The organism is Aliiglaciecola sp. CAU 1673, from assembly GCF_029223185.1.
In the GTDB taxonomy this organism is placed as follows: Bacteria; Pseudomonadota; Gammaproteobacteria; order Enterobacterales; family Alteromonadaceae; genus Bowmanella.
In genome coordinates, this window is record NZ_JARHUG010000010.1 from 115344 (window position 1) to 173014 (window position 57671).

Here is a 57671-nt window from a genome sequence, read left to right on the forward strand (position 1 = left end):
TTTTTGCTGTCGTGCCAACCAACTCGACAGTAAAAAAAGAAAAAGCCCCGCACAAGGCGGGGCAAAAGCTCAATGGTTGCCGGGAAACCCGGCTGGTTTTTGATTTTTATTATTTTTATTCGGCTTACTTAACCTGTTTGCGACGGGCAACTGTTAGTCCGGCCAGGGCCAGTAACATTAGCGCCCAAGCAGCAGGTTCTGGTACGGCATTTGCGTTAGCACGAACACTGACCGATTGTGCCAAATCAACAGCAACATCTTCAAACGAGGAGTTAGAGAAGAGTGCATTGGCTAAACCAAAGTCAAAACTACCGGCCGCCAGTGCAGTAAATTTAATGCTGGCCACCAGAACATCTCCGGTAAGCGGCATGAAATCCACAAAGCCAAAGCCCAGGCCAGTACCGTTATCGAAAGCGCCAAAAGACAGTGCGCCAAACAGATCTGAACTGTCCAAAAACGCATTTCCCATACCGTCATTGGCATAGCTGAACATGCTAGCGTCGAACAGCAAATCAAATTGGAAAGATGCTATATCCACCAAACCAGTGGCTTCGATAGTCAATGTCACTTCATCACCAACATTCACATCGATGTTATCCAGTGACAGATTGATCAAGGCCGCATTTGCATTGAAGCCCAGTACCAGTGCGCAAAGTGCAATAAATTTTTTCATTGTTAGTACTCCAGATTAAAGAACGCGGCAGCCATTCAGGTTGCAAAGGCTCATCATCACCTGAGCATCCTTCACGTTTACAATACCGTCTTCATTCAGGTCAAAGGCCATATCAATTTGCTCTTTCTTAGCAATTGCGCGGATAAGGCCGTTTACGTCATTGCGATCCACATCATAGTCGCCGTCCCAGTCACCACGCACAGGTTCACGGTTGAGTTGCAGGCTGATGATCACCGGATCATGGTCAGACACACGGTAAGCATCCGGGGCATAGAAGTCATTTACCTGAGTGGCAGACTTAAACTCAGTGTTGTAATCAAGAATACGCGGCTCGTCGGCGTTAATATGCCATTCGGTCACATCCAGCACCTGAGCAAGCAGGTTGCTTGACGCCAGGGCATGGTCCAGATAACCGGCCTGGCCGCCAAACACATAGGAATATCCCGTGGCACCGACAAATTCACTGATCAGGTTGGTAAAACCTGCGCTGCCAAGGGCCATGATTGGATCTTCTTTGGCATAGGCGTTGAGGTCACCGATGATCAGTTGATCTTTGTCCTTGCTCAGGCTTGGCTCTGATTGCAACCAGGCAGTCAATGTTTGCGCTTGCGCTACACGTGAGGCGTTGTAACAACCCTGGCCATCGTTCTGGTCCTGGTCGGCACCACTTGCACCACCACAGCCCTTAGACTTGAAGTGGTTTACAGCAACAGTCAGCTCACCCAGGCTGTCTTTACCGAGGAAACGCTGTGCCAATGGCGGACGGCTGAATACCGCATCGGTGTTAATCAGCGCATTGCCCACCAACTCCACAGATGTGGTGTCGTACAGCATACCCACGGCAATAGCGTCAGTACCGATAGGGCCACCGGCGTTAACAAAGGCGTAGCGGGCTTCACCCAAACGGGCATTAACCGCAGCCACCAACTGGGCAATAGCACTGTTCCCGCCGTAGCCATCGTTTTCGATTTCCATCAAACCGATTATGTCAGCATCCATGGCCACCAGGGCAGATACCAGTTTATCCAACTGACGAGTGTACTCTTGTGCAGTATCAGCACCGCGAGCAGTCGGGAAACCACCGCCTTGACCATCACCGTTAAAGAAGTTCAGCACGTTAAGGCTGGCAATTTTCAGGTTGCCTTGTGCTAACTCAGGTGCGGCTGTGCGGGCATTGGCCTGTACAAAAGTAGGTGCCTGGGTGGGAACCACACGGTACTCGTTGAAGTTATAGTCCACCACACCGGTCAGGCTGGTCACCATATCGCCGGTGCGCAGGGTATTGCTGGCAGACAAACCACCAGTGGGGTAAATCACATTGACAGGGTTTTGACCGCTTACGCCATCGTCCAGCAGGATGCGATTCAAGGTATTTTGTGCAGCCAATGCTTGCGCTTCGGCTGAACCTGGCAAATGCAAATTAGTAGGAATATAAACACGACCATTGGACAACGTCACTTCACCGTAACGGCCCAGGTTGTAGTTATCGGTCACAGTCAGGTTTTGCTCAAAGGTCACCAACATGCCTTCCAGTGCTTCAGCGCTGCTGGCATTAGCAAATGGCAGACTAACCACAGCAGGCGATACCGCAGCAGCTCCGCAATCCAGGGCGGCTTCCGATTGGGCCAGCTGAGTCTTGTTATAGAATTCAGCCACATTACCCATTACCCGCACTAAGGTGCCTTCAACTGGCAGGCCAGTGCTGCTGTTGGTGTATACAAACAAGCCTTCAGAGGTGTTGCCATTGGCATCCTGATCGGCGGCTTCTTCCTGAACGAAGTATCCTCTGAGGTTAGGGAAAGAAGCAGTAACCACGGCTTCAACAATCGCAGACTGGTTCAGCAACGGAGAGGCGTCACCTTCACCTTGAATAGCGCTAATCAATGTGGCGCTATCGCCGCACTGCCCTAGGCCGGATACGGGTGGCTCACCACTGTCATCGCCATGGTGACGACCCAAGTCAGAAAATACGTTGGTGCCAAGATTAGTCCATTCATCACTGTAGCTGAAGGCATTGCTGGAATCGGTGTCACCAGTGATGATGCCTTGGTTTCTGACCAAAGACACGTCTTTGGCAAAATCAGCACCATTACCCACCTGACCAAAGCTGTCTACCAGCTCACCGTCTTTGCGCAGTTCCAGAACGTCATTACCGTTAAAATTGGTCACGCCAGAAGTAATATTGGCCTTGTCCAGTATCTCCTGAATGGAACCCGAGTTGGCAATAACGTAAGTCTGACCAGCCTCCAACGAACCGCTTAGGCTCAAGGTGGTACCGGCAGTAGTAGAACCATTGATATACAACAGCACTTGATAGCTGCTCAAATCGATAGCTGAAGTACCGGCGTTGTAAAGTTCGATGGCTTTGTTGTTACCGCCAGCGCCTTCAACGTACTCGGAAAAGATCAAGCGCTCAACCACAGGCTCTGGATCAACGGTACCGATCGTGAATGTCTTGGATGGAAAGGGTATAACGGCACTGGCATTATCAGTTTGGCCATCCAGAGCGTCTTTGCCGCTGAATTCCCAGTTTGAAGGGACAAACTCACTACCGTCAGCGCCCGTGTCGCTAACACGATAGACCCAACCGTCGGTATGAGCCCAGGATGGGCTGCTCGCCCAACTGATTTCACCAAAAGTATCAACTACAGCACCATCGCAAAACAGCTCAATGGCGTCATCACCGTTAACGTTTACTGCACTTACATTGGCAAAATCAGGCGCGAAACCGAAAAAGTTAGTGAATCCAGTACTCTCAGATGCAACATATAAGAAGGTGCCTGCACTAACGGCTACCGCGGGAAAAGTATACTCTTGACCGTCAGTTCCGCCGCCATTATTGGCAGAACCCACGCCACAACGGCTGAGGTCAGCAATATCTTGAGGCACGAAAATTTCAATCGCTTTAGGTACACCGCCGGTCAATGGTCCGTCGATGACCCCCGTTAAGATGAGGTTGTTTGCAGCTACTGGCAATGAGTGCATGGACGCCAAAATGGCAGCCGACAGCACTGTGAGTTTGGTTTTCATAGGGGTTCCTTTGCTCTTTCTAATACGGATTCTTATGCACCAAGGCGTTGCAGCTTCAAGCACCGGCGCGGCGACAAAACGTATTAAATTGTGAACATTGGTATTAAAACAGGAAGACTTCGATAGAATTCATAACTTCTTGTACATATAACTTATTAATCAATTAGTTATGAGTTAAAAGTAAACTTACTCAAATCGATAAGTAAGCTTATTAGGGGATCGATGCTGGTTTTGCCTTATACAAATTGTACAAAAAGACGGCCAAGCCCTTGCCTTACAAAAATATGACAAGGATTGGCCGCAAAAGGTCACCACGCCATGTAGCGCGGGGAACAGGAAAGGTTTGAAGACTTTTGTGCTAAACCTCAGGAGAAATGTGCCTATTTGCTTGGAAAATCAGCTAAATGTCCCTCTTTTAAGCAGTCCTCCCTGACTCATCAGTAATTGTCCTTTAGCCAGCACACTGTGAATTTGCAAAGAATCGTCCACCAGTAATAAATCCGCGTCAGCGCCGACCTCAATTCGGCCCTTACTGGATAGCTTTAGCAAATCCGCCACGGATAAGGTGACGCTTGCCAACGCACTCTCCAATGGAACTTGATATTGTTGCACCGCTTCTCGCACCGCCTCCCACAAACTGGATACCCTGCCGACTTCCAAGCCGGTTAATCGTCCTTGCTTATCAAATACCGGCAAGCTGGCATTACCATCAGAGCTCATGGTCAATTGACTGACATCAATGCCTTGTTGCAATGCAAAAGCCAGAGCCTGTGCGGCTGGGATCTCCCCCTCTGCCACAAACTGAGCATTGGTGCTGCTGGTAAAATCAATAACACCACCGCGCCGACACCACTGAACGCCAGCCTCAAGTAGCGATTGATTGCGGTTAATATGGGTTGGATAAAACTGTCTGGGAGGTAGCTCAGATTGCTCCACAGCTTGATGCAACAGCGCCAAATACCGGTCTCCCTCGCCTACATGCACACTGACAATACCCGCCTTGCCGGATAGCATACCGCCAACCCTTGCATCGCTGGCCAGGCGCAGCAGCTCTTGCAATGTAGGCTGCGAAGAGCGGTGATCGGATATGGCCACTTCCCCCACTCCGATAAACTTATCGATAAGTACAATATCATCCATGACGGAGTTCGTGAGTGTGCGCACCGGCACCTGATAAGAGCCGGTATAGCAATAGGTGCTTAGTCCTTCTGATTCCAGTGCCCTGGCCTTTGCCAACATATCAGGCAAGGTGCGGGTAACCGCATCTGTGCCAAGAGCCGCCACCAGAGTTGTGACGCCGCCAATAATGGCATCTTCCAGATTCATTTGCGGCGTGCGCGTATGAAAGCCGCCTTCCCCACCGCCGCCGCTGATATGCACCAGACTGTCTACTAAACCAGGTAATAGTTTCAGGCCATGACCATCGATTATCTGACAATGGACAGACGGCATCTGGCTCTCCTGTTCCATGGCGGCCACTTTGCCATCACACAAAAGCACATCCAATCTGCCCATCGGCGTCGGCGAAAATATCTCTGCGCCCTTTATTAGTTTTATAAAACTCATTGCAAATCCAATCCTACCGCCAGCAACATGGCCGTGGCGGCCATACACATCAAACAAACCACCGGTCGCCAGGCAAATCTTGCCCACACCGACCAATCAATACGGGCCACGCCCAAGCAGCCAATCAAGGAAGCCGAAGTGGGGATAATCGTGTTGGTCAGCCCATCACCCAGTTGAAAGGCCAGAACTGCGGTCTGCCGCGACACACCGACTAAATCGGACAGGGGCGCCATCAAGGGCATGGTCAGCGCAGCCTGCCCTGAGCCAGAGGCGATAAAGAAATTAAACACCGACTGAAACACAAACATAAATAAGGCGGCTGCCCACTCAGATACGCCTGCCACTGCTTCGCCCGCATAGTAAAGAAGGGTATTCAGAACCGAGTATTGGCTGGCGTCATCTCCGCCCAAAATCAGCACCACCCCTTTGGCCATTCCCACAATCAGAGCAGCAGGCAGCAAATCTTTGGCGCCCTGCACAAAGGCCTCGGAGGCACCGTTTGCACTCATACGTCTGCCGATGATGGCGGTCAGGGCAATCAAGATACCAATGGCAAAAAACTGACTGGCAATCTGCGGAATATAGTATTGTCTGGCGGTCACTCCCCAAATCACCCAAATCACGCCTATCAATAACTCAACAAGGATCAGGCTATCCAAAGCGCCGAAGCGAGCCTCATTTGTTACCCCGCCTTTGTCATGTAAGGCACGAAAATAGGCGTCCGAGTGATAAGTAAGGCTGCTTTTGGGATTGGCTTTGACCTTATTGCTGTAATGCAAGGTGAAGAGCATACCTGCCAGGGTAAAGACGGCCCACATGGCCATTCTAAAACCACTGCCAGAGAGCAGCGGCACGCCTGCAATCCCCTGCGCAATGGCCACACTGAAAGGGTTCATCCAGGAGGTGGCAAAGCCGATTTGCGTAGCAATATAGGTGATAAGCACCGCCGTGATGCCATCGTACCCCAGGGCAATAATCAGTGGCGTAAGCAGTATACAAAAGGCAATGGCCTCTTCACCCATACCAAAAATAGCACCGCCCAAAGAGAACAATAGAAACAGTAGCGGCAACATCAGTTGCTGTAATTTTTGGCTTTTGGCAATAAGGGCGCGAACGCCATTATTGACTGCACCGGTTGCCATAATGATGCCAAAAGCACCACCCACCACCAGCACAAAGGCCACCACGCCAATGGCAGAGCCCCATTTGCTGCCGGATACCATGCCCTCAAAAGCGTAATTAAAGAAGCCCTGGCTACCTTCTTCGGCAAAAATCGCGGCGCCGACAGATTCTTCAGCCAGCCGGAAACTGCCCGGCACAATCTGCGTGCGGTTACTGCCCTCCAAGACCTGCGTATCAAAAGCACCAGCCGGGATCCAATGAGTGAGCATGGTGGCAACCACCATCACTATAAAAAGGATAACAAAGGCATCGGGCATGCGACTGGCAAGAGATGAAGCATGCTCTGGCACCGCAGGCGTTTCAGCCTGTGCCCCATGTTGAGTTTGCATAGACGACTCCACTTTTTCTATAAACATGCCGGGCAGGTGCAACCTGCCCGGTTAGCCTCTTTTAGAAACGATAGGCAATATCCAGTTTATAGAAAGTACCCAGAGTACTGTGGTTAAAATGATCGACATTGGCGCTGGTGCCATAGGCAGTTGGCGCATCGCGATCAAAGAGGTTATCCACCGACAGAGTTAGTGTGGCGTTTGTAGATAGATCCACACCGGCGTAAACATCCCATACGGTCCATGAAGGAACGCGGCGCATATTGTTGATGCCAAGTCGCTCAAAGTCAGCATCGGTCAGCCCTTCCACGTCGTCTTTATAGTCAGAGGTATAGCGAGCCGTCAAACCTGCAAACCAGTCGCCGCTCGACCATTTCACTTTGGCCGTGGCGATGGTTTCAGGGTAGCGGAAGCTGTCGGCCAGCTCTTCGGTTTCGGCCAACGGTGACAGCTGACGTTCAAAGCCCAGTAAATGGGTAACATCGGCCATCAAGGTCCAACCACCGAGGTATTGGGTAAAGGTCAAGTCCAGACCATGGGTTTCCTGACGTCCGAGATTTTCCAGTTGGATAGCCACATCACCGTCCAGGCGACTGTTGAGATCGCCCACCCCGTCGATACAGCCCTCAAAGCCAACGCCGAGCTCGCCAGCCGGAACCGGTCCACATTTACGCAAAGAAGGATCGGTTAAGGAGCGCAGTAAGAAGAACTCACCATCGATACCAACAATATCCTCATGCTCAAAACGCCAGTAATCCAGGGTGATATCCATGTCTTCTGTGGGGCTGTAGGCGAAGCCGGCGTTGTAGCTGGTAGAGGTTTCGGCCTGCAGATCTTCATTGCCCACTTCTCGGGTGAGGATAGTGATATCAGATTCTTCGCCACTACAATAATTGCCCACGAATTCATCGCGGCACTGTAATCTGAAGCTGCTGAGTGTCACCTCAGCGCCGACCTGACTCAAAGACGGCGCCCTGAAAGAGGTAGCCCAAGAGGCCCGCAGGATCAGATCCTCACTGGCTTTGTAGCGCAGTGCCAGTTTGGGGTTAAAGTCACCGCCAAAGTCATCATAGTGATCGTAGCGTCCAGCCACTTGCAGGTTCAGTGCTTCAGTGACAGGTACATGAAATTCGGCAAACAAACCGTAGGTGTTACGCTCTGCATCTGCTCCGGTAGAGCCAAAGCCAATCACACCGGGCTCATAATTATTTTGTGCAGTACCGCGGGCGATGGGATCAGGGCTGTCGCTGATTTCTTCGCGGCGATATTCGGCACCGAAAGCGGCGCTCAGAGCACCGGCTGGCAGCATCATCAAATCACCAGAAACACTGAAATCCGCAGTAAACAGCTTGGATTCGCCGTTTCTTGGCACCGCCTGATTTAACAGCGCCATGACCTCTTCACTGTTTTGTGCTTGTCCGGCGAAGGGGTTGTAATAAAGACCACCAGTGCTGGGACGACAGTCGGTGCTGCCGTCAGCACACAGCCTGCCGCGCAAGGCCGCTTCAAAACGTGCCCTATCGATGATCCCGGCCACGGCCCGTTGCTCAGACTCGGAATTGGAGTAACTTACCGCGCCCTTGTAGTACCAGTCGTCCCACTGCCCTTCCAAGCCAGTGACAAAGCGCAGGGTATCGGTTTTATTCTCCAGCGTACGGCCATCTGGGAAGCGGCCCCACATCAGAAAGTAGGTGTCATCGACCACCGCTGCCAGGGTATCGTCATAACCGCTGGTGCCGTAGTAGTCGTGCAATCCGTCAATCGCATCACCGAAGTAGATGTAATCGAAGTTATCGACAATATTAAACAGTAAGCCGTCGCGGATATCTGCCGGCAAGCCCGGATGGGACAGGTCGAAACGCTCACCACTAAAAGGCGCACCGGTGGAATTGGCACTGGATTCGGTGCGACTTAGCATCACTTCCGTAAACCAGGTGGCGTCACCAAGCTCCACGTTCAAATTCAGGCCACCGGCCCATTGCTCAAGGGCGGGATTGGTCGGCAGATATTGGTTTTGGTCGTATTCACAGTAAGCGCCAAAGCGTCCGGATTTGGTGAGTTCAGCCGGACAACCTTGCTCCACCAAGTCATCATAAAAAATGCCATAACGGGTTACGCCGCTGGCATCGGCATCTACCGGGCCGTCGAAGTTGATGGAAGGCCAGATGCCCTGTTGGCTGGGAAAAAATGAGTGCGCGGTTTCCTCGCGATCTCTGTCCATCAGCGGATTGCGCTTGTAGTAATCGGCAAAGGCGGTGATGTTGCCGCCATCAAAATTGTGGCCAGCCACCAGATTGAGATTGTATTTGCCATCGTCGCTGCTGGCAGTGGAATCGCCATAACTGGCGTTAACCGCAACCCCATCGAAATCTTTCTTGAGGATGTAGTTGATCACCCCGGCTACCGCATCGGCTCCATAGGTTGCAGAGGCACCGGTGGCCAGGATCTCAATTCGCTCGATAGCAGCCAGTGGTATAGCATTCACATCCACGAAGTTTTCAAATTTATTGGCAAAAGAGCTGGCGGCAACCCGACGACCATTGATCAGTGTTAGGGTTGAAGCCGCGCCCAATCCACGCAAAGAGGCTGCGGCCTGCCCTACCGGTGAGTCACCTTGCAGCGCGCCAGAAGTCGCAGTGGAGAAAGAGCCTGTACCGCCGCGGGTGACGGCGATGTCCTGTAGCAGTTCAGAGATAGAGCTGGCGCCGGATTGTTTGATGGCGTCGGCGCTGATGACCTGAAGCGGCTGGGCGCCTTCCATATCGACGCCTTTGATATGGGTTCCGGTGATTTCGATGCGCTCAAGCGCCTTAACTTCGCCTTCCTGGGGCGCATCATCGGTGGTTTGGGCCAAAGCAAACTGGCCACTGCAAGTTAATACCAGGCAAGCGCCGCCAAAAGCACGAGTGATTGCGTTAATTTTCATGTTGTTATCCTGCCAAAAAGGCGCACGGCAGCCGGTTACGCATAGGCGCAAAGCCACAGAACCAGGCACAACCCGCACGACAAATATTTTTTAAACAAAAAGGAAAAACGCCCGGTAAGCCCTTAGGCGACTACCAGGAGACAGGCAGGAGCTTTCTATTCGTTAAACCACTCGGACAAATAGAAGCTTTCGTAATGATAGTTGGCCAGATTGGCCGCCTTTTTCAACATGATGCGAAAGTGTTCTCTTAATACTTATTCGTTTTTTGATGTCAGTGCGCCGTTCTCACGCAGTTGACACTTTCTTAGAACTACCTTTAGCGTGCCAAGTTGTCAACAGAATTTTAACAAGACAGAGAACGAGCTCAACATGCAAAAAACTTTCGCTTCAGGTGTTTTGGCCAGCCTTCTGCTATTTACAAACTTTGACGGCATTTGCAGTGATAACGCTGCCATTGAGCAGAATAATAACGACTTAAAAACAACAGAATATCAGATGATGTTAGTCGGTGGAGGACTCGCTACCTGTTCCAGTTTGAGTCCGTCACAGTGTCAAAAAGTGACATTTTCGAAGCAGGCCAAACACCAGAATCTTTACTCATTAACGCGCCAAGTAGTGGAATTTTGGCAAACAAGTGCCCTTTTTTCCGGCCTGAGCGAGCAACAAAAAAGCCAGATTCATGCACTCTTATCAGATATTTATGCAGATAAGAAAGAGCAGGTTGCGGATAAATCAACCTGGAGATCATGGTTGTCACCTTGGTTGAACGCAATGGATGCCGACCTGCCTGCTGCGCAATTTGGTGCCATCGAACAGTCTCTGTGGGACATGATGGAAGTCCGCCAAGCAGATCAGCAAGGAGCCCGGTTTACAGAAGAAGTTGCCTTAAACGACAATAAAAACACAGAGTCGGCTGATCTTTACCGTCTATTTGTAAACCAAGCGGCGTTACGGATGCCCGCAGAGCAGACAAAACCGAAGATAGCCATTGTCACAGCCTCTTCCCGCGATCCCTTTGAGGCTGTGGATTTTTATACGGCGGTTTTTACACAAGCTGGCGCTGAGGTTATCTGGTTGCCCCTGGATGCGTCCTATCAACAAGCCAGATACCTTGAGCATCAGCAAATACCCGGATGTCAACAGCTGGCGCAGATCCGGGCCGATCGGGGCATTTATGACCGTGAGCGCATTTATCCGCAATTAACACAAAAACAGCAGCGCTATTGTCAAACGCCTCAATTGGTAATGGATGACATTAACGCCGTACAAGGCTTGTTTTTTAATGGCGGCGATCAAAGCCTGACATTGGCAGCACTGAAAACGCCTGTTGGGCATGACAGTGAGGAATTTGTCCTGATTCGCCAGCGCATGCAAACAGGGCGCCTGATTGTAGGCGGCACCAGTGCCGGTACAGCCGTGCAATCCGGTGGCGTGTTCAATGGCCGTCCTATTCCTATGATCAGCAATGGCTGGTCAGAAACGGCGTTTGAGCGTGGCGTCTTTGCCACCGATGCCCCTGCGGCGTATTGCCCTAACCGTCAAGACTGTGGCAACGGGCTATGGGGCTCAGATGTGACTTATCAGGCCGGTGGCGGTAGTGGATTGTTTTCCCTTGGCATTATGGATACCCATTTTTCTGAGCGCGACCGTCAGCCACGGCTGGCTTTGCTTTCGGCCTTAACCGGTACCCGCTTTGCTTTCGGTGTGGATGAAGCCACAGCGCTTTTGGTTCGTCCAACCGCTCAAGGGCATGAACTGCGGGTAGCCGGGCAAAGTGGTGTCTATGTGGTGGACAGCCAAAGTAGTGAATACTGGCAGCAAGGCAATAAGCGCCGTCTGACCTTCTTAAGCCATTATCTTTTAGATGGCGATACTATGTTGATCAGGGATACCGTCAGCGCTCCCGAATTCACTCTGGTTGCAAGCAAAGAACAAGACAGCCTGGCGGTTCCCGGAGAGTGGCGAAAACAGCTAAACAAGTACTGTAAGGCCGACAAAGTCATAAACTGGCAACAAGACAATATGGCTATTGTTGTTCAATCAGAAAGCCAAACCCGCTGGTTTACGCGCAAAGGCCACTGCGGCTACCTGAATCTGTTAGTGGGTATGAAGAACTGAGGCGCCATGGGGGATGTCAGGATCCACTTCTACCCTGTTTTTGCCCTGCTCCTTAGCTTTATACATAGCTTCATCAGCACGGTGGATGGCGGCTTCTAAGTCGCTAAGCCCCGCCACCTGGCTGACGCCCAAGCTCAGAGTTAACTTTTCCCGTCCAGGCACCGATAAGGTTTGCGTCAACCGGCACATACGTTCTGCTATCAGCTTGGCGGTATCCATATCGGCATTGGGCAACAACACCAAAAACTCCTCGCCTCCAAAGCGAACCAACACATCTTCTTCACGGATGGAGTTCTTAAGCACAGCAGCCACTGCACGGATAGCGTCATCGCCTACCGCATGGCCCATGCTGTCATTTAACTGCTTAAAATCGTCTATGTCGGCAAGGATCACCGATGTGGCATATTGATAGCGTTTGGCTGAGGCAAACATCCCAGCCACAATCCGACTTAAAAAGTGACGATTACGCAAGCCGGTCAGGCTGTCGGTAAAGGCGTCGTTTTTTAGTTTTTCGACCAAGTCATAGATATAGCTGAGGGCTACACCCGCAAAAAGAGCACTCTCAAGCACCAGTGCTATCAAGGTTGTCACATTGATCAGGTTTTCTTCCGTGGTCACCCACAAATGCTGATAAAGGGGCAAAAAAATTAGTACCACCAACCAAATCATCAGCAGCACCATACGAATCAGCTTGTCGCCCACATTTTGTTTGCTTCTGCTCCATGAGAGTTTCAAGGTCAAGATGATCGGAATAGTGTGATGAATAACGGCGTTTAATTCTGAAGGGACGGCGGAGTCACTGAGGCTATTCAATAGCAACTGCATTAGCACAAAAAGCAGGATATGCAGGGCGATAAAAAGCACGGATTTAGCGCTGATATCCAGCTTAGCCCGCGAGCGTACCCCCAAATAAAACAGGTAAAAGGCCAATAGCAGACTACCGTTTGTCAGGACAATCGACAAAACTGGCCAATCGTAGAACTGCAACGCATATCCTGACCACGCCATCAGTGGCAGCACAAAAGCATATTGAAAGCAGGTCAAGGCACGATTTTGGTCAGCGTTGTTAGAGCGGGGTAGAATCAGTACAAAAAGAAAATATGCCGCCGTGGCAATAAACAGGATAGAAAAATGAAAGGACAGACTGCTGAGTTGCGTCATAAGGGAATTTCCACGATGATGCCTGCCCGTTGGTCACAACTGCAATGACCTTATTGATACACTTGAGTGAAGCGATGTTTCAAGTGTATAGCAGAAATCAGTGGTTGCCTCAAAATACGGATTAAACCTTATGCTGACCATTTTCGTTGTTTTGTTTTCCCTGTTGCTGCTGAGTGTGTTGTTTTACAGCGGCCTGATTCTGATCATGTATTGGCGCGCAAAAGTCTATCATCGTTTGTCGCGTAAGGCCTACGCCATACTGTCATTGTTCAGGTTGTTTGCCCTTGTCGGTCAGATTTTTTCAGCGGTGGGTCAGTTAATCTGGTGGCAGTTGACGAAAACCAAAGCCTTGCCTGGTTGTCCAAAAGGTTCCGAAAAGCGTCCCTTAGTCCTGTGTGTGCATGGCTTTCATATGAACGGCAACTGCTTCTATGGTATGCGCCGGTACCTGGAGGCTCAGGGTTATGCAACCTATGCGGTCAATTTGGGGCGCCCTTACATTTCGCCCAAACGCTACGTGCAAAGACTGCAAGAAGCCCTGCTACAGGGAGCCCATTCAGCTGAGAATGGCAAGGTACATATCATCGCCCACTCCATGGGCGGCCTGATATGCCGGATGTTACTCAAAGATCATCCAGAGTCCCAACACAACATTGCCTCAATTATCACCTTGGGTACGCCACATAAAGGCACGGCCGCCGTTGGCGAATATGCCCTTCCCTGGTTAAAAACCTTGTTTCATCCGGATAGCCGCCATCTGGCAGAATTACCCAGTTTTGCAGAGATAGCGCCTAATTTACCGACTCTGACCCTTGCCTCAGAGCATGACTTTGTGGTCTATCCCACAGACCATGCCTTGCTTGCTGACAGCAGCCAGCTCTGCCTGCAGTATGTCAGTCATGTGGGCATGCTCACCCTCGCGCAAATTTATACTTTGCTGAATCAGGAACTGAAGCGATTTGAAACGATGAGAAGGGTTGTTGAGCGGTCAGACACAGGCTATGGTGAAGACTCTAACCCATTGAAGGAAAAGTTACTTTCATGACTGAGGTAAGGCGCTGTCATTGGCTCAGAAATACCCTGAATAAATCGCAAAAAGAAGCAGTTGCCTCTTCCACCATGACCGCCACCAGCGATAACTTTCTCAATGCCTTCGCCTTGTACCTGAATGCCAGCCTGATGCAAATGGGCCTGCTCACCGCCATTCCACAGATCTTTGGTGCCATGGCCCAGCTCTTCTCGGTTTGGGTCGGTCCGAGGTTTACCCGCAAAAAGTTGGTGAGCAGCGGCGCATTTATCCAAGCTGTGGTAGTAAGCCTGATGGCGGTGCTGGCCGTATGGCACAACGACAAGGCGGTCTGGGTGCTGCTGATCCTGGCGATTTTTTATCATGCCTTACTTAATCTTATCCAACCTCACTGGCGGGCATGGATGGGCAGCGTGGTGCCACCAAGACGCCGCGGCCTGTTCTTTGCCAGGCGTACCAGATTAACCATGATGTCGTCATTGGCGGTATTTATCGGCGGAGGCCTGCTTCTGACCGGCTCCACCCTGACTTTAAGTGAAGGGCTTGGCTTTGCACTGCTGTTTGCAATTGCCGCCAGCGGCCGGTTTACCTCCAGCAAGTTGCTGACCCAAATGCACGACCCGGAAACCCATCCTACCGGCAATCCCTGCTCGTACAGTCAGACACTGGTGCAATGCAAGGACGCCATCAAAGATAAGGTGTTTCGCCATTACAGTCTGTTTGTGGCCGGCATGCAGGGCGTGGTTGCCATCTCTGCGCCCTTTTTCGCCGTTTATATGTTGAACGAGCTTAAACTCAGCTATTTAGAATACAGCCTGACCAATGTGGCCTCTATCCTCACCCAGTTTGTTACTTTGGGCTTTTGGGGGCGAATCAGTGACAGGTACGGCAACCGCGTGGTGATGCTGTTTTGCAGTGCGCTGATGCCCTTACTGCCCAGTCTTTGGATATTTGCAAAAGATTTTGAAAGTATCCTGCTAATCCAGCTGATTTCCGGGTTTGCCTGGAGTGGCTTTACCCTGAGCACATCGAATTATTTATATGATTTGCGTCCACACCGGGCCAGCTTTGCCACCTATGCGGCGGTGCAATCGGCATTGGGTGCCCTGGGCGTGTTTATGGGAGCGTTGGCCGGTGGATTGCTGGCCTCCTACTCGCAAAACATCAAAGACTGGCTGGACTGGGAGTGGATCTTCAGTTCCTTGTACCTGGTTTTCTTGTGCTCAGGACTGCTGCGATTGGCCATGTTCCTGTGGTTTCTGCCCAGAGCGGTGGAGCCCAGAGTGCGTAACACCCCCAGAATGCTGCAAGTGGTTTACCGGGTCGCCCGATTTAATGCAATATCGGGCGTGGTTTTGGATTGGCTGACGGTCAGTAAAAAGGACAGTTCTTAAGGCTGTTGTTGCTCTTGCTCAGACTCCTGTTCGGCCTCAGCCTTGGGCAGCACGTCTTTTAAGGTGTCCGAAAACTGCGCAAATAGCTGCTGTTGGTTTTCATCCAATTTACTCTTGCCGATAATCTCAATGGTACGCTGAGCCAACTCCTTTTGATCCTCGTCCAGTCCCTCATCCACCTTTAATTTGGCCAACACTTTGAGGATATTCAGGGCCACCCGCACATTCTTGGGCGTTAGTTGCAGGGCCTGCTCCAGGGATTTCAACGCCGATACCGGTTTATTCATGCGGTACAGCTCGGCAGCCATGCTGTTGAGCTGCTTGGGAGTGAAGTGAATTTCTGAGCGCTCCGCCGATTCTTGTTTGACGTAGCGTGAGACTACCTGACTAGTGAGGCTTTCACCGGAAATCTGCTTTTTCACTGACTCCAGCAAGCTTATCGCCTCTTCCCGTTTTCCCAGTTCATGGAAGACTTTAACCTTATCCAGGTTGTCTTCCACTGAAGTACTGGGCCGCAGGGTCACATGCGCATCGATCAGCCGCTCAGCCCTATCACGCTCTTCCCGGGCATTATGGATACGGGCCCGCACAATAAAGAGCTGTTCTTTAAATTGACTGGCATCTTCGTAATTTTTTTCCAGGTCGGTGATATAGCGCTCTGCTTGTTTGAGGATCCTAAGGGAGGCTTCGCCGTTTAGCGTGCAGGCCAAATCAATTCCGGCCCGGATCACATTGAGCAGTAGCGCCGGTGAATCATGTACCGAGTTTTTGGCATAGGTGGCCATGGCCCGCGTGGCCAGGTACTGGCCCTCATGATCATGATTCAGACGAGCCAAATCCCAGAGTTTCTTATTGCGTTCTATATTCCGGGGCGCCAGGGCGGCAGCTTTTTTGATTTCCTCATAGGCGCGCTCATAATTTTCATGATCCATGTAGTACTGCGCCAACAGATCATAAGTGGCGAAACGGGTTTCCACCTTATCGGTCAACTGTCCCAGCAGCTCTTCGATTTCTTCCATCTTATTCTGTTTAAGCAAACATTTTACAAAGCCCAGATAAACCCAGGACATTTTGTGTTTTTGCAATAAATCGCGATAGAACATCTCGGCATCGCTAAGCTCATTGAGCGCGAGCAAGGCTTCGCCTTTCATACGCTGTAGCTGTAAATGGTATTTGGCCAATTCGTGGGTCAGCAGATGGCGTTCTACGTAGTAAATCACCTTGCTGTATTCCTTCAGATCCATGGCCTCATAGACATTGTATAAGGTCTTTTTAATCTCCAGGGCGTAAGCCAGGCGTTCTTGTACACGTTTGGGAGATAGGGGTTTGACCCAAAAATCATCGGGCTGTAACTCAACGATACTGTTCACCAGACTTTCGCCGGTATCGGCACTGACAAAAATCAATACCGTTCGCTTACTCACATGGCCTTTGAACTTAAGCTCTTCCAACAAATGAAAGCCATCTTTGTCGCTTTTTACGTTAAAGGCACAGATAACCACATGGAAACGTTGCTGATCGCACAAGCGCAGGCCGTAGTAGGCATTCTCCGCACTCTTAACATTACGAATACCTAAATCGTAAAAGGTGGATTTAAGAATATCGTGCACCAGCGACTGATCGTCGATGATCAAAACATTCAGGGCTTCGTAATGGCTGAGATCTTGTTTTTCAATTTCTTGCATCTGCGGCTGCTATAACATGCTTGTGAGTTCCCGTCCCTCTGCCAATATTATGAGCTACCAACGGCGAAAGCCAGCACACTATTGCAGTTTGCCAGTCAATTTTGCCATTTTGGCTGCTGCATATGGCTATAAAGCTTGATAGGAGAAACTAAATGCTTGATTGGAAAAAGGTTTTAGAATTTGCCAGCAAAGAGAGTCCAGCACCCGATAGAATTGTCAGTAAACCCGATCATGAATGGCAGGAACAGCTAAGCCCTGAAGTTTTCTATGTAACACGCCGCCACGGCACCGAGCGGCCTTTCAGCTCATCTATGTGCGAACGCTTTGAACCGGGCCAATACCATTGTGCATGTTGTGACAGCCTGTTGTTTGACGCCCATCAAAAGTTTGACAGCGGCAGTGGCTGGCCCTCTTTCACGCAGCCGGCCAAGCTTAACGCGATTTCCTACCATAGCGATGACAGCCATGGCATGCAGCGCATTGAAACCCTGTGCAATTGCTGTGATGCCCATCTCGGTCATGTGTTTCCAGACGGCCCGCCGCCCAGTGGACTGCGTTACTGCATTAATGCACTGGCACTGATAAGAAAAAACTAAAATATTTTTTTGTCGGGGACTAGGAAATACCCCGACGAAGGACCATAGTAGGGACGTGGCAAATCGCCCATGTCCTCATCCTGTGCTTTACACAAAAGTAGCATCAATCTAAATGTCCATGGTTTTTGTTCAGCCCCAACTCCCTAAGGTTCCCCGCAGCCTGTTCTGGTTCGCCTGGACCTTGGTATTGCTTTTGGGATTGGGCCAGTGGCATTTACAGCCATCCTCCCAGACGCAGCAAGGCTGGCAACAAAATATCGGTGCCGAACACCTGGCACTGCCAAGGCTTTCTCTACAAACACTGGCATCAGATAAGCCATTGATGCCACTGCCATCTAGCGCCGATGAGGGAGATCCGGTTGTCCTCGCGGTAAATAACCACCGGCTTTGCTTCACCAAGGCTTCTCCACTTTCTGTTGCTGTTGACCATTCCCATTTCTGTTGGCATCAGCATTATCGACTTCCCCCTGCCCAAGCGTCACCTTTGGCCATTCCTGCCTAACAAATCTGCCTTTAAAATTTAACTAGGAATGCCCATGAAATCATTATTTTCAAGGGGTTTGGTATATGGGTTGGTCATCCTGTTTGGCCTGCTCGCAGCCATGCCCAATGTACTGCCTCCAAAAGCCAAAGAAGCCCTGCCAAATTGGTATGTGGACAATACCCTGACTCTTGGACTGGATCTTCGCGGCGGCTCGCATCTTCTGATGGATGTGGATACCAAAGCGCTGCTGCTGAATGAAAACCAGCAACTGACCGAACAGCTGCGCAGCAATCTGCGCGAAGCGAAAATCCTTTATCGCCTACCCACGTTTGATATGGACGGCGTAAAAATTGCGCCCAGAAAACCTTCACAGCTTGAAGCGATGAAAACAGCCATTAAGCCGCTGCTAAAAACCAGCAATGGCGATAGTTATAAGTTGGAAGAGCAAAATGGACAGCTACGTCTGACATTAACCGACAGCCATCGCCAATTCCTGGTGGAAGACGCACTGGACAGAAGCCTTGAGGTTTTACGCCGCCGTCTGGATGAATCGGGCCTGGTGGATCCCAGCATTACCCGCCAGGGTGAAGCAGGTATATTAGTACAACTGCCCGGAGTAGAAGACCCACAACAGATACGCCAACTGCTGGGCACCACCGCCAAGCTGAGCTTTCAATGGGCAGCTGATGCTGACTCCGCCAGTCAAACCGGCATTGTGCAATTAAAAGAACGTAGCAGCGCCAGGCTCTATACCCTGGAGCAACGGGTGGCATTGGATGGCAAGCACCTTACCGATGCGCAGATGGCCTATAGCCAGGACACCCGCATGCCCGTGGTCACCTTCGAATTGGACAACGATGGTGCCCGTCAATTCGGCGATATGACCCAGAAAAATATCGGCCGGGTACTGGCCGTGGTGCTGGATGGCGAAGTGATTACCGCGCCAGTTATTCGCAGTGTCATCGGTGGCGGCCGTGGTGAGATCAGTGGCAGCTTTACTGCCATCGAGGCCCAGGAATTGGGCCTGCTGCTACGCGCCGGTGCCCTGCCGGCTCCTCTAACCGTGGTGGAAGAGCGAACAGTGGGCCCGGACCTGGGTAGTGATGCGATTGCCATGGGCGTATCTACCGGTCTGCTTGGTGCCGCCTTGGTAATTGCCTTTATGTTGGGGGCGTACGGCCGCTGGGGTGCCATTGCCTGTGTCAGCCTGGCTATCAATATGAGCTTGGTGTTTGGCCTACTTAGCCTGCTTGGCGCCACCTTAACACTACCTGGCATTGCCGGTCTTATTCTGACTCTGGGGATGGCAGTAGATGCCAATATCCTGATCAATGAACGCATCCGTGAGGAAACCCGTAAAGGCCATAGTGCCGGTAAAGCTCTGAAACTGGGATTTGATCGCGCCTACAGCACCATTCTGGACTCCAACATTACCACCTTGATTGCCGTCAGCCTCCTGTTTATGTTTGGCAGTGGCCCGGTGCGCGGCTTTGCAGTGACCATCGGCATTGGCCTTGTTACTTCCATGTTTACTGCCATTTCTGTCACCCGCTTGCTGATGGATGTCAGCACGCGCAATTATGGTAGACGCCCCTTACCCTTGTCCGGCTTTAAATTATTGGACAGCCTGTCGTCGAGTCCGATTAATGTGATGCGAGGCCGCTATATTGGTCTTGTCCTGTCGGCCTTGTTGTCTGTTGCCTCCATAGGTTTGTTCTTTAAGCCCGGATTGCATTACGGCATTGATTTTCAGGGCGGCACCCTGATAGAGATGCAGGCCCCTAACACGCCACTTGACATTCTGCGCCAGGCCTTTACTGATGAGGGATTAAACCAGGTTGCCATTCAGGAAACCGGCGAACAAGGCCGTTTCCTGGCAAGACTCTCCATCGCGGCAGACAGCAGCATGGATGCCAGTCAACAAACGGACATGCTACGCCAAGCAGTTCAAAAGGTTGCTCCCGATGCCCAGTTCTTAAAAGCAGAAATGGTCGGTCCCAAAGTCAGCGGCAGCTTCAGCGATGCCACCATACTGGCGATTCTGCTGGCAGGCAGCGGTATGCTGCTGTTCCTGTGGTATCGTTTTGAATTTCATTTTGCCCTGGCTGCTACCCTCACCATTGCTCTGGATCTGACCAAAACCATCGGCTTCTTTGTGCTCAGCGGTGTGGAATTTAACCTTACTGCAGTGGCCGCATTGTTGGCGTTAATCGGCTACTCCATCAACGATAAGGTGGTGGTGTTTGACCGTATTCGTGAAAACTTGCGCCAGACACCGGATAAGCCCTTGCTGGAAGTGCTTAACCACAGTATCACCTCTACCTTGACGCGCACCGTGTTTACCTCGGTGACCACCTTCTTTGCTTTATTGCCCATGGGCATTGCCGGCGGAGCAGCGGTGGAGAGCTTCGCCCTGCCCATGCTGTTTGGCATTGTTATCGGTACCAGCAGTTCGGTGTTTATCGCCTCGCCGATCCTGTACTTCCTGGGTCAGCGTCGTGCCCGTCAGGGCAAGGCTCAACTGCGCGCCACTGAAGAAGAAATCCAGAAACAACTGGCTGCTATGCCCTAAATGCCCCTTTAAAACCATGCTGCTTCACTAAGCGGCATGGTTTCTTTCACAAAAACTTAATGCTTTTACAAATGCGAACTATTTGCATCTGCTTTAGCGGTCTGATATTGTTCGCCGCGTTTTAATGCACACATCTTAAAAAACGGGAACACAAGATGAAGAAAAGCCTCCTGGCGCTAAGCCTTAGCGCCCTGCTGACCAACTTTGCCGCACAAGCTAACGAAGACACGCAAACTCTGCGCCAGACTATCGAAGAACAGAAAAAAGTGCTCGAACAGCTGGAAAAGCGTCTTGAGCAAACAGAAAAGCGCCTGGAGCTAACCGCTGATGCCATGGAAAAAAGTGGCAGCGCTGCCGCCAGTCGCACCACTATCGGTGGTTACGGTGAATTGCACTACAACAACATCAAAGACGATAAGTCCGGCGCCCATAAGAAAGAATTGGATTTCCACCGCTTTGTGCTGTTCTTCGGTCATGAATTTAACAGCAAGACCCGTTTCTTCTCTGAGCTTGAGCTGGAGCACTCCCTGGCCGGTGAAGGCAAAAAAGGCGAAGTGGAACTTGAGCAGGCTTATATCGAACACGATATCAACGACACGCTGACCGGTAAGGCCGGTTTATTCCTGATGCCGGTGGGCATTTTGAATGAAACCCACGAACCTAATACTTTCTACGGTGTTGAACGCAACCCCGTTGAAGGCAACATTATCCCAAGCACTTGGTGGGAAGGTGGTTTAGCGCTAAATATTAAAGCTGCACCAGGCCTGGCTTTCGATGCTGCTATCACCTCCGGCCTCAACAGCCCGGTAGAAGGTAGCAATGCCTTTAAGCCGCGCAATGGACGTCAGAAAGTATCTGAAGCCAAGGCCGATGCCCTGGCCTACACTGGTCGCGTTAAATACACTGCGGTACCCGGGCTGGAGCTCGCCGCCACATTGCAATACCAGTCTGATATGGCCCAAGATAACCCCGCTGTGGATGAAGCGTCAGCTATCCTGTTCTCTGCCCACGCTATCTACCAGTGGGAGCAGTTCAGTCTGCGCGCCTTATACGCACAATGGGACATTGATGGTGCCGAAGCCGAAGCCTTGGGCCGTGACAAGCAACGCGGTTTCTATATCGAGCCAGCCTATCGCTTGAACGAAGATTTTGGTATTTTCGCCCGTTATAACAAGTGGGATAACAATGCCGGTGATGATGCCGATACCGAGAAAACCCAAACCAATTTTGGGGTAAACTATTGGCTGCATGAAAATGCGGTGCTGAAGTTCGACTACGAAATTCAAGGTGGCGCCAGTGACGCTGACGGCTTTAACCTTGGTGTCGGTTACCAATTCTAAGTGTTAACAGGGAGTCCCCTAGGGGGCTCCTTGTATTTTATATCGGAGCATTATGAAGGCATTTGGCTACGGTCTGATCTTGCTGCTTGGCATCTTTGACGCCGTGGCAGAACAGATCTATCAATCGCCCGATGACTTTATCCGTCAGGCCCTTGGTCAAAGTGTTAAACCTGATGTTATCTGGCTTGACGATAGGATTAAGCAGGATGTGGAAAGCATTCTCGCTCACCCTTTTAACAAACTGCGTTTACGATACTGGCAAAAAGAACAGGACACCGTGTGGATCCTCGAAGAGATTGGTAAAGAAGCGCCGATCACTGTGGGCATTCATGTGGCAAATGGCAAAATCGCCAATACACAGGTGCTTATTTACCGGGAAAGCCGTGGCGATGAAGTTCGTCACCGCTTTTTTACCGACCAGTTTCTGGATGCAACCCTGGATAATAACTTGCAGTTAGATCGCCATATTGATGGCATTACCGGCGCCACTTTATCGGTTCGCGCCCTGACCAAAATCTCCCGCATTGCCCTGTATCTGCATAATAAAGTGCAGCAGGAGCAACAAGGCTCATGAAGCCCTCAATCCGAAAACCTAAAACCAAAGCACTGCGGCGCTGGCATAAAAAATTGGGACTGTTCTCGGCCTTTTTCCTGTTGATGATAACCTTAACCGGCGTGCTGATTAATCACAGTCATCATTTAAGCTTGGACTCCATGCCGGTGAAACATGCCTGGTTACTGGATTGGTACGGTATTGGCTATCCAAAGCAGGTCAGCATTTTTTCGGAAATGGCGCCGGTATTGGCGGCCACGGACAATTTGCTGTGGCAGGACCAAGAACCCGTGCTCGAAGCTGCGCAGCCTATTTTAAGCGCACTGCGAACTGACGATAAGCTGTTGGCCACAGACGGCCAAATCCTTTACTGGCTATCCCCAAACGGCCAATTATTGGAAAAGCAAGATTCCAGTATGGGACTGCCTGCCTCCCCCTCCCTCTTAGGCACAGACAGCCAGGGCAATATCTGGCTGCAAGCTGATGATGGCACTTACATAAGCGATGAAATGCTGCTCGAATGGCAAGACGCGGCAACTCCCCCGAATATTCAATGGGCACAACCCCAAACCAGTGCAAATACCCAAGAGCTCGCCGACCTGGCGCGAGGCACTCACCTTAGCTGGGAGAGAATGCTGCTGGACCTGCACAGTGGCCGGCTATTCGGGGCCTGGGCTATTTGGTTTTGGGATCTAATTGCCCTGGTGTTTGTCATGCTTGCGGTCAGCGGCATATGGATCTGGCTTAAAAACGGCAACGGCCGGGAAAAGTAGCTCGCAATCACCGTCATTGATTAGAAAAATCTTTCGGTGCGTTGTTTGTGGGTAGGCTAGCGGATATCCCATGTCATTCCTGGCAATCGAGACCATTAAAATCGTCACTGATAAATAAGGCTTCGTATTTCTTTTGCAGATATTCGGTTTGTGCAACCCACTCCCGCACCAGGCTGCTAATTGTGATATAGGCTTCCAGTGATGAGTTTGTGGCGTGGGTATTTGGATCAAATACCGCGTTATTAATGCGATTAATGGTTGCTTGATAATGGTCTGTCTGAAAATCGAACAATGCACCGATTTCGGTAGCCAATGCAAAATCTGCATACAACAGATAGCCAGACTCGCCTGCCAGACGCCAAGCAGAATAACGCAGTGGTTCCTGTAGTAACATTCTTTCAAGGTTGTTCGCAGCCAGTTCCGTTTCCGGCTGATTACGCAGTATTTCTATGCTGGAGTTTACCAGGCTTAACATCCCCTTCTGACGGGGTAAGTAATCGGCTTTAATCAGTACTCGGTTAAATGCCAACTCGGCTTTCACATTACAAAGCGCAATCAAAGTGCGCTCTTCAATATCCTTCTCTTCGTCCCAGTCTTGCAGGGCAAATGCAAGAAAGATGCTGGCACAGATGAACGAGGACTCGGCAAAAATAGCGCGCCATTTAATGGATTTGGCATGTTGTCCGAGTGTCATGGGCTATTCATTATTACTAATGCTTGTCCAACAACCGTTGGAGTTGCATTTATTACATCCAATGGCGAAAGAGCAATCCTGAAAAGATAAAGAGTGTAAGAGCCCTCCAGCCATGTCAAATCAACACACAGCATCGACTTTCCTGAGCATTCCCTTTGCCAATGAGAATGGCCTTTTTCGGCAATTCCATAATGAGACCCACGTTAGGGCAACAAAGCATTGCCAGGGCTAAGATTATTGGGCTGTAGAAGACGGCACCAATAACACTGGTATGGATGACTGGCGAATCAGCGCATCGGCAACACTGCCGACCAGCAGCTCATACAACTGGCCATGACCATGACTGCCCAGCACCAGGATGCGCGCATTGTGGGCCTGAGCCTGCTTTAAGATTTCATCGGCGATCACCCCGCTGACATGGACGGTCTGCGTTTTAACCTTTTTGTCCGATAATATCTTTGCCCATTGTTCCAGTTGCCTATGGCTTTGCCTTAGCTCTTTCTGATGTTGTTGTTTTACCACTTCAGGTCCTGCCTCAAAGCCGACAAAATCAGGATCCGGCTCTGCCACATGTACCAGCACCACCTCTTCCTTTTCATGTACCAGGGCTTCAAGCTGATTGATAATATCCTGGGTCACAGGGGAGAAATCCACGGCAGCTATTAGGGTCACGTTAGTCTCCTTTATCCTTTGCAGTGATTTTTACATCCTTCAGAATATCCTCAAGCGTATGCCCACTGTATTGTTTGAAACTCAGCTTGATATGGGTGGCAATACGCTCGGACCAAAGATCCTGAGAGGCTCGGGACAAATGCGACCACTCAGGTATGTCCAACTCGCTGGATAACTCAGGATAGTCCATGGAATCAATGGCCATCGCCTGCCAGCCGTCCACCATCTTGTCCCACACCTTGTGTCGGTAATCGGCTTTAAGATCTTTGTTTAAATACTCACCAGATGAGGGCATACGGATAAAAATGATTTCGCCTCCCCGCGCGCGCAGCGTGCTGATCAGCGGCTTAAAAAATGCGATAGCCTCATCGGCCATTTCCTGCAGCTTGTCATCCTCCGGGATGGGGCGGCGAATGCCGGGCATCCAGAAATTGATTACCTGACGATTGTCAAAGCTGCCCGGCACCTCCACCGGTGCCCACATGTCCATTTGTCGGTCGGCATAGGCATTGCCCAGTTTCCAGCCCTGCTCATTCAGTACTTTAGCCCCTGCTCTTTCGGGCACAACTACATAGTGATCCACCAGTTCCACCAGCGAAAAGGCCTCATCCAAAAAGGCCAGATGGTCCGATAAAAAACGGTGGATACGGGTGCCTACCCAGTGTGAGGGCGACTGATTGTGATACACATCCAATGCATCTTTGCCAAAGTAACCAGGGCCTATCCAATTAAACAAAAAAGGCGTCACCCCTACTACAATCACCCCGTCAAAATCCGTGTTTTCAACAATGTCTTTCACAAAAATAGCCGGACTGGTGCCTGGTAAAGACAGCTGCAACGGCCGGGTGCCAAAGGCCTGCTCCAGAATATCCAAATCTGCCCCCCACAACATGCGACTGGAGCCGGTCAGCACCATTCTGATTGAATGATCAGGCTTATCCAGCTTGCGCCTTTCCTCAGCCCACATGGCATCAGAATGGTCCTGATAGGTACCCGCTTCATGCTGCATCGTGCGTGACAACCACTCCCAGCCGCTTACCCCTATTACAGTGACAAGCAGACAGATCAGCAGCATTTTTCCCCAGGGTTTTTCTGGGACCTGACGGTAGTAGTTATCAGAACTGGAAGTAGATGAAGGCATTGTTAGATCCTTGAGAAATGACGATAGCCAGCACCATGACAGACAGCATCAGGGTCAGCAGCCAGGCGGGGATGCGCGCTACTACCTCTTCAAGACTGTTGTTACGCATGCGCCAGTGCGCACAGAGCAGCAAGGTCATGATCACCACCACTTCAATAATATACAAGGTCGGCAAGGGGGTGGCTGCATCGGTGGGCGCCAGGCCAAACATGGATTGCAGCATCCGCGAGGACACCTCAAAATCACGGGCACGGAAAAATACCCAGGTGATATTGATGGCGGCAAAGGTCAGCAGGGCCATCAGAATTTGTACCCCTGTATGCCCGGCCCAGGCCACATTTTCCCACCGTCCGCGGATAAAACGCTCAATGCCCAGAAACAGCCCATGCAAGCCGCCCCAGACCACAAAATTCCAGCTGGCGCCATGCCACAATCCGCCCAATAGCATGGTCAGCATCAAGTTCACATAAGTGCGAAGATGACCGATACGGTTACCGCCAAGGGGAATATACAAATAATCTCTTAGCCAGGTGGACAGCGAAATGTGCCAGCGTCGCCAAAAATCAGAAAAGCCCGCGGCGGCATAGGGAAAACGAAAGTTGGTAGGCAGGGAGAATCCCAGGCACAGGGCCACGCCGATGGCGGTGGTGGAGTAGCCGGCAAAGTCAGAAAAAATCTGTCCGGCAAAGGCGATGGTGCCCAACCAAGCATCCAACATACTGACTTGTTTTTCAGCTTCAAACACCGCCTCGGCAGCCGGCGCCAGAAAGCTGTCGGCTATGATCACTTTTTGGAACAAGCCCAAAATCACCAACGCCAGTCCCCAGCCGAATTGTTTGAGAGTGGCCAGATGTGGGGTAGCAAACTGCGGGATCAGATGCCCGGGACGCACAATGGGACCGGCCACTAATTGCGGAAAGAAAGTTACAAACAGCGAAAAGTCCAAAAACGATTGCGCCGGTCTGGCCCGGCCAAGATACATATCCAGGGAATAAGCCATGGTCTGAAAGGTGTAAAAACTAATCCCCACCGGCAAGATAATCGACCATTCAGGAACCTCGTAGGTCACACCGACGGATGCCATCAGGCTTACCCAGTTTTGCAGCAGGAACTCCCCGTATTTGAAGTAGCCCAAAATGCCCAGATTGGTGACCAGGCTCAACACCAGAAACATGCGTTTCTTCTTTTGTGTATCTGCTTCAAATATCCAGCGTGCCACATGCCAATCCACCAGGGTGGAAATCCACAACAGGATCACAAAAGGCGGGTTCCAGGCGGCATAGAAGAGGTAACTGGCAATCAACAGGTTGATTTTTTTAGTGCGCCAGGACAGCGGCGCATAATGCAGTGCCAGGACAATGGCAAAGAACACCACAAAGCTTAGGGAGTTAAATAGCAAGTGCGCCAACCTGTTGTTATTAAAACCATTCCCTTGGTTTTCTCGGTTTTAAGTGGCTTAAGACTAGTCGCGGAACAGAATATCGACCAGATTTTCACTGAATCTCTGTATTAATATCAAAAACCCATCCTGGCAGCGCCTGGGTAATCTCAGATCACTGACTTGCTTTTACCACCAGACTGCCCCTTAATTCCCCTTATCCAAAACAGGAATGACAATATGAATATCCCCCAAAGCGGCTTTCAGGCTGCGTATTCAGAAGAAGAGCCCACACTGGAGCAAATCAGTCAGTTGCAGGGGGAGGCAATTTTGGAGTTGGGTGCGCCTTGGTGCGGCCACTGTATGGCGGCGAGTGCTGCGGTGGAAGAAGCCTTTAAAGGCTATCCAAACCTTGGCCATATTAAAATTTACGATGGTAAAGGTAAGCCCCTGGGCCGGGCTTTTAAGGTTAAGCTGTGGCCGACCTTGATACGGCTTCGTGATGGTGTTGAGGTGGGCCGTTTGGTGAGGCCGACCGAGACAGCCGAGGTGCGGAAATTATTGGCCTAGTGGTATCAAGCGGATTAGAAAATAACCTTGAATGGCGCCGACAATACTCCCCGCCACAAAACAGATGAAGATAACTGTTATACCCTGCAATAGTGGTCCCGCGCCCCAAGGAACAAGATCCATCCCTACAAAAATAGCCAACATACCCAATCCCCAGGCCAATGCATTGGCAATCAGCCATCGGTTTGCTTTATCAAAATACCGACGCAACACCAGCCATTGTGCAAACCCAAGAATGGGTCCGGTTACCAATCCCAACACAACAGCCAGGCCATACTGAAGGTACACAGGAAGTTCCTGGCTTACAGACTCTGGCGAAGAAAGATTACTCAGTCCCATCAATGTGCTCGGGATCATGCCAATCATCCAGGCAATACCCGCGCCTATGGCCGTTGCCCAAACCCAAGCGCGAACAGGAATTTCGGGGACGAAAGCACGCAAAGGAATCGACTGTGCAATCCCCACCACAACGCCTTCCAAAACAGTTCCCATCAAAATCGCCAGCAAGGCAGCGAGCAGCAGAGAAGAGAGACTATCCGCTGCAAATAAAGTCGCACCATATCCCGCCAATATCAATGTTCCACCAAGGCCAATAGCCTCTGCTAATCCGTTAGCCAGGATCCAGTGCTTGTAGAAGGTAAAACGTTTCTTAATCACAGAATAAGTATTGCTCCAGCGTTGCTCAACACCGGCCAAAACAGGTTAGGTTTATGAGGAAAATTTGTTGATGCAGTCTTTTATCTCATCCAACTTAAACGGCTTACTGATAACCTCGCAAACACCCAATTCGATCATTTCTGTTACTGAGTTTTCCGCTGTATATCCGGAAGCGACCACGACTTTTACATTGGGGTTTATTTTCTTCATTTCCATGAATGTATCCTTCCCATTCATTATTGGCATTATCATATCCAGAATCACCAGATCAATTTTATCCCGATGTTCTTGATATAACCCGATAGCCTCCGCACCATCAGAAGCAAAAACACTTTGATGCCCCAACACCTTTAGAAAAGAAGCAAACAATTCCCGAATATCAGGTTCATCATCAACGAACATAACGGTTTTCGATTCCATTAATGTATCGTTATTCCTCTGTTCTGTTGATTCAGTTTGATATTTGACTGATTCAGCCAGAGGCAAAAATACAGAAAAACAAGAACCCATGCCGATTTTACTATCAACCTCAATATAGCCTCCCAGCTGTTTGAAAGCGCCGTAGGCGGATGCGAGTCCCATCCCCGTCCCTTTTCCTACCTCTTTGGTAGTAAAAAAAGGCTCAAACAGTCTAGGGAGATCTTCCTCGGATATGCCACATCCTGTGTCTCTAAAGTCTATTCTGATATATTCGTTCTTTGACTGGTTACTTACAGCATCTTCAACGTTGACAGCTGCGATCTTGACCGCTTTTGTCGAAATTGAAATACATCCACCATTTTTTATGGCATCTCGAGCATTCAGACCAAGGTTTAAGAAAGCATTCTGAACAAGAGAATTATCGCCATTAACGTAAAATTGCTCTGAGTTCAAACTCAGTCGAATATCCACCTTCTTATCAATGGAGCGGCGAAGTAATTCCACCAAGTCTTCAAGTAATTGGTTTATGTCTACAATTTCCAGTTTCAAACTCTTCTTTCTGGAGAATGCGAGCAATTGATTGGTCAGGCTGGTAGAATGCTCAGCGGCAGTAATGATTTTATTCACATACTCAATCAGGTCTGAATGCTGTAGTTCGTCTTTGAGTAGTTCGGCAAAGCCCATGATAGTAGCTAACTGGTTATTAAAGTCGTGAGCTACGCCACCTGCAAGTTGACCAACAGCCTCCATCTTTTGAGAGTGTCTTAGCTCTTCTTCGAGTCTTTTTCGTTCAGTAATATCAATATGCGAACCGACCATTCTGACAGGACATCCTTGATCATCTTTCAAGATGGAAGCATGGGCAAACATCCACCGATAGCTGCCATCTTTATGACGAAATCGAAACTCGGCCTCATAATTTTCTGAACCGTCCTCGATGCTTTTTTGGGCTTGCTCCAACGCACCATCAACATCGTCAGGGTGAACGCGACTTTGCCACTCGTTGAAATCGTTTTCTATTTCATTTTCGGTGTAGCCGATCTGGCTTTTATATTCTTTTGAGTATGTCACTCTATTGTTGGTTAAATCCCAGTCCCAAAGGCCAACATTAGCCGCCTTAATGGATTCATTTAGCCTTAACAAAGTGTCTTTAAGCTCTTGCTCGGCCTTTTTACGTGCTGAAATGTCGCGTGTCGTACAGTACAGTACTGAACGGTCTTCAATCACTACAGGAACGGCGCTAACTTCTACTGTTGCGGTGGTGCCATCTTGCCGTCGATGTACTGTTTCGAATTGAACGCGTCTATTCCCAGAAAATATTTCTTCTATTAATGAAATAAGCTCTTCTTGACTAAACTGTGCGTCCCATTGCCCTACATGCATACCGATTGCCTGGTCACGCTCATAACCAATCATTTCACACCAGGAATCACTTGCCTCTTCCACATAACCTTGTGCATTAACAATGCACATACCATCACTTGTATTTCGTAGTAATTCTTTATAACGGTTTGTTTGTTGGCGAAGCGCTTCTTCCAGGTTCTTTTGATGCGATACATCATGAAAATTGATGATTACGTGTGTCAACATGTCATTGGCATCGAAACACGGGTTGGCTGTTACCAGAACCCAGACACAATGTTGATGCATCGGGCTGATAATGCCCAAAACCATGTTTTCCAGACTTTTGTCGCTGGACAATACTCTGGAGACAGGATAATCCTCAATTTTTAGTGGCTGATAATGCTCATCAATAAACTGCCAGGTAGGATCAAGCGCATCGCGTCCATGCATTTGATCCATGGTTAGTCCTAAAAGCTCGGCAGCCCTCGGATTGCTGTAAAGAATTCGACTATCAGGAGCATGAACAACCACCCCGGTATGGAGTGACTGAAGAATGGACTCTTCAGAGATTAAACCTGTATCTGACATCTGTATAAGAGCCTTGTATGAACGACTTATCCAGTCAACAATAACACTAAGCCAGGTTGTTCATTTTTGACAATTGAAATTGTTGAGACTGACCGATAAATGTTTGCCGCAAAACATCATCCGTTATCGCCGAAATAGATGAGTCCTCTAAACAATGGTCTCGCTCTTAAAGGCATTCATAATTGTCATGTTCAACAACGACCATCTTGCGCATTTTTTAACCACAAATAGCTGCCAACGGCATTAGATTTCTGTATAATCCGCCGACTTTTTTACCGCCCCAGCTATGCTTGTCAATTTTGGGGCGTTTGGTAGCCCAACTCAGCGAGAGACTATGACTGTAGAGACCTTTACTCCCAATAAAACCACTACCCTGGACACGCCCAAAAAGGTGCTGGCCGAACAGGCCGAAAGCGCAAAGGCAATGCAAGGCCAGGAGATGGAAATTGCCGGGGGTAACCGTATTGGTTTTATCTCGTTGGGTTGCCCCAAGAACCTGGTGGACTCAGAACGGATCCTTACCCAGCTGCGCACCGAAGGTTATGAGGTAGTCAACACCTATAACGATGCGGATCTGGTCATTGTCAACACCTGCGGCTTTATCGACTCTGCCGTGCAGGAATCCCTGGATACTATCGGCGAGGCCCTGGCCGAAAACGGCAAGGTCATTGTGACCGGCTGTTTGGGCGTTAAAGAAGACGAAATCCGTGAAGTGCATCCCAATGTGCTGGCCATTACCGGCCCCCATGCCTATGAGTCTGTGGTGGACCAAGTGCATGGCTTTTTACCCAAGCCCGAGCACAACCCCTTTATTAACCTGGTGCCGGATCATGGTGTAAAACTTACGCCGCGCCATTTTGCTTACCTGAAGATATCCGAAGGCTGCAACCATCGCTGTACCTTCTGCATTATCCCGTCCATGCGTGGCGATTTGGTCAGCCGTCCTATTGGTGAAGTGCTGGATGAAGCGCAGCGTTTAAAGGCCGCCGGTGTCAAAGAGCTATTGATCATTTCCCAGGACACCAGCGCCTATGGCGTGGATGTAAAGCACCAAACCGGTTTCTGGAACGGTATGCCGGTGAAAACCGATATGTACAAGCTGTGTGAAAAGCTCGGTGAAATGGGCATTTGGGTACGTTTGCATTATGTCTACCCCTACCCCCATGTGGACAAGGTGATTCCGCTGATGGCGGCCGGTAAGGTCCTGCCCTATCTGGATATCCCTTTGCAACACGCCAGCCCAAGAATTTTAAAGCTGATGAAGCGCCCCGCCGCTGCCGAGCGCACCTTGGAGCGTATCCATGCCTGGCGTGAGGTGTGTCCAGAGCTGGTCATTCGCTCAACCTTTATCGTCGGCTTCCCCGGTGAAACCGAAGAAGATTTCCAGATGCTGTTGGACTTTTTGGATGAAGCGCAGTTGGACAGAGTCGGCTGCTTTAAATATTCCGATGTGGAAGGGGCCAAGGCCAACGATCTGCCCGATCCGGTCTCCGAAGAGATTAAGCAGGAGCGTTACGAGCGCTTTATGGAAAAACAGCAGGCCATCAGCACCGCCAAACTGACCAAGCGTATCGGCACCACCATGTGGGTACTGATTGATGAAGTGGACGAAGAAGGCGCCATTGGCCGTACTTATGCCGATGCCCCCGAGATCGACGGCGTGGTGTACTTAAACGGTGATACCGAGGTTAAACCCGGCGATCTAGTGGAAGTGGAAATTGAACACTCCGATGAGTACGATCTTTGGGGTAGCCGGATAGAAGCTTAATCCCTGCAAAGTTGACGAAGAACGCCGCTTTTGCGGCGTTTTTTTATCTGTTTGTCTGAACTAGCTCAGACCTAATCTGCCCCTTAGCTCAGAACGATAAGATGATTTCCACTCCCTTGGTAATCTAAACAACGCTGTCCTTATCCCTGCTAGAATATGGTTCAAACCAATTCGGCCAGCAAGTAACTAACTGCGACTGATAACGGATATGCACCCCACCTGCCAAAATTGCCAAGCTATCCTCACAGAAAACGCAAAGTATTGTGCAAAGTGTGGGCAGAGTACAAAAAGCCATAGACGGCCTTTTATGCCCTTTGTAAAAGAGGCGATTCACGAGCTTTTAGATATCGATGGACGCTTGTCGCTTACCTTGAAAACCCTGGTCATAAAACCAGGTCTTGCGTCATATGAATATGATCAGGGGATGCGGGTGAAATACACGCCGCCGCTGCGCCTCTATTTGGTCGTCAGCGTAATATTTTTCCTACTGTTTTCCAGCTTCCAGCAAGCATTTACTGGTCAGGAAGGTTATTCAGCATCCTCAATTGATCTTTATTCCAAAGCAATGTTCATTTTGTTCCCGCTTTTTGCCCTCTATGTAAAGGCAATGTATCCAAGCAGTTACCTGGTGTCGAATATCGTTTTTTCCCTGCATCTTCATAGTGTGAGCTATTTGGCTTTGATTCTAATCGGCCCACTGGAGGTATTAGAAAGTCAACACCAAGCATTCTTAGCACTACAAGCACCAATCCTTTTATACTTACTGTGGTATTTTGTTAAGGCGTTTAAAACCATGTACCAAGCATCATGGTTTGTCACAGCTTGTAAGTCTTTCTTTGTTTACCTGATTTACATGGCGACCTTGGGTCTGGTATTTGATGTGATATTGCCGACTTGATAGACGATTGCTTGGTGAGCAGAAAATGGTTCTAGCTGTTTAGCAAGACCGTTAATCGAATGTAATCTTTATCTCAAATCTTAAGAACACAGGCCACAACAAAGCCATAAAATCTGCTTGCAAACGGGACGTTATGCGTGAAAGGAAGGGGCGTGAAAGATAATGACTATAAAACGCTGGTAGCAGGTAAGAGTGCTCTTTCTAAACTGGAGTTTAATGCGTCAGGCGAAGGAACGACCTACATTCAGTTTCCGTTGCTCCTTCCAAAGTTGTAACTAGTCAAATATCAGCAATTTCCGGCCTCTCCCAATAAAAGGTCCCAAATAGCCAATCAGCTAGCGGAAAGGTTAGATTAAAGTTCTTCTTATGCATTAAATCAGGCCGGTGATGCAATTGATGCAGACGGCGCATATGGCCAATCCAGGGCAACTTGAGAAGAGGATGATCGTAGCGAAGATGGTCACAAAAATGAAAAAATTCATAGCCGAGGTAGCCCATCATTAAACCGGCGGCAAGCAGATTGCCCCAGGGTGCTCCCAGCACGCTATTAACCACCCAGCCTGCCAGCAAACCCACTACTGCAGTGACCAGCACCAGCCAGGCCGGAAACAGGGTTACCCGCCAGTCGCGATGGTCATCCGGCACCAAATGCCGATGGTCAAAGAAATGATGGTGATCGCCGGTATGGCGCTGATAGAAGAGCCTGCCGATAACCGTGCGCCGATGGCCCAGATAGCGATGCACAGTGTATTCAATCAGATTCCACAGCAGCAACACCGCGATTAAGGCCAGCCCCTGCTGCCAGCCAAACACCGCCACAGCCTGCAGTTGCCAGGCAATATAGACAATGCCCACCACAGCCACAAAGCCCATATGCAGATAGCCGTTATACCTGGGGCTGATGGCAGAGCGATATTGACGGCGAAACGCTTCAATGCTGCGGATGTTATTCATAAAAGCCTTACCCTCAAATTCATCCCATTATTTCAGCCATTAACACCAATGGACAGTCTGCCCTAACGCTGACGCTATACCACTCGTTTCCCTTATCCAGGCAGACTTGTGCAATAGGCAACGGATACGCTGCCCAATATCTGGTGAATTTGACCAATTATCTGGTCAACCTCCTAAGGCCACGCCTAAGACAAGATATAACCTCTTAATTTATATAAATAATTAATTTGTCATCTGTTGTGCACTTAAATGGTCGCGTTCGCGCACAGGACACATCAGTGGAACAACGAATAACAACAGAGGAATGCAACGAAACAGATCTTTTTAAACCCTACAGGCCAGCTACGTAACGGTTGGTGGATCATCATCTTTATCGCCGTACTGGGCGCCTCAAAACTCCTTTATGGCGTGATCAGAACCCTGTTAAACGACATGAATATTGCCGAACAATGGCAAGAACCCCTGCCTTTTGTTCTGCTTTTACTGGTGACCTGGATCTGCACCGCATTAAAAAGGCAGCCCCTCAGTAGCGTCGGCCTCAAACTGAATGGACGTTGGTGGAGTGAGTTTTCCATCGGCACAGGGCTTGGCATCGGCCAACTGGCCCTGATCTCTTTGATCCTTTGGTCTATGGGAGGCGTGCACTTTGCGCTAAATACTGACGCCGGTGCACAGATGCTTATCACTGGATTGTATATGTTTTTATTCGGAGCCTTGTTCGAAGAACTGCTGCACCGGGGCTTTTTATTCCAGCGTTTACTCGACGGCATCGGTATTTGGCCGGCACAAATATTGGTAGCCCTGATTTTTGCCGCGGGGCATTGGGATAACCCCAATATGGACGGTATGACCAAGGTAATAGCCAGTATCGAATTGGCGCTGGCTTCGTTAATGCTTGGCCTGGCCTATATCCGTACCCGCAGCTTGGGTTTAGCAGTGGGCCTTCATCTGGGCTGGAATTTTGCACAGGGTAGCCTGTTTGGCTTTGCGGTTAGTGGTCATCAGCAATCCGGGTTGCTGACACCGCAATTAACCGACCTGCCGCAGTGGATAAGTGGCGGCAACTTTGGCTTGGAAGCGGGTGCTCTGGCGATTATCGCCGACCTGTTGGTGCTGCTGGCTCTTTATCGCTGGCGTGGCACGGTTCAGTACAAGCTGCAACCGGCCTTTGCTTGATTCGGTGGGCGCCGACTGTGCGGCGTCCCTCTTCACTTCCCTGTCACCTGACATATTGTTAACCAGATGTTGACATTTGGTTAAGCTGAAATCACAATTTGGAAGCGCTTACATTTAAAGCGATTTTTATTATCGAAAATGTAAGCGCTTTCATTTGTGTTTATGGCCTTCCCCTCATGTGTGTAGGGGCAAGTATTGGTCCCAGAACCGACTTTGAGGGAAAGAGGATCATGAAGAATTCAACACAGGCTTTACAAAAGCCGTTTAATCAACAAAGGAGCATCAACAAATGAAGCTGCTACGTTTCTTCAGCCCATTATTGATAGGGCTTGTTGGTGTTTGCAATCTGGCTCAAGCAGCATGGCAAAACATCGATGACCGGGTGCGGATCACCCATACGGCCGCGACATTCGATCGTACCAGCAAAAGCTATCAGGTCAGGGTGAAATTCAAAAACAAAGAGGATACTACACTCGAAGGCCCTTTTCGGTTATTGGTGGACAATCCGTCGCTCCCCTTGCTGCACAAAGACGGCGAGGATGAAAATGGGGTAGCTTACGTTACCTTGGCAGATCAAAAGCTGTTAGCCAATCAGCAATCTGAGTTGATTTTGCGTTTTGCTATTAAACGTCAGCCCCTGACCATGGATCTTCGTCTGCAGCAGAAAGTCTCTGACTGGGAGCTGGTATGGCAGGATGAATTTAATGCCGACAACATTGACGAGAGCAAGTGGGGCTTTGAGGTGAATTGCTGGGGCGGCGGCAACAATGAGCAACAATGCTATACCGACCGACCTGAGAATGCCTTTTTAGAAAATGGTGTACTCAATATTGTAGCGCGCAAAGAAACCTTCACCGGCCCCGCCGAGCCTGAGGGCGACATAAGCAATACCGCTACCCTGCCCTACACCTCGGCAAGGCTGCGCACCAAGCACAAAGCCGACTGGCGCTATGGGCGCTTTGAAATCCGCGCTAAATTGCCCCATGGGCAAGGCACATGGCCGGCGATTTGGATGCTCCCCACCGACTATGTCTATGGCACGTGGGCCGCGTCAGGTGAGATTGATATTATGGAAGCGGTCAACCTGAAAACACAGTCCGACCGTGCCGATGCGCTACCAGGTGATTTAGAGGATCGGGTTCATGGCACCCTGCATTACGGTCGCACCTGGCCGGGCAACGTTCACTCCGGCGCCGACTATCGCTTACCAAACGGGGTCAATCCGGCTGACGGCTTCCATGTATATGCTATCGAATGGGAAGAGGGAGAAATCCGTTGGTATGTGGACGGCGTGCACTACGCCACACAGCAAGAAGCGGGGTGGTACAGCCAATATTTGGATGAGAGCGGCAAAATGGTAAACGGCGAAGGCAGCGCACCATTTAATGAACGCTTCCATATGCTTTTGAATCTAGCAGTGGGGGGCTCCTGGGCCAGCAACGTGAATGAAAAAGGCATCGATGAATCGATCTTCCCCCAGCGCCTGCAAGTTGACTACGTAAGGGTATATGAGTGTGCCATCAATCCCAACGAAGGCACTGGCTGCGCCACCGTATCTCCTGATGCCGAGTTAGTGCCAGGGCACTCAGCCCCAGAATTACCTCCTGAGGGAAGTGATATTGGTGCAGGCCCTGTATTTGCGCTTTTCACCGATAGCCTCACCGAGGGTCTGAGTTACAACAGTTACAATCCAGAAGGCGGTATTAGCTTCGCTGAAGTCGATGAAGCCGGACGCGGCACCGTGCTAGCCATGGAGAAAACCAGCGCCGCAGGCAACCTCTATTTTGAATACCCTCCGCGATTGGATCTCAGCCATTGGCAGGAATACGGCCAATTGGTGTTTGACCTTAAGGTAGACAACCTGAGTGAAGGAACCAGCTTGCTGGTCAAGATTGACAGTGGTTGGCCCAACGTCAGCGATCTCAGTGTGCCCCTGCCGCCTTTGGGTGAGTGGCAAGAGGTGCGCCTGAGTGTGGCTCAGTTACTGGCCAGTGGTAATAGCATTGTGCCTGGCGCCGCCAATATTGCCGATGTACTCAACCCCTTTGTGCTGGAGCCCAGTGGCCCTATCAGCCTGAAGATTGACAATGTGCGCTATGAATACAGCATGCAGGGTTTGGAGAGTGCAGTCATCTTTGACGAATATGATCATCCGCCCTTTGCCTTAGGTAGTTTTGTGGCCAGTGGCAGCCTCGATATCCAGCAGCTACACAGCGGCGACAGCGACTATGGCATGGTTAAACAAATTGCCTTTAACACTAATGAATCGGTGGTGTACTTCCAAACCCAGGCAACCGCAGCAGGCAATGCGCTTAAGCTGGATGTCAGTGGTTTTGACTTTATTGAATTTGACTTAAAAGTCGTCGAAGACCCGCGCACCGATCGTCAATTTGTGGTCAAAATGGATTGTGGCTATCCCTGTGGCTCCGGTGACTACCCAATCAATGCTCCAGAGATTGGTCAGTGGCAACACTACCAAATAGCATTAGCAGATCTGGTCAATCACCCTGGGTCCAGCCTCAACCTTGCCAACGTAGATACTCCCTTGGTGTTTTTACCGGCCTGGGGTAATCAGCAAGGCGTGGTGGTGCAAATTGACAACGTGCGTCTTAGCGGCGATGGCGATGATTCCAATAATCCGCCACCGACACCAAGCACCGTGGTCGTAGATGCAGAACTGGCCTTGTATGAAGACAGCACTGCACCACACTGGTCACTGTGGGATTGCTGCGGCAATGCCAGCCTTGAGCAGATCACTGACAATGATCCTACCCGCGGACAGGTTGTCGAAGTTAATTTCTTCGGCCCCGCCCCCACCGTTTCGGGTCTGCAATCCAGCGTGGTGCATGATGTCAGTCCCATCTCCGGCGGCACCTTAGAGTTTGATCTCAAATTGGTATCACCGCCCAATGATGCCGGTGCGCAAATGTTGATTAAGGTAGAAGCCGAGGGTGGCGCTCATGCCCAGTTCCCTCTCTCTGCAAGCCTGGAAGGTCAGGCGCCAGTGGTAGGACAATGGCAGCACTATAGCTTTTCCATCGACACCCTGGCGGCTGCCGGTTTGGATCTGACGAAAGTTAAGCTGGTGATGATTTTCCCAGAGTGGGCGCGCGCGCAGGGGGCGGTTTATCACCTCGATAACCTGCGTCTTATTCCCTAGTTCATCATACTAATACAATGCCTGCCGGTGGAGACCGGCAGGCTGTGCCGCTGGCTATTCCGTTCAGCTGTACCAGATCAATAAAGCTCTAACTATTTGGATAATGGCTTGTCATCGAAGGATTGGTGCCATTACCATTAACTTGCACAGCCAACCAGAGCCCAACTTTGCTATTCCGACAACGCCAAATAATTGCCCTTTTTACCCTGCTGATGATGCTGGGGAACGGGCTGTTCGGCGCCTGGTCGGCATCCATGGCCATGGCGCAAGCCAAATCCTTTGAAAATGAAGACATTGTCATGATTTGTACTGGTCGGGATATGAAGTGGGTCTCCATGGATGCGTCCTGGCAAGCCGGCCACTTTGTGTTTGTGGATCCGCCTGCCAATACCCCCAAGCGGTTTAAGCATGTGCAATGTAGCTTTGGTTACCTGGACGATCATAAAGCCGACCTACCTGTTTTTGATGGTTTGGCAATGACCCACTCCAATGCATTAACGCCACAGCAACAAGCGCAACAAGCAGAGCTTGCCGCGCGCTATGCCAAAGCCCAATCCCGCGCCCCTCCCCTCAATTATTCAGTCTGACATTTAGCCAAGCGCTGCAAAGCGCTGTTACTTGAGATTTTCCTTGGCGCATCAGTGCTTATTTCTGGTGCGCCACGCTATTGGATTGAATAACAATGACATTGAAAAGCACATTACCCAGCAAACCTTCTGCCTTCACACTCTGCGCATCAATGATGGCAACCTTGCTCAGCCCAACCGTACTGGCCGATGAAGCGCCACTTGCTGATATTGAACACCTGGTAGTCACCAGTGAAAAGATGGACAGCCCCACAGAGGTCTTGCTTGATCCCAAGCAACCTCGTCAACCTTTGCCCGCCCACGATGGCGCTGATTTTTTAAAGACCATCCCCGGCTTTAACCTGGTGCGCAAAGGTGGGGCCAGCAGCGACCCCATGTTTCGCGGGATGGCAGCGTCACGACTGACCATTCTGAATGACGGTAATCTGCTCTTTGGCGGATGCAGTAGCCGCATGGATCCGCCTACCGCTTATCTTTCGCCACAAAGCTTTGACCAAATCAGAGTCATCAAAGGGCCGCAGTCGGTACTTTATCTGCCCGCCAATGCCACGGTGCTGTTTGAACGTGAAAGTCATCAATTACAAGAGGGCGGCTTAAGTGGCGATGCCAGCCTGACTGTCGCCAGCTTTGGCCGTCGTGAAGGCAATACCGATCTGACCTTGGGCAATCAGCAGGGCTATCTGCGCTTGCTGGCTAGCCATGCTGAGTCGGATAACTATAAAGACGGTGACAGCAATGAGGTAAATAGCCGTTATCAGCGCTGGAGTGTTAACTCCGAACTGGCCTGGACCCCGGATGATAAGACCCTGCTAATGCTTAGCCTTGGGCAAAGTGACGGCGAGGCGGCCTATGCGGATCGCGCCATGGACGGCAGCCTGTTTGACCGTCGCCAGGTCAGCCTGAAAGCCAGGCGTGACGATATCACGCCTTGGCTCAATCGCCTGGAAGGGCAATGGTATTTTAACCATGTGGATCATGTGATGGACAACTTCAGCCTGCGGGACTTTACTCCCAGCATAATGATGCCCAATCCCTCTGCCATGAACCCCGACCGCTATACCCGTGGAGGACGCATACAGGCCGATATTCAAATTGATGCCTTGATCTTAAAGACGGGTTTGGACACCAGTGCCAACACTCATCGTATCCGTATGAGCATGAACCAAATCATGATGCCTTATGAGGATATGCTGCTTATGGAAGACGGCCGTTTCGAACAATGGGGTCTGTTTGCCGAAGCCCGCTATCCCCTTTCTGACAACCTTGCCATCAATGGCGGCTGGCGCGTGGATAACTGGCAGGCAGAAGATCATCGTCAGAAGCTGGCAAAAACCATGACCATAAAGGTAGATAACCCCACGTTCGGCGAAACCCGCGATGAAAACCTCCATAGCGGTTTTATGCGGTTGGAGTATCAGCAAGGGCAACAGACCTGGTATGCGGGACTCGGCCGCGCCGAGCGTTTCCCCGATTATTGGGAATTGATTGGTAATGCCAGAAGCAGCGAAAACAGCCCGTCAGCGTTTTTTACTGATACCGAAGTGACCACACAGATTGATTTTGGTTGGCTGGGCCGCTTTGAAGCCTGGCAAGTGGATCTGTCTGGCTACTATGGCAAAGTAGATGATTTTATTTTGCTGGATAAGCAAAATCCTATGTTGCCGGAAACCGTGCGTAATATTGACGCACGCATTTGGGGCGGTGAAGCGCTGGTGGCTTACCAAGTGGAGAACCTGAAATTGGAAACCAGCCTCTCTTATAGCCGCGGCGAGAACAAGACCGACGACCTGCCGCTGGCCCAGCAACCGCCGCTGGAGCTTAAGTTCAGCGCCGGTTATCAGCTGGGGAACTGGCAATTAGGCGCCCTGTGGCGTTTGGTGGATAGACAGAACAGAGTCGCCAGTGGACAAGGCAGTATTGCCGGCCTCGACACTACGCCTACCGCCGGTTTTGGCATTCTTTCCATTAATGCCGCCTGGCAGGCCAATACACCATGGCGGGTGAGTCTGGGCATCGACAATTTGTTGGACAGAGCCTACCAGGAATACCTGAGTAAAGGTGCCGCCAATATTCCTGGTTACGTTGCCGAGGATAGAATCAACGAACCGGGCCGCACCTTGTGGGCGAAGGTGGATTATCGCTTCGATTAACGTCATAAATAACGCACAGGCAGACGGATTTTCTGCCTGTGCTTTTATATTGAACAAAAAAATCTTTGCTAAATGCAAAATTTTCTTGCAAATATTATTAAATAAATCAAACACTCACTATACTCAATTCACCCCACGTAGTATACGTATAAAAATGAGAAGCAAGATAGTATTGGCATCCCTACCGTTTGTTTCACTTGCCAGCTTCGCCGCAGAAAACCAAGATCCCACAGACTTATTTTCCTTGTCTTTTGAACAACTGCTTTCCCTGGAAGTGGACATTGCAGCGCGTAAGAGCGAAAGCTGGTTAACCGCTTCCGGTACCGTCTATGTGATTGATCATGAAGAGATTAAGCGCTATGGCTGGCGTGATATGAAAGAGATCCTTGCTGCCATTCCCAATATGGATATGTTCTACCAATGGTCCTGGTTGCCGGGCGGTCAGCGCGGTTTTACCGGCAATATGGCAGCTACTTTGCTGCTTGTGGACGGTCGGCAGGTACAAAACCTGCTCGCGAACGAAGCCTTTATCATGAACAACTTTCCCGCCCATCGCATCGAACGGGTGGAGATCTTACAAGGACCCAACTCGACTCTGTACGGTGGCAACGCCGCCCAAGGCGTGATCAATATCGTCACCCGCCTGCCACAATTAAAGTCACCGGTGGAAGACGGCCCAGCAGAGCAGATTGCCGAGATTGGGGGGCTAGTTGGCGAAGTGGGCACCTGGCAGGGCAATATGCTGCTTAGCGGTGGAGAGGGACTGTGGCGTTATGGCATCAGCGGTAGCTGGTTTCAAAGCGATCTGGACTATGACGAGCTGAAATCCTTTGTTTTTGACGATGATCGCTTTAGCCGCAACCCCACGCTGGACAGGGTGCGGGATCACGACCCCAATCGCTTTCGCAACGATGAACAAAACATCACTCTGGACGCCCGTCTGGCCTACGACCAGTATTATCTCGGCGTGGATCTGACCCGCACTGAAAATGTGAGTGGTATTGAGCGCGTAGCCGTAGATTTTATTACCGGCGATGACTCCAAACGCGGTTTCAGCCTGGTCTATGCCGGGCGACATTTTCAACCATCAGAGTATTTGACCGGCTTTGCCGAAGTCAGCTATTTCAATGAATACAAAGAAAAGCTACGACAAAAAGTATCTGGTCTTGCCAATGCCAATAGCTACGATGATTTGTTTGTGTTTAGCGAACGCGAAGATATCGGCCCCTCAGAGCGCTATCGTTTTCGTACTCAGTTTCAATATCAAAGCGATCCCTCAGCAGACTGGATAGTAGGGTATGACTACTGGCATACCGATATTGGCAGTAAAATCGCCTATGTAGACATAGGAACCGGTATCGAAAAACGTATTCCCTCGAGCTGGCCGGTGGATAAAGAAAAATCTGATAAACATGCCCTGTATGCCCAATATGCCAAACGTTGGTCATTGGAAGATGGCGCCACCTTCAATCTGACTGCTGGACTTAGATACAACCAACAAGATTATACCGACAGCGCCTGGTTGCCGCGCATCAGCCTGGTGTACGGGCCGGATGATCGCTCGGCCTGGAAACTCACCTACGGCGAAGCCTTTCGCCCCCCCACTATCTTTGAATTTGACGGCGTAGAAGATACCGAGCTTGACTCCCAAACCGTGCAAATGTGGGAGTTGAATCACAGCCGGGCCTGGCACTGGCAACATCTGAAGTTTACCAATGTGACTGCCTTGTATCAGATGAAGGTAGAAAACTTTTATCGAAAAGTTTTCGACACACAAACCGGCCGCTGGCTGACCGAAGTGGAGGGGGAGCAGGAAGTTCATGGCATCGAAAATCTGCTGCGCCTGCAAAATGAGCGGTGGCAGGGCTTTTGGGGCCTGCGTTATGTGTCACCCGATGAATCTCAAGTGGGTGATGAAATGGCGGTACTGGATATACCCCGAAGCAAAATTAAATTGGGCATCAGCTACGAATTTAACGAGCACTGGCAGCTTAGTGCCTTTATCGATCACTGGGCGAAAACCTATACCCAGGCCAATAGCCTGAGTGGCACAAGCCAGATCATCGAAACGATCCCCGCCTGGACCACCGTCAATCTGAACCTGAATTCCATCAACTGGCAGCTTGGTGGCGGACAGCGACTGGATATCGGCTTTTATGTTGAGAACCTGCTGGATAAAACCTACTACCACAGTAATCCGCGCGGCAGCTCGCCTTTTCAGTTTATTCAAGCACCACGTAATGTACGGGTGCAATTTAGTCTGAACTTCTAGACACAAGCCGGCCGGTGTCGCTGCCGGCCTATTCCTCGTCTTCCTCCAGTTGCGCCGCCAGCAGCTTATCGCTTAACTGCTTGGAGGATTGCACGCCCATTTTTCTGAATTCTTCGGCGCGACGCACCAAATTGCCCCTTCCTTCGGATAGTTTGTTAATGGCACCGTCGTACTTCTTCTGAACCGTCTGTAAAGACGTGCCAATGCCCTGCATATCCTCGGTAAACGCCACAAATTTGTCGTACAAGTCTGCGGCTTTTTTGGCGATATGCTGGGCGTTCTGGTTTTGGTATTCGTACTGCCAGATGTTGTTGATGGTACGCAGCGCCACCAGCAAATTAGTGGGACTGACCAGCATGATATTGTGATCCAGTGCCAACTTAATCAGGTCTGGCGCCTGGTCAATGGCCAGCAAAAAGGCCGCCTCTACCGGCACAAACATCAACACATAATCCAGTGTCTTAATGCCGTCGAGCTTCTGGTAATCCTTTTTGCCCAAGCCCTTGATGTGGTTACGGATGGAGTTGATATGCTCGGCCAGATGGGCCGCCCGAACGCTGTCATCTTGTTCGTTAAAGTAGCGCTCGTAGGCCGCCAGCGACATCTTGGCGTCGATGATCACGTCTTTGTCATTGGGCAAATGCACTATCACATCGGGCTTAAAGGCCTTGCCATGCTCGTCTTTGTATTGGCCCTGAGTGTCGTATTCATGGCCTTCACGCAGGCCCGATTCGGTTAAGATGCGCTCCAGCACTATCTCACCCCAGTTGCCCTGCTGTTTGTTGTCACCCTTCAGGGCTTTGGTCAGCGCTGCCGCCTCTTCGGTGATCTGGCGGTTAAGCTCTTTAAGACTGAGGATCTCGGTCTTAAGCGATGCCCGCTCCTGCCCTTCTTTGACATATTGATCGCTGATCTGACGCTTAAAACCCTCGATTTGATCTTTTAAGGGGGTGAGCAAACCATCCAGACTTTGCTTACTGGATTGACTAAAGTGTTCGGTTTTTTTCTCAAAAATCTGGTTGGCCAGGTTTTCAAACTGTTGTTTAAGGCGCTCTTCACTTTGTTTAAGCAGTTCGAGCTTATCAGTGGCCGCCCGTTGCTCTTCTTCAAAACGGGCGGCCTGGGATTCCAGTTGAGTGCGAAGCATCCCCAATTGGTCATTGGCTTGCTGCCAGCGTTCCTGCCAGTGGGCCGCCTGCTGTTTAAGTTCGGGAATATGGCTGGCATGCAACTCGGCCTGCTGACGAAACTGACCCAGTTGATTCTGGGTTTGTAACTGCTGCTGGTGATAAGCTGACAGGGTTTGCTCTTTCTCACTTAATTCTTCATAGGCTTCATGCAGGCTTTGTTGGCTTTGAGTCAGTTGCAAACCCAGTTTATCCAGTTCCGACTGCAACGCTTGTTTGTCGGCCGTGGCGCGACTGGCTACCAGCGCCCAACTAAGCAATGCACCAAATGCTAAACCGCCACCGGCAAAAGCCAGATGTATCAGTTCCAGATTCATTCTTATTGTTCTCCGTTAAAGGGTCTGCGCCGTCGCTATTGGCGGCAGTTTACCACGACAATTCTCCGAAAGTAGGCAGCCCCCCCTTTTGTCATGCTCACCAATGCACTAGGTAACAGGCTTACGGTCACTGTGCCCCAGGCTTTTATCCGGGGCAATTTCATCCCTTACTACTTGTTTTAGCTCGGTGATCTCAGGAAAGCGGCCTTTTTCTTTGCGTGACCACAACAGTTTGTCATTGACCCAAACGTCGAAAACACCGCCTCTGCCGGGTTGTAGCGACAATTCAGCAATGTCCTGCTCAAAGGTGGTGAGCAACTCTTGGGCCATCCAGGCCGAGCGCAGCAACCAACGGCACTTTGTACAATATTGAATGGTGATTTTTGCTTTCATCATTTTACCTGGTGCATAGAGTGAGTAAGAGGAGATCAGAGCCAGCGTGGGGTGCTGGCCTGATACTGACGGTAAGCATCGGAAAAGCGCTCCTGTAAGTGCTGCTCTTCAGCCAGGGCCTGGCGATACAAGGTGGTCCAGCCCACCAACAAGCAAATTGCGGTGAATACCGAGGGTAAGGCCAGGAAGAAACCCAGCTGCGAGATACCCACACCAACAAACATCGGGTGGCGAGAGTAGTGATATACGCCTTGTGTGAGGACACGTTCAGGGCCCTGCGGATCGATGCCCGAACGCCACTGACTGCCAAGGTGGAAGTGCACTACCAGGGTAAATCCAAACCCCATGGTCAGCAAAATCAATCCCATTAACAGCACAGGCAAGGTTTGCAGGGTGGCGGCGACTCCCAGGTAATCGTCCAGTGACGGATAAAAGCATCGTAAGACACAGATCAACCAGATGCTGACACGAAAAACACGAAACAGCATATGGTTCCACCAGGTCACACTGCCCCGCCCTCCGGGGTGCACCATTGCCCTGGCTTCCGCCTTTTGACGAATAAGGATTCTGGCGGTGTAAAAAGCCGCAACAAAGGTATAAAAACCGGCCAGGTAGTAGCGGGTAAAATCAACAAAGGTTAAGGACTGGTCCATTATAAAAGCCCTACTCAGCAATCTTGCGACATTCAAACCCAATGCGACCGGGTAACAAGGCCTGCTGATGATATTGCTTGAGGGGTTTTACCTGAAAACCGGCTTGCTGCAACAGTTGCAAAAGCATTTTTTCATCAAAGGCTCTGAGCCGATGAACTTCAATGGATTTGCTGTAGCCCTTTTCCTCCTTTAGAAAGGCGACTATCTCACGACTTACCAGCGGCCCTTGCTGGCTGACCCTGGAAAACAGGGTGAAATCATCCTGATCATAATAGTTGCTGGCGGCATAGTCATGATCTGTCCCCAATACATCGAAGACAAATAATCCCTGGGGAGAAAGTGCCTTGAACACCCGCTGAAAAAACACCAACAGGTCTTGCTGGTTAAAATCGGCCCTGGCCGCCGCATAGCTTAGGATCTCGCCCACCATGCTAATCATATCGCTGTCGGGAATGGCGGTTTCCAGCACATCGCCCTGGTGAAACTTTCCCCCGGGCAGTTTCTGCCGGCAAAGGGCGAGCATCTCGTTGCTAATATCCATTCCCTGGAGGCTGTGCATTTTGTCTTGCATCAACTCAAGCAACACTCCGCTGCCACAGCCCAGGTCCAGCAAGTGCTTATGGTGCGGCTCCATCACCTCCAGCAGGTGGGCAGCAGCAGCTTTTGGCACCTTATCAAACCAGCGATCGTGAATAGCTGCCAGAATTTTATCGTACATGGCTAATCTGCGTCTTTTAGTGTGAGAACCAGATGATGGCTGTTCAGCCCAAGCCCTTCTTAGACTAGGGTCGGCGGGCAATGATACCCCTGTGGTGCCTGACGCGTTACCGAGGCCAGAGAACCCTGAGGCTCAAGATGAGGCGCAATGCCTTAAAAGCATCAAAGCAGACATCCACCTTATTTAAAGCGCCAAACTTAACTAATTTTTATTTTAATAAACAGCTATTTAAGCTAAAAGACTGCGAAAAGCTTCAGTGACGCGCCTGTTAACGTCTATTCTGGCGACACCTTAAACTCGTTTATTTACAGGTCTATCCTCTCACGGCATCCGTTTTTTGAACCAGTCTATGGTGATGTTCAAGCCGGGTTATCGCTTTGCAAGCGCTTACGCAACGCCGTAAAAGAAAGCCAATAAAAATCCCCATCCCGACTATAAATCAAATAACGACCATCATTGGTAAGAAAAGGGCTGTATTCTCCTTTTGCAGAATTGATCTCATTTCCTAAATTGATCGGCGTCTGCCAGTTATCCCCTTGTTTGAAGCTAACATAGAGATCAGTTTCACCATAACCGCCAGGGCGGTTTGAAGAGAACAACATCAGTGTTTCTGCGGCATCCACAAAGGGCTCAAAGTCACTGTATTCGGTATTGACGGGGGCTGCCAATTTTTTCGCATGGTCATCTTTGGTTGGTTCGACCACAAAAATATTTCCCCGATCCTGCTGATCAAACCGGGCAAAATACAAACGTCCTGATGTTGTTGCGTTGGCCACCCACTCGGATTGCTGACTGGAGAAAGGCATGAGTTCAGGCTCGCCCCCCTTTCCATCGTTCCAGGGCATTCGCCAGAGATTGGCATCCTCGGTCCCTCTTGCAGGCGGGCGTTGGGAGGTGAAATACAGCCATTGACCGTCGGGCGAGAATGCAGGCTCGAGATCGCCTACCTGTAAAAAGGGAACAGGCTCAACGGCTGACCACTTTTGCTCATCATACCGCGAGGCCAGAATCTGATAGCCCTTCGCCTCCCTGGAAAAGATAGAAAACAGGATGTGCTGTCCATCGGGATGGATAAACAATCGAAATTCGTGACGCTCGGGCAGGGTTAACACGCCTTCGGCGAAGAGTTCGGGTGCATCACCAGGCAATTGGTTATCCGGAAAAGGTGAAGCCAATGCGCTTATAGGCCAGACCAACATTGAGACAAGATAGCTTCTTACGTTCATCGTATGTACTCCTTGAGATAACTATCAGCCTATCTCTAAATTGCATCGGGTTATACGCCGGCCATCCGCAAAACCGAGCCAATTATCCTGTTTACCGATCTTTGTCTCCCTTACGACGACCAACTTATATGTGGCTCTGTAAGGGACGTTGCCATTTTCATATAATGTGTTTTTCGATCAGGTTTGCCAAAAGTAAGGCTGTATGAGTAACGAACTTGTCATTGAAGATATTATTGAAGGTGACGGCAAAGCCGCGGTTAAAGGTGCGCTAATCACCGCCCATTATCGCGGCACGTTAGATGATGGCACTGAGTTTGATTCCAGCTATGCCAAAGGCCGGCCTTTTCAAACGGTGCTCTCGGCCAATAAGGTGATCCAGGGCTGGTTTTTGGGCCTGCAAGGCATGAAAGTGGGAGGGAAACGTAGGCTGTTTGTGCCGGCACATCTGGCTTATGGCGAGCGCCAGGTGGGCGACAAAATCCCCCCGAACAGTAACCTGCTGTTTGAGGTTGAGCTACTGGAAGTCCTAACCAGGGATGACTAAAGCAAAAGGCGTCGATTGACGCCTTTTAAATGATGAATCCCGCTTTCGCGGGGATGGCAGAGAGAACCAGAGATGACTGAGCAAACCTGGGATTAGACCGTCTAAAAACCTCTGTGCCCTCCGTGTCTCTGTGGTTCAACCCTATTTACTTAACGCCGCATCCAGCTCTTCAATCTTGGCTTTCCAAATGGCCGGTCCGGTTTCGTGGGCGTTATTGCCCTGGCTATCCACTGCCACCGTTACTGGCATGTCCTTGACCTCGAATTCGTAGATGGCTTCCATCCCCAAATCCTCAAAGGCGACCACACGGGCCTGCTTAATAGCCTTAGATACAAGGTAGGCTGCCCCGCCCACTGCCATTAAGTAAACCGCCTTGTGCTTGGCGATACTCTTGACGGTAGCCGGACCACGCTCGGCCTTACCAATCATGCCGATAAGGCCGGTTTTCTCCAGCATCATATCGGTGAATTTATCCATCCGGGTGGCGGTTGTCGGACCGGCAGGGCCCACTACTTCATCGCCCACTGCATCCACCGGACCCACGTAGTAAATAAAGCGGTTGGTCAGATCGACGCCTTCAGGCAGGCCCTTACCTTCGTCAAGCATGGTCTGGATGCGCTTATGGGCAGCATCGCGGCCGGTCAGCATTTTCCCAGACAGCAGCACGGTTTCCCCGGATTTCCACTCTTGGATTTCCTCTTTGGTGACGGTGTCCATATTCACACGGCGGGTACTGGCCCCCACTTCCCAGGTCACTTCTGGCCAGTCTTCCAGCTTCGGAACTTCCAGTTTGGCAGGACCGGTTCCATCCAGATGGAAATGGGCGTGACGGGTCGCCGCACAGTTGGGGATCATGGCCACCGGTTTTGACGCTGCGTGGGTAGGCATGGATTTGATCTTCACATCCACCACTGTGGTCAGGCCGCCTAAGCCCTGAGCGCCAATACCTAAGGCATTGACCTTGTTGAAGATATCCAGACGCAGCTTTTCTTCGGTGGTTTGCGGACCGCGCTCAATCAGCTCCTGAATATCCACCGGATCCATCAGGCTTTCTTTGGCCAGCACTGCGGCTTTTTCGGCGGTGCCGCCAATACCTATACCCAGCATGCCAGGTGGACACCAACCGGCTCCCATCAGCGGCAGGGTCTTGACCACCCACTCGGCGATATCGTCGCTGGGGTTGAGCATCACCATCTTGGATTTATTTTCGGAGCCACCGCCTTTGGCCGCGATCATTACCTCGATATGATCGCCAGGCACCATATCGATATGTACCACAGCCGGGGTATTGTCCTTGGTATTCTTACGGGCACCGGCAGGATCGGCAACAATACTGGCACGCAACGGGTTGTCAGGATTCATATAGGCTCGGCGAGTACCTTCATCGACCATTTCCTGGACCGTCATATCGGTTTTATCCCAGGTCACACCCATACCGATTTTAACGAAACAGGTCACAATACCGGTGTCCTGGCAAAGCGGACGATGGCCCTCGGCCGACATACGGCTGTTAATCAGGATTTGCGCCATGGCGTCTTTGGCGGCTTGGCTTTGCTCTTTCAGATAAGCCTTCTCCACCGCCTTCACATAGTCCAGCGGGTGGTAGTAAGAGATAAACTGTAGGGCATCTTCGATGCTGTCGATAAAATCTTGCTGACGAATAACGGTCATGCTCTGCCTCATCGTTTTTTGCTTATGATTTGGGCGATCGGCGCCTTTGCTTGCGCCTAGACCCTTGGTCTTTCTCAGGGTTGCAGTATGATACCCTGCATTAGCGCCCGCGACCATGGGCCAGGCACTGTTGGGCATACCACGGTGCCATCCATGGTTTGCTTTTCGAGACCAATGCACGGTGAATCTGCAAAAACTCAATATCGATCCACGTATCGAACTCACTCAACTATTTGGCCATTTCAGCGATGAGCCTTGGGCTTTGCTGCTGGACTCTGCCAACAGTGTTCACTTAAACAGCCAGGCCGATATGCTGCTGGCCCGCCCGTTGGCTCATATCACTACTTATGGGCAGCAAAGCCATGTGGTGCATGGTGAAAATGAACATGCTGCGCAAAGCGAAGACGACCCATTAATATTGGTGGAACGCCTACTTAAGCGTTACTTCCCTGATGCCATAGCCGCTTCCAGCCATCCGTCCATTGCCTTTGGCTGTGGTGCGGCCGGATACTTTGCCTATGACTTAGGGCGGCGTTTTGAACGACTACCCAGTATGGCCAAACAGGAATGCCTGGCACCGGATATGGCAGTGGGCATTTATAGCTGGGCGCTGCTGCGTCAACGTAACACCGGAGAGTTTTTCTTAGCCTCTCATCCACGCTACCCCGCACCTGCGCCCGAATACTTTGAGACCCTGGCCAAAGAAGTAAAAGCAGCAGCCCCCTTTGCCTTAACCGGCCCCTGGCAAAGCAATATGAGCAAGACAGAGTACGTGCAGAAACTTGGACGTATTCATGAATACTTGCTATCTGGAGACTGCTATCAGGTCAATCTGGCGCAGCGCTTCGATGCCCCTTACGAAGGTGACGAGTGGCAAGCTTATCTGGCTCTCAGAGAAGCCAATAAGGCCCCCTTCTCCGCCTTTATGCGCCTGGAAAAACAGTGCATCTTGAGTATCTCACCGGAGCGTTTTTTATCGGTCAATCAAGGGAAGGTACAAACCAAGCCCATCAAAGGCACCCGTCCGCGCGATAAAGATCCTGAGATAGACAGAAGGAGCGCCGAAGAGCTGCTTCACGCGGAAAAAGATCGAGCCGAAAACCTGATGATTGTGGACTTGCTTCGAAATGACTTAAGCAAGCACTGTCGCCCAGGCTCGGTACAGGTACCTCATTTGTTTGAAATAGAAAGTTTTCCCGCGGTACACCATTTGGTTTCGACGGTGGAAGGCAAGCTCAATGCTGATGCCAGTGCATTGGATTTATTGCGTGGGGCATTTCCCGGCGGCTCCATTACCGGCGCACCGAAAATCCGCGCCATGGAAATTATTGAGGAGTTAGAGCCACATCGACGTCATATCTATTGTGGTAGCATAGGGTATCTGACGCCCACTGGCGAAATGGACACCAGCATCTGCATTCGCACGCTCTTATGTGAACAAGGCAAACTGTATTGCTGGGCCGGAGGCGGCATTGTGCTGGATTCGGATCCGGAGCTGGAATACCAGGAAACCCTGCATAAGGTGGATAAGATCCTGCCGGTGCTGGCCGCAATGAAAAATGCCACTGATAACAAGGCAAACTGAACACCCATGACCCGAGATGAATTTCTCAATCGTTTTCATCATCTTCGACAAGTAAGGCCGGAGCCGGACTTCCCTCTGCCAAAACAGGGACTGCCGGCTGCGGTGCTGATCCCACTGATTGACCGTCCGGCTCTGACCATGCTGTTTACCCGCCGTGCTGCGCACCTTAAACACCATGGCGGCCAAATCAGTTTTCCCGGCGGCCGTCAGGAGCCGCAGGACGAAGATTTAGTGGTTACGGCATTGCGAGAAACGGAAGAAGAGATTGGCCTACCCCCGACGGAGGTGGAAATTGTTGGTCAGTTAGAGCGCTATCGCACCGTCAGTGGTTATGAGGTCACCCCTTTTATTGGCCTAATCAGCCCGCCTTTGGTGCTCGAACCCGATTACAACGAAGTGGCCTCAATTTTCGAAGTGCCCATGAGTTATCTGATGGATAAGGCTAATCACAATGTACATGTGGTCAATCGAAACGGTTATGCCCACCCCATCTACTTTATTCACTGGCAACAACAGCATATCTGGGGGGCCACCGCTGCTTTTGTGCGCAATCTGGCCAATCACATGGATATCTAGCATGGTCTGACCAGGCAAGAGCCACTTAACCCTCACGGCAAGTGTCTGACTTTGGTTACACTTACAGTAATTCGACGATTCACGTTTAAAATCATTCTTTTGGCTTTTGTGCCATAGGTTGTAAATCAACAGCCTGCGTAACGAAAATAATTATTGAGAACCCTATGATCAGCGTATTCGACATGTTCAAAATCGGCATCGGCCCTTCCAGCTCACACACTGTGGGGCCTATGCGCGCCGCCAAAGCCTTTATCCAGGATCTGAAAGACCAGGACCTGTTTGAGCGCAGTGACTATATCAAGACCGAACTGTATGGCTCCTTGGGCCAGACCGGCAAAGGCCACGGTACCGGCAAAGCCATTATGCTGGGCCTTTTGGGCCATGATCCCGAAACCGTGGATGTGGAAGCGGTGGATCAAATGCTGGCCGAGATCGATAAAACCGAAAAACTCAACCTCAATGGCGAGAAACTGGTGGCCTTTCCTAAAGAGGGCGCCATTGTCTTTCATCGTCGTAAAACCCTTAAGCTGCATGCTAACGGCTTGACCCTGTTCGCCTATCAGGGTGAAGAGTTGCTGTTCAGCCAAACCTATTACAGCATCGGCGGCGGCTTTATTATCAAAGAAGAAGACTTTGATGATGAGAAGGCCACCGCTCTGAAACATGAAGAACAGCCTGTACCCTACCCTTTTGAAAAGGCTGCCGATTTGCTAAAGCACTGCAAAGAGCATGGCATGCGCATCAGCAGTCTGATGCTCAAGAACGAACAGGTCTTCCAAAGCGAAAAGGCCGTGCGCACCAAGCTCTGGCATATCTGGCAAGTAATGCGTGAGTGTGTGGACAAGGGCATCCAAAAAGAAGGTATCTTGCCAGGTGGATTAAAGGTCAGCCGCCGTGCCCCAGGGCTTTACCGCAAGCTGCAGAATGAAAAAAGCCAGGACCCCATGGCCGCCATGGACTGGGTTAACCTGTTTGCCCTAGCGGTTAACGAGGAAAACGCAGCAGGCAGTCGCGTTGTGACCGCCCCCACCAACGGTGCGGCCGGTATTATTCCTGCAGTGCTGTGCTACTTCGATAAATTTGTCAGACCGGTGGATGAAGATACCGCCACCCGTTACCTTTTGACCGCTGCCGCCATCGGTATTCTGTATAAGAAAAACGCCAGTATCTCCGGCGCCGAAGTAGGTTGTCAGGGTGAAGTGGGCGTTGCCTGCTCTATGGCAGCTGGCGCACTAGCCGAAATTATGGGTGGTAGCGTGGATGGTGTGGAAAACGCCGCCGAGATCGGCATGGAGCATAATCTGGGACTCACCTGCGACCCCGTTGGCGGGTTGGTACAAGTGCCTTGTATCGAGCGTAATGCCATGGGTGCAGTAAAAGCCATCAACGCCGCCCGCTTGGCCCTGCGTGGCACCGGCGAGCATAAGGTGTCTCTGGATAAGGTGATAAAGACCATGTGGGACACCGGCAATGATATGAAATCGAAGTACAAAGAAACCGCGCGCGGAGGATTAGCAGTAAACATTATCGAGTGTTGATTGCTGTTTCTGTATACCGGGCATGGAAGCCCAGTCGCCAGCCGAAAGCAAAGAATAGTCATGCCCCTTAGCCGTTTGTCGAAAGAACAGTGTACACCAAGGTGCTAATCAGATTTCCTCTGCTCATTTGGACGATAATAGGCAGCATCTTTTCAAGGAGTATGTAGTGATCTCTTATCAACGCTGCACAAGTTTATCGGGTTCAGCAGGGATAACTCTTAAAAACATGAGGCCCTATTATGAACACTATTCAGTGGACTGGGATCAGGAAAAGATTCTGCAACAAATTGCTAGTCTGCAGAATTGGGACATTTTGTGTGCTGGTGAGGTTGTAGGCGCAATTCGCATTGCACTTGAAGGCGATGCTTGTTACTTGCGCGATCTACAAGTCAGTGACACATATCAAAACAGGGGCATTGGTGCTAAGGCGCTGGAAGAATCAAGGCGGCTGGCCATTGAATCTGGCGCATCGGAACTGCGCTTGAAAGTGTTCAAGATAAGTCCGGCTCACCATCTTTATTCAAGAAATGGTTTTGAAGTCTTTGATGAAGATGAAAGGTTCTATTACATGGTGCAAAAGATCTTCTGAAAAGCATTCGCAAGCCGCTTCACCATGTTTGGCTGGACTTCCTTATGCTTTACTTCGCTCGGCCTATTAGGCGGACATTCAAAGGAACTTAGATGACATTCCCTTCCCTGGAAACCGAGCGACTCCTGCTCACCGAGATTAGTGATGACGACATCGCGGATATTTATTACTTATTTGCTAATCCAACTGTTGTTGAGTTCTACGACTTGGAGACCTTCCATGATCAGGTCCAGGCTTCCAAACTGATTAACCTGTTTAGATCGAGATACGAAGAAAAATTGGGCATCAGGTGGGCGATAAGGTTAAAAATGTCAGGTCAATTGATAGGTACCTGTGGGTTTAACTCATGGAATGAAAGAATGCACAATGCCGTTATTGGTTATGACTTGCACTCTGATTTTTGGCGGCAAGGTTATTCAACGGAAGCCGTTCGCGCCATCATTGTTGCTGCTTTTTCGGGGGAACTACCCTGCGGTAAGTTACATCGAATCCAGGCCGATACGGTTCCAGGAAATTACGCTTCCGAATCACTTCTTCGCCGGCTCGACTTTAAGGAAGAAGGGCTTAGACGTGAAGCGGGTTTCTGGAAAGGCCGGTTTCATGACCTTAAATGTTTTGGCTTGCTTGAATCCGAATTCAACCTCAACAATCCCTACCCTAATAAATAATGGAAAGCTTTTTTAAACAATACACCGCCGCTTTTGATGCCTTCGACGCGAAAGCCATTGCCAACCTATATCGACTCCCCTGTGCGATTGCGGACGCCGATGGGGTTCAGTCCTTTACTGACAGGTCGGCGCTTGTATCGAAGTTTGCAGCAAACTGCAAATCTATGCAGGCGATGGGTTATTCAGGTGCACGGTTTACTGTCTTGAACCAGCAACAACTTGGCCCCAATGAAGTCGCGGTCAATATTGGCTGGCGCATTGAGCTCGCCGATTCACAAATTGACTTTAGGACCCTGTATATTTGTCACAGGATAAATCAGTGCTGGTATATTTTTAACACCAATGTGTATCCGGGGAGTTTCAGCCAAACTCCGTAACTGCAAGCAATAGCTGTAGTCAAATACAAAGGAAGTACAATGTCAGATACCAAAGTATCCTCAGTTCACACCACAGTGCAAAATGGTGCAGTCAGGACGGATGGTGAATTAACGATTACAAAGAATGATGTGCGCTTTACGCCCTTCAATCAGACATTCGGCCTTGGCCCCTCGTCAAAGTGGAGAGCTCTTTTGCAAAAGGTGGCGGTATTCTGCCGTTATCCAGCGATGCCATCAGAATCACACTGGACACCGGGCAGGTTTTTGAGTTCATTTTGCCTAACACCAATGAATGGCTGGATCTGTTCAATCATCGCTGTGCCGCGGAACTTTGAAACTTTTCCTAACATAATGAAATCGATAACGTTTTCATTTTGTATTCTGTTTACTTATCTTCTGACGGATCCACTAACAAATCGGATTCTGTGTATAGCAGTACTTATTTCAACTGGCCATAAACCGAATTAAAAATTCGGAAACTGAATGTCATTACAAAAATGGGGCGGGATCGCGGCTATCACAGAAGCTTGCACCTACGTGTTCGGTTTTATTCTGTTTTTCGCTGTATTGGATAGGACAGGGTACGATACGCCCGCAGGCTATCTGCAATTTGCCATCGACAACCGGGACTCCTATTTCTTTGGCTATCTCGTCACTGGATTGCTATTTAGTTTCGCCCTGATTGTGTTGGTGCAGGCGGTCTATGAACGCTTTAGGTCAACCTCACCACAACTGATGCGCTTCGGCGCCACTGTCGGATACCTGTGGGTAGGCATTGTCCTAGCCAGCAGTCTGATATTTTTAACCAGCCTGGACGCGCTGGCCAAATACCATACGGAGGATCCCGGCCAAACCCTGGCTATTTTCCGCACAATCAACATTGTGGTTGACGCCTTGGGCGGCGGCATTGAATTAATTGGCGCCATTTGGGTGTTGGTAATCAGCTGTGTGGGGCTTAAAGCCAGGATTTTCAGCCCGTTTTTACACTACTGGGGGCTGTTGGTCAGTATTGCCGGGATATTAACCCTGTTTTCGGGCCTGTCTTTTTTAGCAAAGAATCCGTTTTTTGAATTGACCACTGCCATCTTTGGTTTGGGTCAGATCCCTTGGTTTGTAGGGTTGGGCATTGCCATGTTAATTACCTCCCAAAAGCCATAGCCACGACTGCCTATCTCAAGACATGAATAGGAACTGCTCTGATTAAATTGTGGTCTGACTGACCAGTTAATCCGTATTTTCTAACGAGACTTTTCGTATCAATTTGAGGAATTGCTTCAAACATGGCCAAAGTGACGTTTTTGTAATAAAACATGATTAAATAGATTTTACTTCCAGTACCTCAATGGGAAGACATTGGTCCACAGCAGCCCTAGGTTGTTGCGTTCCGGGAAGCCCAAAGAACGTTTAACCAAAGGGCATCATGAACACCAAAACATCTGAAGATAAGATCGCCGGGGCCGAAGAAATAAAGAATCCCAGCCGATACATGACATTGACCTATGTTATTTCACTTTCCATTATTGCTGCATTGTCTTTGGTTGTGCACTTTATGCTGGATAGCGTTATTGCCCAGCAGGCGAAAAGCGGTGAATACATTAACATCAGCGGTCAGCAACGTATGCTGTCCCAAAGAAGTAGTTTGTTTGCACTGGAGTACTTGGAAACAGGCAATCCGCAAGCCAAAGAGATAGCCGAAGATGCCTTGACTCGAATGCAACAAAATCACCAACTCTTGCTTAGCACGCATCAGCAGAGCCTGGCCGAGAATATTCCCTCGCCGTTGTCGCCTGA

47 protein-coding genes (1 of these 47 only partly in view) are annotated in these 57671 nt (G+C 50.3%); 26 read left to right on the forward strand and 21 right to left on the reverse strand.

The window, feature by feature from the left end; all coding sequences use genetic code 11:
• Window positions 1-124 precede the first annotated feature (124 nt).
• From P2G88_RS11380 to P2G88_RS11405, 6 genes are all read right to left on the reverse strand, one after another.
• Window positions 125-673 (reverse strand): cohesin domain-containing protein, encoded by a 549-nt coding sequence (locus tag P2G88_RS11380; protein ID WP_275796021.1) that lies wholly within the window; start codon window positions 671-673, stop codon window positions 125-127.
• Window positions 674-688: 15 nt separating this feature from the next.
• Window positions 689-3703 (reverse strand): ExeM/NucH family extracellular endonuclease, encoded by a 3015-nt coding sequence (locus tag P2G88_RS11385; RefSeq protein WP_275796023.1) that lies wholly within the window; start codon window positions 3701-3703, stop codon window positions 689-691.
• Window positions 3704-4099: 396 nt separating this feature from the next.
• Window positions 4100-5269 (reverse strand): beta-aspartyl-peptidase, encoded by a 1170-nt coding sequence (gene iadA / locus P2G88_RS11390; RefSeq protein ID WP_275796025.1) that lies wholly within the window; start codon window positions 5267-5269, stop codon window positions 4100-4102.
• The gene (yfcC, locus tag P2G88_RS11395; RefSeq protein ID WP_275796027.1) at window positions 5266-6780 is read right to left on the reverse strand and encodes a putative basic amino acid antiporter YfcC; all 1515 of its coding nucleotides are present in this window, start codon (window positions 6778-6780) and stop codon (window positions 5266-5268) included. The genes iadA and yfcC overlap by 4 nt, the downstream gene beginning before the upstream one ends.
• A 61-nt stretch (window positions 6781-6841) precedes the next feature.
• A complete protein-coding gene (locus P2G88_RS11400) occupies window positions 6842-9706 on the reverse strand; it encodes a TonB-dependent receptor (RefSeq protein ID WP_275796029.1) in 2865 nt (954 codons plus the stop codon).
• 520 nt (window positions 9707-10226) lie between these two features.
• Window positions 10227-10454, reverse strand: a complete 228-nt coding sequence (locus P2G88_RS11405; RefSeq protein WP_275796031.1) for a hypothetical protein — start codon at window positions 10452-10454, stop codon at window positions 10227-10229.
• Window positions 10455-10456: 2 nt separating this feature from the next.
• On the opposite strand from P2G88_RS11405, the gene P2G88_RS11410 reads away from it, so the two are divergent.
• Window positions 10457-11824, forward strand: coding sequence for a cyanophycinase (locus P2G88_RS11410; protein ID WP_275796033.1), 1368 nt, complete (start codon window positions 10457-10459; stop codon window positions 11822-11824).
• Here the strand turns inward: P2G88_RS11410 and P2G88_RS11415 are convergent.
• Complete coding sequence (locus P2G88_RS11415) at window positions 11804-12985, reverse strand: GGDEF domain-containing protein (RefSeq protein ID WP_275796035.1); 1182 nt, start codon at window positions 12983-12985, stop codon at window positions 11804-11806. The genes P2G88_RS11410 and P2G88_RS11415 overlap by 21 nt on opposite strands.
• A gap of 130 nt (window positions 12986-13115) precedes the next feature.
• On the opposite strand from P2G88_RS11415, the gene P2G88_RS11420 reads away from it, so the two are divergent.
• Window positions 13116-14030 carry an alpha/beta fold hydrolase gene (locus tag P2G88_RS11420; protein ID WP_275796037.1) on the forward strand — a complete coding sequence of 305 codons (915 nt, stop codon included), beginning with the start codon at window positions 13116-13118 and terminating at the stop codon, window positions 14028-14030.
• Window positions 14027-15406 carry an MFS transporter gene (locus P2G88_RS11425; RefSeq protein WP_275796039.1) on the forward strand — a complete coding sequence of 460 codons (1380 nt, stop codon included), beginning with the start codon at window positions 14027-14029 and terminating at the stop codon, window positions 15404-15406. The genes P2G88_RS11420 and P2G88_RS11425 overlap by 4 nt, the downstream gene beginning before the upstream one ends.
• Here the strand turns inward: P2G88_RS11425 and P2G88_RS11430 are convergent.
• Window positions 15403-17091 (reverse strand): response regulator, encoded by a 1689-nt coding sequence (locus P2G88_RS11430; RefSeq protein ID WP_275796041.1) that lies wholly within the window; start codon window positions 17089-17091, stop codon window positions 15403-15405. The genes P2G88_RS11425 and P2G88_RS11430 overlap by 4 nt on opposite strands.
• Window positions 17092-17243: 152 nt before the next feature.
• On the opposite strand from P2G88_RS11430, the gene msrB reads away from it, so the two are divergent.
• The 6 genes from msrB to P2G88_RS11460 all read left to right on the forward strand — a co-directional run bounded on the left by msrB (window position 17244) and on the right by P2G88_RS11460 (window position 23409).
• Window positions 17244-17687: a peptide-methionine (R)-S-oxide reductase MsrB gene (gene msrB, locus P2G88_RS11435; RefSeq protein WP_275796043.1), complete on the forward strand. Its 444-nt coding sequence runs from the start codon at window positions 17244-17246 to the stop codon at window positions 17685-17687.
• A gap of 112 nt (window positions 17688-17799) precedes the next feature.
• On the forward strand, window positions 17800-18189 hold the full coding sequence (locus P2G88_RS11440) for a hypothetical protein (RefSeq protein ID WP_275796045.1): 390 nt from the start codon (window positions 17800-17802) through the stop codon (window positions 18187-18189).
• 34 nt (window positions 18190-18223) lie between these two features.
• Entirely contained in the window at window positions 18224-20743 is a 2520-nt protein-coding gene (secD, locus tag P2G88_RS11445) for a protein translocase subunit SecD (protein ID WP_275796047.1), read from the forward strand.
• A gap of 155 nt (window positions 20744-20898) precedes the next feature.
• Window positions 20899-22083, forward strand: a complete 1185-nt coding sequence (locus tag P2G88_RS11450; RefSeq protein WP_275796049.1) for a porin — start codon at window positions 20899-20901, stop codon at window positions 22081-22083.
• A 52-nt stretch (window positions 22084-22135) separates the two neighbouring features.
• The gene (locus P2G88_RS11455; protein ID WP_275796051.1) at window positions 22136-22657 is read left to right on the forward strand and encodes an FMN-binding protein; all 522 of its coding nucleotides are present in this window, start codon (window positions 22136-22138) and stop codon (window positions 22655-22657) included.
• Window positions 22654-23409: a PepSY-associated TM helix domain-containing protein gene (locus P2G88_RS11460; RefSeq protein ID WP_275796053.1), complete on the forward strand. Its 756-nt coding sequence runs from the start codon at window positions 22654-22656 to the stop codon at window positions 23407-23409. The genes P2G88_RS11455 and P2G88_RS11460 overlap by 4 nt, the downstream gene beginning before the upstream one ends.
• A 73-nt stretch (window positions 23410-23482) precedes the next feature.
• Here P2G88_RS11460 and P2G88_RS11465 read toward each other — a convergent pair whose 3' ends face one another.
• The 4 genes from P2G88_RS11465 to P2G88_RS11480 form a co-directional block, all read right to left on the reverse strand.
• Complete coding sequence (locus tag P2G88_RS11465; RefSeq protein ID WP_275796055.1) at window positions 23483-24103, reverse strand: hypothetical protein; 621 nt, start codon at window positions 24101-24103, stop codon at window positions 23483-23485.
• 234 nt (window positions 24104-24337) lie between these two features.
• Window positions 24338-24775: a universal stress protein gene (locus P2G88_RS11470; protein WP_275796057.1), complete on the reverse strand. Its 438-nt coding sequence runs from the start codon at window positions 24773-24775 to the stop codon at window positions 24338-24340.
• 1 nt (window position 24776) lies between these two features.
• Window positions 24777-25916, reverse strand: a complete 1140-nt coding sequence (locus P2G88_RS11475) for a hypothetical protein (RefSeq protein WP_275796059.1) — start codon at window positions 25914-25916, stop codon at window positions 24777-24779.
• Window positions 25891-27315 carry an MBOAT family O-acyltransferase gene (locus P2G88_RS11480; RefSeq protein ID WP_275796061.1) on the reverse strand — a complete coding sequence of 475 codons (1425 nt, stop codon included), beginning with the start codon at window positions 27313-27315 and terminating at the stop codon, window positions 25891-25893. The genes P2G88_RS11475 and P2G88_RS11480 overlap by 26 nt, the downstream gene beginning before the upstream one ends.
• Window positions 27316-27534: 219 nt before the next feature.
• Here P2G88_RS11480 and P2G88_RS11485 point away from each other — a divergent pair, with 219 nt between their 5' ends.
• Window positions 27535-27864 carry a thioredoxin family protein gene (locus P2G88_RS11485; protein WP_275796063.1) on the forward strand — a complete coding sequence of 110 codons (330 nt, stop codon included), beginning with the start codon at window positions 27535-27537 and terminating at the stop codon, window positions 27862-27864.
• Here P2G88_RS11485 and P2G88_RS11490 read toward each other — a convergent pair.
• The gene (locus tag P2G88_RS11490; protein ID WP_275796065.1) at window positions 27853-28521 is read right to left on the reverse strand and encodes a hypothetical protein; all 669 of its coding nucleotides are present in this window, start codon (window positions 28519-28521) and stop codon (window positions 27853-27855) included. The two genes, P2G88_RS11485 and P2G88_RS11490, sit on opposite strands and share 12 nt — an antisense overlap.
• A gap of 51 nt (window positions 28522-28572) precedes the next feature.
• Entirely contained in the window at window positions 28573-30873 is a 2301-nt protein-coding gene (locus P2G88_RS11495) for a PAS domain S-box protein (RefSeq protein WP_275796067.1), read from the reverse strand.
• 334 nt (window positions 30874-31207) lie between these two features.
• On the opposite strand from P2G88_RS11495, the gene rimO reads away from it, so the two are divergent.
• Entirely contained in the window at window positions 31208-32641 is a 1434-nt protein-coding gene (gene rimO / locus P2G88_RS11500) for a 30S ribosomal protein S12 methylthiotransferase RimO (RefSeq protein WP_275796069.1), read from the forward strand.
• Window positions 32642-32948: 307 nt separating this feature from the next.
• Window positions 32949-33539: a DUF3667 domain-containing protein gene (locus P2G88_RS11505; RefSeq protein WP_275796071.1), complete on the forward strand. Its 591-nt coding sequence runs from the start codon at window positions 32949-32951 to the stop codon at window positions 33537-33539.
• Between the two features lie 279 nt (window positions 33540-33818).
• Here P2G88_RS11505 and P2G88_RS11510 read toward each other — a convergent pair whose 3' ends face one another.
• Entirely contained in the window at window positions 33819-34493 is a 675-nt protein-coding gene (locus P2G88_RS11510; RefSeq protein WP_275796073.1) for a sterol desaturase family protein, read from the reverse strand.
• Window positions 34494-34925: 432 nt separating this feature from the next.
• Here P2G88_RS11510 and P2G88_RS11515 point away from each other — a divergent pair, with 432 nt between their 5' ends.
• The 5 genes from P2G88_RS11515 (at window position 34926) to P2G88_RS11535 (ending at window position 43838) form a co-directional block, all read left to right on the forward strand.
• A complete protein-coding gene (locus P2G88_RS11515; protein WP_275796075.1) occupies window positions 34926-35669 on the forward strand; it encodes a CPBP family intramembrane glutamic endopeptidase in 744 nt (247 codons plus the stop codon).
• A 289-nt stretch (window positions 35670-35958) separates the two neighbouring features.
• Complete coding sequence (locus tag P2G88_RS11520; protein ID WP_275796077.1) at window positions 35959-38829, forward strand: glycoside hydrolase family 16 protein; 2871 nt, start codon at window positions 35959-35961, stop codon at window positions 38827-38829.
• 167 nt (window positions 38830-38996) lie between these two features.
• Complete coding sequence (locus P2G88_RS11525) at window positions 38997-39416, forward strand: hypothetical protein (RefSeq protein ID WP_275796079.1); 420 nt, start codon at window positions 38997-38999, stop codon at window positions 39414-39416.
• Window positions 39417-39511: 95 nt separating this feature from the next.
• Complete coding sequence (locus tag P2G88_RS11530; RefSeq protein ID WP_275796081.1) at window positions 39512-41566, forward strand: TonB-dependent copper receptor; 2055 nt, start codon at window positions 39512-39514, stop codon at window positions 41564-41566.
• A 154-nt stretch (window positions 41567-41720) separates the two neighbouring features.
• On the forward strand, window positions 41721-43838 hold the full coding sequence (locus P2G88_RS11535; protein ID WP_275796082.1) for a TonB-dependent receptor: 2118 nt from the start codon (window positions 41721-41723) through the stop codon (window positions 43836-43838).
• Window positions 43839-43866: 28 nt separating this feature from the next.
• On the opposite strand, the gene rmuC is transcribed toward P2G88_RS11535, so the two are convergent.
• From rmuC to P2G88_RS11560, 5 genes are all read right to left on the reverse strand, one after another.
• The gene (gene rmuC / locus P2G88_RS11540) at window positions 43867-45342 is read right to left on the reverse strand and encodes a DNA recombination protein RmuC (RefSeq protein WP_275796084.1); all 1476 of its coding nucleotides are present in this window, start codon (window positions 45340-45342) and stop codon (window positions 43867-43869) included.
• Window positions 45343-45450: 108 nt separating this feature from the next.
• Window positions 45451-45738 carry an Rdx family protein gene (locus tag P2G88_RS11545; RefSeq protein ID WP_275796086.1) on the reverse strand — a complete coding sequence of 96 codons (288 nt, stop codon included), beginning with the start codon at window positions 45736-45738 and terminating at the stop codon, window positions 45451-45453.
• 32 nt (window positions 45739-45770) lie between these two features.
• A complete protein-coding gene (locus P2G88_RS11550) occupies window positions 45771-46388 on the reverse strand; it encodes an isoprenylcysteine carboxylmethyltransferase family protein (RefSeq protein WP_275796088.1) in 618 nt (205 codons plus the stop codon).
• Between the two features lie 10 nt (window positions 46389-46398).
• Window positions 46399-47106, reverse strand: a complete 708-nt coding sequence (locus tag P2G88_RS11555) for a class I SAM-dependent methyltransferase (RefSeq protein ID WP_275796090.1) — start codon at window positions 47104-47106, stop codon at window positions 46399-46401.
• A gap of 359 nt (window positions 47107-47465) precedes the next feature.
• A complete protein-coding gene (locus P2G88_RS11560; RefSeq protein WP_275796092.1) occupies window positions 47466-48332 on the reverse strand; it encodes a hypothetical protein in 867 nt (288 codons plus the stop codon).
• Window positions 48333-48534: 202 nt separating this feature from the next.
• Here P2G88_RS11560 and P2G88_RS11565 point away from each other — a divergent pair, with 202 nt between their 5' ends.
• Window positions 48535-48876 carry an FKBP-type peptidyl-prolyl cis-trans isomerase gene (locus P2G88_RS11565; RefSeq protein WP_275796094.1) on the forward strand — a complete coding sequence of 114 codons (342 nt, stop codon included), beginning with the start codon at window positions 48535-48537 and terminating at the stop codon, window positions 48874-48876.
• Between the two features lie 141 nt (window positions 48877-49017).
• On the opposite strand, the gene P2G88_RS11570 is transcribed toward P2G88_RS11565, so the two are convergent.
• Window positions 49018-50547, reverse strand: coding sequence for a fumarate hydratase (locus P2G88_RS11570; protein WP_275796110.1), 1530 nt, complete (start codon window positions 50545-50547; stop codon window positions 49018-49020).
• 181 nt (window positions 50548-50728) lie between these two features.
• Here P2G88_RS11570 and pabB point away from each other — a divergent pair, with 181 nt between their 5' ends.
• From pabB to P2G88_RS11610, 8 genes are all read left to right on the forward strand, one after another.
• On the forward strand, window positions 50729-52132 hold the full coding sequence (pabB, locus tag P2G88_RS11575; protein WP_275796096.1) for an aminodeoxychorismate synthase component I: 1404 nt from the start codon (window positions 50729-50731) through the stop codon (window positions 52130-52132).
• A 6-nt stretch (window positions 52133-52138) separates the two neighbouring features.
• On the forward strand, window positions 52139-52708 hold the full coding sequence (locus P2G88_RS11580; RefSeq protein WP_275796098.1) for a CoA pyrophosphatase: 570 nt from the start codon (window positions 52139-52141) through the stop codon (window positions 52706-52708).
• A 164-nt stretch (window positions 52709-52872) separates the two neighbouring features.
• Window positions 52873-54246 carry an L-serine ammonia-lyase gene (locus P2G88_RS11585; RefSeq protein WP_275796099.1) on the forward strand — a complete coding sequence of 458 codons (1374 nt, stop codon included), beginning with the start codon at window positions 52873-52875 and terminating at the stop codon, window positions 54244-54246.
• Window positions 54247-54412: 166 nt separating this feature from the next.
• Entirely contained in the window at window positions 54413-54835 is a 423-nt protein-coding gene (locus tag P2G88_RS11590; RefSeq protein ID WP_275796100.1) for a GNAT family N-acetyltransferase, read from the forward strand.
• A gap of 92 nt (window positions 54836-54927) precedes the next feature.
• Complete coding sequence (locus P2G88_RS11595; RefSeq protein WP_275796101.1) at window positions 54928-55503, forward strand: GNAT family protein; 576 nt, start codon at window positions 54928-54930, stop codon at window positions 55501-55503.
• Window positions 55503-55880, forward strand: a complete 378-nt coding sequence (locus tag P2G88_RS11600) for a hypothetical protein (RefSeq protein ID WP_275796102.1) — start codon at window positions 55503-55505, stop codon at window positions 55878-55880. Before P2G88_RS11595 ends, P2G88_RS11600 begins: the two co-directional genes overlap by 1 nt.
• Before the next feature lie 483 nt (window positions 55881-56363).
• Window positions 56364-57038 (forward strand): DUF4386 family protein, encoded by a 675-nt coding sequence (locus P2G88_RS11605; protein WP_275796104.1) that lies wholly within the window; start codon window positions 56364-56366, stop codon window positions 57036-57038.
• Window positions 57039-57300: 262 nt separating this feature from the next.
• A protein-coding gene (locus P2G88_RS11610) for a type IV pili methyl-accepting chemotaxis transducer N-terminal domain-containing protein (protein ID WP_275796106.1) crosses the window boundary here: on the forward strand, window positions 57301-57671 show its start. Its footprint extends 505 nt past the window's final position; 371 of the gene's 876 nt are visible here — the first part of the coding sequence; the start codon lies at window positions 57301-57303; its stop codon lies beyond the right edge, outside the window.

What these genes read in the sequence shown, in the direction of transcription:
- rimO (WP_275796069.1), top strand. Translation starts at nt 31,208, where the DNA reads ATGACTGTAGAGACCTTTACTCCCAATAAAACCACTACCCTGGACACG.
- P2G88_RS11545 (WP_275796086.1), bottom strand. Translation starts at nt 45,738, where the DNA reads ATGATGAAAGCAAAAATCACCATTCAATATTGTACAAAGTGCCGTTGG.
- P2G88_RS11415 (WP_275796035.1), bottom strand. Translation starts at nt 12,985, where the DNA reads ATGACGCAACTCAGCAGTCTGTCCTTTCATTTTTCTATCCTGTTTATT.
- P2G88_RS11485 (WP_275796063.1), top strand. Translation starts at nt 27,535, where the DNA reads ATGAATATCCCCCAAAGCGGCTTTCAGGCTGCGTATTCAGAAGAAGAG.
- P2G88_RS11405 (WP_275796031.1), bottom strand. Translation starts at nt 10,454, where the DNA reads ATGATCTCCAGGTTGATTTATCCGCAACCTGCTCTTTCTTATCTGCAT.
- P2G88_RS11460 (WP_275796053.1), top strand. Translation starts at nt 22,654, where the DNA reads ATGAAGCCCTCAATCCGAAAACCTAAAACCAAAGCACTGCGGCGCTGG.
- msrB (WP_275796043.1), top strand. Translation starts at nt 17,244, where the DNA reads ATGCTTGATTGGAAAAAGGTTTTAGAATTTGCCAGCAAAGAGAGTCCA.
- yfcC (WP_275796027.1), bottom strand. Translation starts at nt 6,780, where the DNA reads ATGCAAACTCAACATGGGGCACAGGCTGAAACGCCTGCGGTGCCAGAG.
- P2G88_RS11565 (WP_275796094.1), top strand. Translation starts at nt 48,535, where the DNA reads ATGAGTAACGAACTTGTCATTGAAGATATTATTGAAGGTGACGGCAAA.
- P2G88_RS11495 (WP_275796067.1), bottom strand. Translation starts at nt 30,873, where the DNA reads ATGTCAGATACAGGTTTAATCTCTGAAGAGTCCATTCTTCAGTCACTC.
- P2G88_RS11595 (WP_275796101.1), top strand. Translation starts at nt 54,928, where the DNA reads ATGACATTCCCTTCCCTGGAAACCGAGCGACTCCTGCTCACCGAGATT.
- P2G88_RS11560 (WP_275796092.1), bottom strand. Translation starts at nt 48,332, where the DNA reads ATGAACGTAAGAAGCTATCTTGTCTCAATGTTGGTCTGGCCTATAAGC.
- P2G88_RS11600 (WP_275796102.1), top strand. Translation starts at nt 55,503, where the DNA reads ATGGAAAGCTTTTTTAAACAATACACCGCCGCTTTTGATGCCTTCGAC.
- P2G88_RS11400 (WP_275796029.1), bottom strand. Translation starts at nt 9,706, where the DNA reads ATGAAAATTAACGCAATCACTCGTGCTTTTGGCGGCGCTTGCCTGGTA.
- P2G88_RS11385 (WP_275796023.1), bottom strand. Translation starts at nt 3,703, where the DNA reads ATGAAAACCAAACTCACAGTGCTGTCGGCTGCCATTTTGGCGTCCATG.
- P2G88_RS11455 (WP_275796051.1), top strand. Translation starts at nt 22,136, where the DNA reads ATGAAGGCATTTGGCTACGGTCTGATCTTGCTGCTTGGCATCTTTGAC.
- P2G88_RS11430 (WP_275796041.1), bottom strand. Translation starts at nt 17,091, where the DNA reads ATGCAAGAAATTGAAAAACAAGATCTCAGCCATTACGAAGCCCTGAAT.
- P2G88_RS11425 (WP_275796039.1), top strand. Translation starts at nt 14,027, where the DNA reads ATGACTGAGGTAAGGCGCTGTCATTGGCTCAGAAATACCCTGAATAAA.
- P2G88_RS11570 (WP_275796110.1), bottom strand. Translation starts at nt 50,547, where the DNA reads ATGACCGTTATTCGTCAGCAAGATTTTATCGACAGCATCGAAGATGCC.
- P2G88_RS11380 (WP_275796021.1), bottom strand. Translation starts at nt 673, where the DNA reads ATGAAAAAATTTATTGCACTTTGCGCACTGGTACTGGGCTTCAATGCA.
- P2G88_RS11420 (WP_275796037.1), top strand. Translation starts at nt 13,116, where the DNA reads ATGCTGACCATTTTCGTTGTTTTGTTTTCCCTGTTGCTGCTGAGTGTG.
- P2G88_RS11585 (WP_275796099.1), top strand. Translation starts at nt 52,873, where the DNA reads ATGATCAGCGTATTCGACATGTTCAAAATCGGCATCGGCCCTTCCAGC.
- P2G88_RS11505 (WP_275796071.1), top strand. Translation starts at nt 32,949, where the DNA reads ATGCCCTTTGTAAAAGAGGCGATTCACGAGCTTTTAGATATCGATGGA.
- P2G88_RS11580 (WP_275796098.1), top strand. Translation starts at nt 52,139, where the DNA reads ATGACCCGAGATGAATTTCTCAATCGTTTTCATCATCTTCGACAAGTA.
- P2G88_RS11520 (WP_275796077.1), top strand. Translation starts at nt 35,959, where the DNA reads ATGAAGCTGCTACGTTTCTTCAGCCCATTATTGATAGGGCTTGTTGGT.
- P2G88_RS11530 (WP_275796081.1), top strand. Translation starts at nt 39,512, where the DNA reads ATGACATTGAAAAGCACATTACCCAGCAAACCTTCTGCCTTCACACTC.
- P2G88_RS11515 (WP_275796075.1), top strand. Translation starts at nt 34,926, where the DNA reads ATGAATATTGCCGAACAATGGCAAGAACCCCTGCCTTTTGTTCTGCTT.
- iadA (WP_275796025.1), bottom strand. Translation starts at nt 5,269, where the DNA reads ATGAGTTTTATAAAACTAATAAAGGGCGCAGAGATATTTTCGCCGACG.
- rmuC (WP_275796084.1), bottom strand. Translation starts at nt 45,342, where the DNA reads ATGAATCTGGAACTGATACATCTGGCTTTTGCCGGTGGCGGTTTAGCA.
- P2G88_RS11465 (WP_275796055.1), bottom strand. Translation starts at nt 24,103, where the DNA reads ATGACACTCGGACAACATGCCAAATCCATTAAATGGCGCGCTATTTTT.
- P2G88_RS11555 (WP_275796090.1), bottom strand. Translation starts at nt 47,106, where the DNA reads ATGTACGATAAAATTCTGGCAGCTATTCACGATCGCTGGTTTGATAAG.
- P2G88_RS11450 (WP_275796049.1), top strand. Translation starts at nt 20,899, where the DNA reads ATGAAGAAAAGCCTCCTGGCGCTAAGCCTTAGCGCCCTGCTGACCAAC.
- secD (WP_275796047.1), top strand. Translation starts at nt 18,224, where the DNA reads ATGAAATCATTATTTTCAAGGGGTTTGGTATATGGGTTGGTCATCCTG.
- P2G88_RS11550 (WP_275796088.1), bottom strand. Translation starts at nt 46,388, where the DNA reads ATGGACCAGTCCTTAACCTTTGTTGATTTTACCCGCTACTACCTGGCC.
- P2G88_RS11510 (WP_275796073.1), bottom strand. Translation starts at nt 34,493, where the DNA reads ATGAATAACATCCGCAGCATTGAAGCGTTTCGCCGTCAATATCGCTCT.
- P2G88_RS11605 (WP_275796104.1), top strand. Translation starts at nt 56,364, where the DNA reads ATGTCATTACAAAAATGGGGCGGGATCGCGGCTATCACAGAAGCTTGC.
- P2G88_RS11440 (WP_275796045.1), top strand. Translation starts at nt 17,800, where the DNA reads ATGTCCATGGTTTTTGTTCAGCCCCAACTCCCTAAGGTTCCCCGCAGC.
- P2G88_RS11535 (WP_275796082.1), top strand. Translation starts at nt 41,721, where the DNA reads ATGAGAAGCAAGATAGTATTGGCATCCCTACCGTTTGTTTCACTTGCC.
- P2G88_RS11475 (WP_275796059.1), bottom strand. Translation starts at nt 25,916, where the DNA reads ATGCCTTCATCTACTTCCAGTTCTGATAACTACTACCGTCAGGTCCCA.